Origin of the sequence: Nostoc sp. CHAB 5836 (assembly GCF_020829445.1) — a bacterium.
Classification (GTDB): Bacteria; Cyanobacteriota; Cyanobacteriia; order Cyanobacteriales; family Nostocaceae; genus Nostoc.
The window spans coordinates 1-42084 of sequence record NZ_JAIVFV010000051.1 but is presented as its reverse complement, the minus strand read 5'-3'; the positions used below and the strand labels follow the sequence as shown (position 1 = coordinate 42084).

41 protein-coding genes and 3 pseudogenes are annotated in these 42084 nt (G+C 42.0%); 21 read left to right on the top strand and 23 right to left on the bottom strand.

What is annotated here, in order from left to right; translation table 11 throughout:
• A pseudogene (locus tag LC605_RS12865) lies at positions 1-147 on the top strand (sugar ABC transporter substrate-binding protein); the annotation flags it as partial.
• A 747-nt stretch (positions 148-894) separates the two neighbouring features.
• Here the strand turns inward: LC605_RS12865 and LC605_RS12860 are convergent.
• Together LC605_RS12860 and LC605_RS12855 are read right to left on the bottom strand one after the other, a co-directional pair.
• The gene (locus LC605_RS12860; RefSeq protein WP_229547924.1) at positions 895-2190 is read right to left on the bottom strand and encodes a folylpolyglutamate synthase/dihydrofolate synthase family protein; all 1296 of its coding nucleotides are present in this window, start codon (positions 2188-2190) and stop codon (positions 895-897) included.
• A 149-nt stretch (positions 2191-2339) separates the two neighbouring features.
• Positions 2340-3494: a transposase gene (locus LC605_RS12855; RefSeq protein ID WP_229547923.1), complete on the bottom strand. Its 1155-nt coding sequence runs from the start codon at positions 3492-3494 to the stop codon at positions 2340-2342.
• A gap of 46 nt (positions 3495-3540) precedes the next feature.
• On the opposite strand from LC605_RS12855, the pseudogene tnpA reads away from it, so the two are divergent.
• A pseudogene (tnpA, locus tag LC605_RS12850) lies at positions 3541-3943 on the top strand (IS200/IS605 family transposase).
• A gap of 107 nt (positions 3944-4050) precedes the next feature.
• Here tnpA and LC605_RS12845 read toward each other — a convergent pair.
• Both LC605_RS12845 and LC605_RS12840 read right to left on the bottom strand, forming a co-directional pair.
• Entirely contained in the window at positions 4051-4176 is a 126-nt protein-coding gene (locus LC605_RS12845; protein WP_229547922.1) for a photosystem II protein Y, read from the bottom strand.
• Positions 4177-4492: 316 nt separating this feature from the next.
• On the bottom strand, positions 4493-5020 hold the full coding sequence (locus tag LC605_RS12840) for a gamma carbonic anhydrase family protein (RefSeq protein WP_229547921.1): 528 nt from the start codon (positions 5018-5020) through the stop codon (positions 4493-4495).
• A 239-nt stretch (positions 5021-5259) separates the two neighbouring features.
• Between LC605_RS12840 and LC605_RS12835 the strand changes: the two genes are divergently transcribed.
• The 5 genes from LC605_RS12835 to map all read left to right on the top strand — a co-directional run bounded on the left by LC605_RS12835 (position 5260) and on the right by map (position 11172).
• A complete protein-coding gene (locus LC605_RS12835; RefSeq protein ID WP_229547920.1) occupies positions 5260-5772 on the top strand; it encodes a TIGR02652 family protein in 513 nt (170 codons plus the stop codon).
• 170 nt (positions 5773-5942) lie between these two features.
• Positions 5943-6380 (top strand): VOC family protein, encoded by a 438-nt coding sequence (locus LC605_RS12830; protein WP_229547919.1) that lies wholly within the window; start codon positions 5943-5945, stop codon positions 6378-6380.
• Between the two features lie 27 nt (positions 6381-6407).
• Complete coding sequence (locus LC605_RS12825; RefSeq protein WP_229547918.1) at positions 6408-9089, top strand: pitrilysin family protein; 2682 nt, start codon at positions 6408-6410, stop codon at positions 9087-9089.
• Positions 9090-9447: 358 nt separating this feature from the next.
• Entirely contained in the window at positions 9448-9972 is a 525-nt protein-coding gene (locus tag LC605_RS12820; RefSeq protein WP_229547917.1) for a cupredoxin domain-containing protein, read from the top strand.
• 372 nt (positions 9973-10344) lie between these two features.
• Positions 10345-11172, top strand: coding sequence for a type I methionyl aminopeptidase (gene map, locus LC605_RS12815; RefSeq protein WP_229547916.1), 828 nt, complete (start codon positions 10345-10347; stop codon positions 11170-11172).
• A gap of 320 nt (positions 11173-11492) precedes the next feature.
• Here map and LC605_RS12810 read toward each other — a convergent pair whose 3' ends face one another.
• Positions 11493-11687, bottom strand: a complete 195-nt coding sequence (locus LC605_RS12810; RefSeq protein WP_229547915.1) for a hypothetical protein — start codon at positions 11685-11687, stop codon at positions 11493-11495.
• Complete coding sequence (locus tag LC605_RS12805; RefSeq protein ID WP_229547914.1) at positions 11674-11895, bottom strand: hypothetical protein; 222 nt, start codon at positions 11893-11895, stop codon at positions 11674-11676. The genes LC605_RS12810 and LC605_RS12805 overlap by 14 nt, the downstream gene beginning before the upstream one ends.
• A 350-nt stretch (positions 11896-12245) precedes the next feature.
• Here LC605_RS12805 and LC605_RS12800 point away from each other — a divergent pair, with 350 nt between their 5' ends.
• Positions 12246-13649, top strand: coding sequence for an amidase (locus LC605_RS12800; protein WP_229547913.1), 1404 nt, complete (start codon positions 12246-12248; stop codon positions 13647-13649).
• Between the two features lie 72 nt (positions 13650-13721).
• A pseudogene (locus tag LC605_RS12795) lies at positions 13722-13823 on the top strand (Crp/Fnr family transcriptional regulator); the annotation flags it as partial.
• Between the two features lie 31 nt (positions 13824-13854).
• On the opposite strand, the gene LC605_RS12790 reads toward LC605_RS12795, so the two are convergent.
• The 3 genes from LC605_RS12790 to LC605_RS12780 all read right to left on the bottom strand — a co-directional run bounded on the left by LC605_RS12790 (position 13855) and on the right by LC605_RS12780 (position 15794).
• Positions 13855-14433 carry a Uma2 family endonuclease gene (locus LC605_RS12790; protein ID WP_229547912.1) on the bottom strand — a complete coding sequence of 193 codons (579 nt, stop codon included), beginning with the start codon at positions 14431-14433 and terminating at the stop codon, positions 13855-13857.
• A gap of 80 nt (positions 14434-14513) precedes the next feature.
• Positions 14514-15647 (bottom strand): 3-dehydroquinate synthase, encoded by a 1134-nt coding sequence (gene aroB / locus LC605_RS12785; protein WP_229547911.1) that lies wholly within the window; start codon positions 15645-15647, stop codon positions 14514-14516.
• Between the two features lie 9 nt (positions 15648-15656).
• Positions 15657-15794 (bottom strand): hypothetical protein, encoded by a 138-nt coding sequence (locus tag LC605_RS12780; protein WP_229547910.1) that lies wholly within the window; start codon positions 15792-15794, stop codon positions 15657-15659.
• A gap of 81 nt (positions 15795-15875) precedes the next feature.
• Between LC605_RS12780 and petL the strand changes: the two genes are divergently transcribed.
• On the top strand, positions 15876-15971 hold the full coding sequence (gene petL / locus LC605_RS12775; protein ID WP_100899295.1) for a cytochrome b6-f complex subunit PetL: 96 nt from the start codon (positions 15876-15878) through the stop codon (positions 15969-15971).
• A gap of 81 nt (positions 15972-16052) precedes the next feature.
• Here petL and bioB read toward each other — a convergent pair whose 3' ends face one another.
• Positions 16053-17060 (bottom strand): biotin synthase BioB, encoded by a 1008-nt coding sequence (gene bioB / locus LC605_RS12770; RefSeq protein ID WP_229547926.1) that lies wholly within the window; start codon positions 17058-17060, stop codon positions 16053-16055.
• A 548-nt stretch (positions 17061-17608) separates the two neighbouring features.
• On the opposite strand from bioB, the gene LC605_RS12765 reads away from it, so the two are divergent.
• From LC605_RS12765 to LC605_RS12755, 3 genes are all read left to right on the top strand, one after another.
• Complete coding sequence (locus LC605_RS12765; protein ID WP_229547909.1) at positions 17609-18184, top strand: GNAT family N-acetyltransferase; 576 nt, start codon at positions 17609-17611, stop codon at positions 18182-18184.
• A 248-nt stretch (positions 18185-18432) separates the two neighbouring features.
• Positions 18433-18657, top strand: coding sequence for a hypothetical protein (locus LC605_RS12760; RefSeq protein ID WP_229547908.1), 225 nt, complete (start codon positions 18433-18435; stop codon positions 18655-18657).
• The gene (locus LC605_RS12755) at positions 18657-19061 is read left to right on the top strand and encodes a type II toxin-antitoxin system VapC family toxin (RefSeq protein ID WP_229547907.1); all 405 of its coding nucleotides are present in this window, start codon (positions 18657-18659) and stop codon (positions 19059-19061) included. Before LC605_RS12760 ends, LC605_RS12755 begins: the two co-directional genes overlap by 1 nt.
• 30 nt (positions 19062-19091) lie before the next feature.
• On the opposite strand, the gene LC605_RS12750 is transcribed toward LC605_RS12755, so the two are convergent.
• On the bottom strand, positions 19092-19541 hold the full coding sequence (locus LC605_RS12750; protein ID WP_229547906.1) for an SMI1/KNR4 family protein: 450 nt from the start codon (positions 19539-19541) through the stop codon (positions 19092-19094).
• A gap of 122 nt (positions 19542-19663) precedes the next feature.
• On the opposite strand from LC605_RS12750, the gene LC605_RS12745 reads away from it, so the two are divergent.
• Positions 19664-21142 (top strand): YdiU family protein, encoded by a 1479-nt coding sequence (locus LC605_RS12745; RefSeq protein WP_229547905.1) that lies wholly within the window; start codon positions 19664-19666, stop codon positions 21140-21142.
• Positions 21143-22062: 920 nt separating this feature from the next.
• Here LC605_RS12745 and LC605_RS12740 read toward each other — a convergent pair.
• The 3 genes from LC605_RS12740 to LC605_RS12730 all read right to left on the bottom strand — a co-directional run bounded on the left by LC605_RS12740 (position 22063) and on the right by LC605_RS12730 (position 24510).
• A complete protein-coding gene (locus LC605_RS12740; RefSeq protein ID WP_309143263.1) occupies positions 22063-22269 on the bottom strand; it encodes a Txe/YoeB family addiction module toxin in 207 nt (68 codons plus the stop codon).
• Between the two features lie 25 nt (positions 22270-22294).
• Positions 22295-22654 carry a type II toxin-antitoxin system Phd/YefM family antitoxin gene (locus tag LC605_RS12735; RefSeq protein ID WP_229547904.1) on the bottom strand — a complete coding sequence of 120 codons (360 nt, stop codon included), beginning with the start codon at positions 22652-22654 and terminating at the stop codon, positions 22295-22297.
• A gap of 131 nt (positions 22655-22785) precedes the next feature.
• Positions 22786-24510: an ABC transporter ATP-binding protein gene (locus LC605_RS12730; protein WP_229547903.1), complete on the bottom strand. Its 1725-nt coding sequence runs from the start codon at positions 24508-24510 to the stop codon at positions 22786-22788.
• A gap of 592 nt (positions 24511-25102) precedes the next feature.
• On the opposite strand from LC605_RS12730, the gene LC605_RS12725 reads away from it, so the two are divergent.
• From LC605_RS12725 to LC605_RS12715, 3 genes are all read left to right on the top strand, one after another.
• A complete protein-coding gene (locus tag LC605_RS12725; protein WP_229547902.1) occupies positions 25103-25339 on the top strand; it encodes a type II toxin-antitoxin system Phd/YefM family antitoxin in 237 nt (78 codons plus the stop codon).
• 269 nt (positions 25340-25608) lie between these two features.
• The gene (locus LC605_RS12720; RefSeq protein WP_229547901.1) at positions 25609-25944 is read left to right on the top strand and encodes a DUF433 domain-containing protein; all 336 of its coding nucleotides are present in this window, start codon (positions 25609-25611) and stop codon (positions 25942-25944) included.
• Positions 25944-26309, top strand: a complete 366-nt coding sequence (locus tag LC605_RS12715; RefSeq protein ID WP_229547900.1) for a DUF5615 family PIN-like protein — start codon at positions 25944-25946, stop codon at positions 26307-26309. The genes LC605_RS12720 and LC605_RS12715 overlap by 1 nt, the downstream gene beginning before the upstream one ends.
• Before the next feature lie 579 nt (positions 26310-26888).
• Here the strand turns inward: LC605_RS12715 and LC605_RS12710 are convergent.
• Together LC605_RS12710 and smc are read right to left on the bottom strand one after the other, a co-directional pair.
• Positions 26889-27884, bottom strand: coding sequence for a PRC-barrel domain-containing protein (locus LC605_RS12710; protein ID WP_229547899.1), 996 nt, complete (start codon positions 27882-27884; stop codon positions 26889-26891).
• Between the two features lie 245 nt (positions 27885-28129).
• Positions 28130-31744 carry a chromosome segregation protein SMC gene (smc, locus tag LC605_RS12705; protein WP_229547898.1) on the bottom strand — a complete coding sequence of 1205 codons (3615 nt, stop codon included), beginning with the start codon at positions 31742-31744 and terminating at the stop codon, positions 28130-28132.
• Positions 31745-32142: 398 nt separating this feature from the next.
• Between smc and LC605_RS12700 the strand changes: the two genes are divergently transcribed.
• The 4 genes from LC605_RS12700 to LC605_RS12685 all read left to right on the top strand — a co-directional run bounded on the left by LC605_RS12700 (position 32143) and on the right by LC605_RS12685 (position 36044).
• Positions 32143-32493, top strand: a complete 351-nt coding sequence (locus tag LC605_RS12700) for a DUF433 domain-containing protein (protein ID WP_229547897.1) — start codon at positions 32143-32145, stop codon at positions 32491-32493.
• Complete coding sequence (locus LC605_RS12695) at positions 32471-32833, top strand: DUF5615 family PIN-like protein (RefSeq protein ID WP_229547896.1); 363 nt, start codon at positions 32471-32473, stop codon at positions 32831-32833. The genes LC605_RS12700 and LC605_RS12695 overlap by 23 nt, the downstream gene beginning before the upstream one ends.
• Before the next feature lie 573 nt (positions 32834-33406).
• Positions 33407-34327, top strand: coding sequence for a ribonuclease D (locus LC605_RS12690; protein ID WP_229547895.1), 921 nt, complete (start codon positions 33407-33409; stop codon positions 34325-34327).
• A gap of 874 nt (positions 34328-35201) precedes the next feature.
• Positions 35202-36044: a tetratricopeptide repeat protein gene (locus LC605_RS12685; RefSeq protein WP_229547894.1), complete on the top strand. Its 843-nt coding sequence runs from the start codon at positions 35202-35204 to the stop codon at positions 36042-36044.
• A gap of 106 nt (positions 36045-36150) precedes the next feature.
• Here the strand turns inward: LC605_RS12685 and LC605_RS12680 are convergent, their stop codons facing one another.
• The 7 genes from LC605_RS12680 to LC605_RS12650 form a co-directional block, all read right to left on the bottom strand.
• A complete protein-coding gene (locus LC605_RS12680) occupies positions 36151-37806 on the bottom strand; it encodes a sodium:solute symporter family protein (protein WP_229547893.1) in 1656 nt (551 codons plus the stop codon).
• Between the two features lie 9 nt (positions 37807-37815).
• A complete protein-coding gene (locus tag LC605_RS12675; RefSeq protein ID WP_229547892.1) occupies positions 37816-38070 on the bottom strand; it encodes a DUF4212 domain-containing protein in 255 nt (84 codons plus the stop codon).
• Positions 38071-38460: 390 nt separating this feature from the next.
• The gene (locus tag LC605_RS12670; RefSeq protein WP_229547891.1) at positions 38461-39216 is read right to left on the bottom strand and encodes a hypothetical protein; all 756 of its coding nucleotides are present in this window, start codon (positions 39214-39216) and stop codon (positions 38461-38463) included.
• A gap of 37 nt (positions 39217-39253) precedes the next feature.
• Positions 39254-39703 carry a DUF488 family protein gene (locus LC605_RS12665; RefSeq protein WP_229547890.1) on the bottom strand — a complete coding sequence of 150 codons (450 nt, stop codon included), beginning with the start codon at positions 39701-39703 and terminating at the stop codon, positions 39254-39256.
• On the bottom strand, positions 39687-40406 hold the full coding sequence (locus LC605_RS12660; RefSeq protein WP_229547889.1) for a DUF488 family protein: 720 nt from the start codon (positions 40404-40406) through the stop codon (positions 39687-39689). Before LC605_RS12660 ends, LC605_RS12665 begins: the two co-directional genes overlap by 17 nt.
• Positions 40407-40603: 197 nt before the next feature.
• Positions 40604-40954: a DUF1257 domain-containing protein gene (locus LC605_RS12655; protein ID WP_012407317.1), complete on the bottom strand. Its 351-nt coding sequence runs from the start codon at positions 40952-40954 to the stop codon at positions 40604-40606.
• Positions 40955-41096: 142 nt separating this feature from the next.
• Positions 41097-42084 (bottom strand): AAA family ATPase (locus LC605_RS12650; RefSeq protein WP_229547888.1); only part of this gene is annotated, 988 nt, incomplete at its 5' end.

The following is a 42084-nucleotide window of genomic DNA, read 5'->3' as shown; positions in this document are numbered from 1 at the left end:
GCAGAAATATTAACCCCGACTTTGAAGGATTTTAACAAACTACAAAAGGCAGTTTACGAAAACTTGCAAGCAGCAATGTTAGGTGAAAAGACTGTAGATCAAGCTGTAGAAGATGCGGCCCAACAGTGGAACGGTACTAGGAGTTAGGAGACACGAGGATCTAAAAGTGCCTTAATTCAGAGTGAAACACTTTACACTTTTTAAACAACCTCTTAGAGAAAAGTTTGCGATTTATTGATATTTTTAATGAAAACCTAAACTTTTGTTAGAGTTAAATTAACTTTCAAGTTCTAATTACTGCACCAACAAAATGATGCAGATTGTTTTCATTCTGTAAAAAATCTGTAAATCCCAAAAGAGATAAATCATGAACAAAACAATCGCGAAGGTTACACATCTAGTTCGGTTGGCTGCTATCGGTACTGCCGCTATCTCTCTTTCCCTTGTCAGTGGCGTCCCACCATCATTCGCTGCACTCGCACCTAACTGCGTAAAAGTCAGAACATATACTAAAGGTTTTTCTGAATACGCAGATGTGACTAACACATGCTCCTACGGGCTACGAGTAAAGGTCGTACTAGCCTTTGGTGTAGACGGAGCCTGCAACTACTACGAAAATGGTCAGACTATAACTACCAAATGGCCGAGAGTTCCAAGACAATTCGACAGGCTAGAAAAATGCTGATTTAACCTCTGACAAGAGTTTGGATTTACTTCCCAATTGAAATTTATGCACTAAAAATAGGCAAGTAATACCAGCATGGTAACACACTAACTGCTGGTATTTATATTGTCATTTTTCACGTAAAACAAGGGCAACAAGGAGGCCAGCCGAGATATGCGTAAAATGGGACAAATTTACATATACGAAAAATGGTTAAGCAGTTGTAACAATCATTGCAGTGAAATTATAGATATAGCTGTTGCTAAAAAATTGCCTACTAGATAAAGGGAACCACATAAAACGGTTAAATTGTCTGTGGTAGCGGTTGCGGCTTTTAATGCTGTGAATAAATCTGGGTGTATTTGGCGATCGCTTAATTGTGGACAGAGGCTATAAGCTAGATTTGATAGATAGTCTAGGTCGGCAGAAGTTCGACCCGGCCAAGGTTCTACTGGTATTGGCACTAAATATAGGCGATCGCCTGGTCGCAGTAGGGCGGCAAAAATATCAGCATGATCCTTATCGGAAAACATTCCCATAACCCAATTTACTGGCTTGTGGTTAACTGTATCTAAGCTATCGACATACTGACGGAGAACTTGGGCGGCGGCGGTATTATGAGCGCCATCAACTAATAATTTATAGTTGTTCCAAGTAATCCATTGCATCCGCCCCGGCCATTGAGTTTTTGCCATGCCGTTAATTATGGCTTCTTCAGAAACCTGCCAACCCTGTTGTTGGAGAATTTCTAAAGCTGCTATTGCCAAAGCTGAATTAGTTAACTGAATTTGTCCTGCTAATGGCAAAGGATATTTAATTAATTTTGAATTTTGAATTGTTTCATATTCTGCCCATCCTGTAGAGATTTCACGGGCGGGTTGAGGCATAAAAATCGGGCATTGTAATTCTAAAGCACGCGATCGCACCACTTTCTCTGCATCTGGTGGCAATGGGCCAACCACAGCCACACATCCAGGTTTGAGAATACCTGCTTTTTCTCTAGCAATGTCAGCGACGGTAGGGCCAAGTTGCTGCCAGTGTTCCCGACTGATAGAAGTAATAATTGTCACCAAAGATTCCAAACAGACATTGGTAGCATCTAAGCGTCCTCCTAGTCCGACTTCTACCACAGCCACATCGACTTGCTGCTGGGCAAAATATAACCAAGCAGCCGCCGTAATTACTTCAAACTGAGTTGCCGATTCGTCTTCAGGGCGAATAGCACCTTGGACTTTTTTTAATAATTGCCTCAATTCCTCAGAGGAAATTGGCTGTTCATTCAGACAAATACGTTCCGTCCAATCGACTAAATGGGGGGAAGTGTAGCGTCCTGTACGATAACCAGCCTCAGTGAGTACCGAGGAAAGATAGGCACAGACTGAACCTTTCCCATTAGTGCCAGCAACGTGAATTATTGGGACTTGGTGATGGGGATTGCCGAGATTTGCCAATAGGTTGACAATGCGATGGAGTCCCAGGTGGACACCAAAGCGTTGCAGGGGTTGTATTACAGAATCGATATCCAAGGAAGGGATGAGGGGGATGAGGGGGATGAGGGGGATGAGGGGGATGAGGGGGATGAGGGGGATAACCTATGCTAATGCTCCATTAATTTATATAAAACCGACTGCTTCTTTGAGCCACTCCCCCGTTTTGAAAACGGGGGATCCAGGCATCACACAGAGATTGCAGTCTGGGACTGTCTGACATCTCCTACGCCTAGAGTCGAACTCCCGACTCTTTTAATATTTAAACTAGCATTTTCGTCTCGGTCATTAACAGAAAGACATGAAGGACAACGCCAACGTCTGACTGACAAATCCAGACTTTCTAAAACGTGTCCGCAACAATAACAAGTTTTGCTAGAAGGATACCGCTGGTCGATATAGACCACAAGTTTCCCCTTTTTCAAGGCTACCCATTCCAAGATATCTAGGAAGTCTCGGAGCGCTAAATCACTAATTTTTCTTCCCCATAAACGCTTCATTCCCTTGAGGTTAAGCGTCTCAAAACACAGAACATCAAATCTATTGGTTAGATCATGCGCTAACTTCCAAAACCAATCGCTTCTGCGGTTAGCTATATCTTCATAGGCGCGTGCTAAGTTCTTTCTTGCTCTTTCCCGGTTAGATGATAGCGAAGCGTTAGCGACGTTAGGAGCGTCGCCTTTCAACTTCTTAGAGTGATGCCGATTTGCAATTCTTATGGCATTGAGCGATTGTTTGAAGAACTGGGGTGATTCAATTTTAGAGCCGTCCGAGCAGGTTAGGAATGTCTTTAAACCAAAATCAAATCCCGCTATTTTACTAGTCGTGAATTTAATTTTTGGCTCATCAATGCTATCAACGACAACGACCATAAACAATTCACCCAATGGCGTGCGCTTAATGGTCAATGTCTTGATTTTTCCCTCAATCTCTCTAGAGTTCCAATATTGATAAACACGACTTCCAATCTTTACCCGATTACCACCTAAGAATTTATATCCGGCTTGTTTTAGAGTAAATGACTTGTATTTTTTGACTTTCTTAAATCCTGGTGGTCTAACTCCTTTCTTGTTGTGTTTAAAAAACAACTGATAGGCTTGATCAATGCGTTGACAAATATCTTGGACTGCTTGAGAACCTACTGATTGCCAAAAAGAATTACGTTTTCTCAACTTGGCAATATGAGACTGAAGTTTTGCACAACTCAAATGCTTGCCCCACATCCGGTAGTACCGCTTATGTAGAGCAATACAATGATTGTAGATTACGCCACTAGCATTAATCATGCCTTTGAGGTATCTATTTCTTTTGTGCTGATAAAGCTTAAACTTCAGTGTTTTCATAATCTTATAGCACCATGATTAATGTAGACAATCAATACTCATCTACATGAAATCTGTATATAATCATTACAATCACGCGCTGTGGGCTAGCGACTGTTCATTTGGTTTGCATACCATGTAGACGCAGGAGAGTATTTGCCAATAACGAAGAATTAAAACTTCGATGTATTCAAATATTCCAGTCTGTCGCTAATGATAATAAATGGGTTATCAAAGCTTTGGAAATTGCCCCAGATCATATTCACTTACTGGTGGAATATGATCCGCATCACTCAATCGCTCAAATAGTCAAGGCATTCAAAGGTCGCTCATCTAGATACCTGAGACAGGAATTTCCAGAACTAATGAAGCTCCCCAGTCTGTGGACACATTCATATATGTTTGACACGACTGGGAAAATTAGTACTCAGAAAGTCTTGGAATATATTAATGATCCACATCATGGCTGAATTTATTCAGCCGTTCGCTTATATCCCCCCTTTGGAAAAGGGGGGCTTTACGCATCACACTCGTAAACAGAAACAGCCGATTGAAGAGTGATGATATTAAGGCTAAATTAGGCTTCCCGATCCAAAAAGCCTTGAATTTGTCTTAAAGCCGCAGCGCCAATATTAAACACTGCCCAGCCAGCTGCGATCGCAACTGGTGCTAAAACGATCGCTATACGGAAATCGATATCCATATCTAGAACCCCTCTCTTAAGTAGAAATTAAAGTTTTGTCAACAGCTCTCATTTTTATTTTTAGCTGAAGTGGGCAACTTTTCCAAATCCAAATGTAAAGAATGTTTAAATTATAGGGCATTGGCACTTGTACTGCCCTTCTGGTGCGATCGCACTCGCGTTCGACTACCCTCAGGAACCGCGTTCGCGTAGCGTCTCGCAGAGAAGTCGAAGTATTGGGCATTGGACATCGAGCATTTGGTTATTAATTCTTCTCCCTCATCCCCCTCATCCCCCTCATCTCCCTCATCCCCCTCATCCCCCTCATCCCCACTCCCTAAACCTTGCTAAAACCAATATCAGTACCCTTACCAGCATGGACTAAAGCTAACTTTTGGTAACGTTTAGCGTGTTCAATCAGTTCTGCGGCTTGAATGTCTGTTACTTGGCGTAACATTTTGCCAGGAACACCGACAACTAGGGACAAAGGCGGTACATTTTTAGTTACCACTGCGCCAGCACCAATAATGCTACCAGCGCCTACTCGTACCCCGTCTAAAATCACTGCGCCAATGCCAATCAAACTTCCACGCTCAATGTAAGCAGAATGTATCACAGCGCGATGCCCTACGGTGACATGATCTTCTAAAATTGTCGGATAACCAGGATCGCAATGTAGAATTGCGCCATCCTGAATATTTGTGCATTCGCCAATTTCAATGCGTTCTACATCTCCCCTAACCACTGCTCCATACCAAATGCTCACCCCTGCTGCGATATTTACCGAACCCATAACAACAGCATTAGCTGCGATGAAGGCAGCTTGAGAAAAATCGACGGATGTCCAGTAAGAAGCGGTAGACACGATAGAATATGAATATGGTACCCAGGAATACTGGAGAAACTCCAACCTTTGAGGCTGGTTGCATAACCAGGATATCACAGCGTCAAGCCTCTACGGCGAGGAAAACACTAGTGAAAAATGTTTCTGCCGCAACTCCGTGTCTATGCAGCAGTGAGCAAGGAACCCAAAGTGGTGAAGCCGAAGTGTATAATCCAATCCACTAGTGCTGGTGAAGACAAAATTATGTTTGTACGCACTTCATGATGAATCCAGGCTTGCAGTACCCAATGTTTGGGTCTGAAATACAGTGTCCTCACTGTCGCCAGACTATTCCGGCGCTGACACTAACAGATACCTATTTGTGTCCGCGTCATGGCGCGTTTGAAGCTAATCCTAAAAATGGAGAGTTAATCCATTTGCAATCGGGGCGTCATTGGCGAAGGTGGAATAATGAATGGTATAGACAGCATACCCATCCCGATGGTATTCGGTTTGAAATTCACGAAGCATTAGACAAGCTGTATACCCAAGGTTATCGAGCAACAAGAGTGATTATTGCTCGACGCTATCAGGAATTGATGAGCGGCTATTTAGAACGCAGCACACCTTGGCGTTCTGGACAACCAGAACCTACTCCGGCGCGTTTGTACGGCTTACCCGTCGAGTTTAGCCCTGATACTTCAGAAGATCCCTGTTGGGAAGTGATTAATTTTGACTTGGAAAAAGAGCGTGGTGTCCCTGTACGCTACCCTTATTTTAGGTTGTTTGAGTAATGGTCATTGGTCATTTGTCATTGGTCATTGGTCATTTGTCATTGGTCATTTGTCATTTGTCATTTGTGAATAGCAAAGGACAAGGTTCTGATCGGAGGTTTTATCTGATCAGAACTTGATAAGAGAGAACAACTGACAAAAGACAACTGACAAAGGACAAAGAAAAAATTATGCACCACGCTTCTATTCGGACTGCGAATATTCATCGAGCGATCGCTTTCTACGAACTTTTAGGGTTTACTATTTCGGAACGCTTCACTACAGGCTACACCCTAGCTTGCTGGATGGAAGGATTGGGGGGCAGAATTGAACTCATCCAAATTCCCGAACCAAAACCAGCCCCAGATGCATTTGCTGACGAGCATTATGTGGGATATTATCATCTCTCGTTCGATTTAACTGAGATTACATCAGATTTACCTAGTTGGTTGACAAGTTTACAAGAACGTGTATTAATCGCATCTGAGAGTCAACCGGAAGAATTACAACCGTTGAAGGTATTATTAGAACCGACACAACAGCAAATAGGCGATCGCATTTACGAAGTGGCTTTCATTGCCGATACTGATGGCTTACCCCTGGAATTCATTCGGATTTTAGTAAAATAGCAGTCAACCTTCCTAGCAAAAACAATAATGCCCTCAACACTGACAGAAAATGTACGTAAGACAGTGCTGGAGAATGGTCTAACTGTTCTTACAAAGGAAGTGCATACGGCACCCGTAGTGACGGTGCAGGTGTGGTACAAGGTTGGCTCACGCAACGAAGAACCGGGCGTGAATGGCATTGCCCACCAGTTGGAACACATGATGTTTAAAGGCACTCTAAATCGTCCAATTCAATTTGGACGTCTGTTTAGTGCTTTAGGTAGTGATTCCAATGCTTTTACCAGCTATGACCAGACTGCATATTACAGCACTGTGGAACGAAACAAGCTGAAAGCACTCTTGGTATTAGAAGCAGACAGGATGCAAAATTCCCAGATTGAGCCAGAGCAACTAGCGAGTGAAAAGCGGGTGGTAATTTCCGAGTTGCAGGGTTACGAAAATAGTCCAGAATATCGCCTCAACCGTGCCGTCATGCAGGCGGTGTTTCCCAACCATGCTTATGGGTTACCCGTGGGTGGCACTAAAGCTGATGTCGAAAAATTTGAAGTTGAGCAGGTACAAAAATATTACCGCAATTTTTACAGTCCCGATAATGCCGTCTTAGTGATTGTTGGAGATTTTGAAACTACAAACACCCTGCAAATAATTAAAGAGGTATTTGGAAAACTACCGAAAGGGCAAAAGCCAGGAATTATTTCTCCCTCATCCCCCTCATCCCCCCCACCCCCCTCACCCCCCCCATCCCCCTCATCCCCCTCATCCCTCATAATATTGCGAGAACCGGGAGCAGGCCGGCTGTTACAAGTTGTTTATCCCCTACCCGATGCAAATCAACCGGACGTTCCGGCCCTGGATGTGATGGATTACATCTTGACAGAGGGACGGAATTCTAGACTTTATCAACCATTGGTGGAGTCAGGTTTAGCTAGTGAATTATCAGCATCCGTTACCAGTTTGCGAGAATCTGGCTGGTATGAGGTGTTAGTGACGGCTGGAGCTAAACAAGATTTGAAAAAAATTGACTCAGTGTTGAGTAGTGCGATCGCCAATGTAGCAGAAAAAGGCGTGACCTCGGAGGAAGTAGAACGAGCTAAAACCCAATTAACAGCAGACGTAATTTTGAGTAACCGTGATATCACCTCTCAAGCAATGCGATTGGGGAATGATGAGACAACTGCTGGTGATTATCGCTATACAGAGCGCTATTTGACTGCTGTCCGTCTGGTGAAGCCAACGGATGTTGTCGCTGTCATTAACAAATACTTGACAAAAGAAGCCCGGACAGTAGGCTTTTTTGAACCAACCCAGAAGCGGATCACAGAGGTTGGTGACAAACCAGATTCAGCCCAAACTACAGAGAATTTTTCTCCTCTAGCACCTGTGCATCCTTCTGAGGTGATGAAGTACTTACCACCTGTAGATTTGGCTACAGATGTGAACGCACAAATTTTACCAGATGAATTTAAATTTACCAATGGACTGCGGATATTACTGTTAAGAGATCATAGTACTCCCACCGTTACCCTGAGCGGATACATTCAAGCTGGGACGGAATTTGATCCCGATAATAAAGCTGGGCTGGCTGCTTTTGTCGCCGATAACTTGCTAAATGGCACTAATAGCAAGGATGTCTTAACTATTGCCAAACTCTTGGCAGAACGAGGGGCAAGTTTAGATTTTCGAGCCAACCGCGAAGGTGTGCATATCGAAGGTGATAGTTTAGCAGAGGATTTGCCGATACTCCTTGAGATATTAGCAGATGTTGTTAAAAATAGTACCTTTCCAGCAAAAGAATTGGAACTCCATCGCCAACAAACTTTAATTGAACTGCAACTGGAATTAGATGAGCCATCAGAAGTAGCCAGAAGAATATTTGTTCAGTCAATTTACCCGAAAAAACATCCCTTACACACCTTTCCCACAGAGGAGAGTTTACATCAGATTCAGCGCCAGGATGTGATTGATTTCAAAGCTAAACATTATCGTCCAGATACGACAGTGCTAGCGCTGGTGGGAGATTTTGATCTAGACAAAGTGCGATCGCTCCTGAAAAATAAGTTTGGAGACTGGGAAGTTAGCGGCCAAGCACCCACATTAAAATATCCGACGGTATCAATGCCTGAGAAAATAGTGAGTGTCAATCCAGTTTTACAAGGTAAAACCCAAGCTGTTACTTATATGGGTTACACAGGTATTAACCGTTATGATCCTCGGTTTCATGCAGCCTTAGTATTGAACCAGATTTTGGGAGGCGATACCTTATCTAGTAGACTAGGTGCCCAAGTGCGCGATCGCCAAGGTTTAAGCTATGGAATTTATAGCTACTTCCAAGCCGGGAAGAATGCAGGGACATTCTTGATTGAGATGCAGACTAGTCCAGAAGATAGCACTGAAGCGATCGCTAGCACCCGCGAAATCCTACAGCAAATCCATCAACAAGGTGTCAGCGCACTGGAAGTAGAAACAGCTAAACGCACTCTCAACAGCAGCTACAACGTTTCTCTGGCAAACCCAGAAGAATTAACAGATAGAATTCTGATGAATGAGGTCTATGGATTAGATAAAGCAGAATTGCACTCCTTCACTGATAAAATCCAGAAAGTTACTCTTGACCAAGTTAATCAAGCGGCTCGTGAATTACTTCACCCAGATCAAATCGTAGTCGTTACTGCTGGCCCATCTGTGTTAGCAAAAAAAAGCATCAAGTAGAGATGGGCGCTGGGCATGGATAATAAAGAATAGGTAAAACGGTTTTTACCGCTAAGTTAAGTTGGTGCAAAAAAACCCAATTATGTTACGAAACGTAAATATGATTAAAACCCTTACTAATGACCAATTGACTTAGTACAGCTTTGCATAAAATCGTGGCCAATTGAGGGTTGAAATTTAAACGCAAAGGGGCGCAAAGGGAAGCGCAAAGGTTCGCGGAGAATTTGCTACGAATTTATAAAATATTGTACTTAGGACAAATGACAAAGGACAATCTTAGCCAGTTAGCTTTAATTGCACCAACCTACTTACCTATTAATTGTTCCTGCTCATCAGCATTGTCTTTTCATAACTACCGATGAAAATTTACAACCATTTATACCAAATTATAATTACATTTCTTACTTTCCTCATTACTGCTTGGCTGCAAATCTTACGGCAGAACTACGTGATATTAACGTTGCTTCTAGGACTAAATTTCATCGCTGTGACTCCAGCAATGGCGGCGAATTTGTCTGGCGATTTGCTTAAGCAAGCAGCCACAAAAATTACAATTAGCTTGGGTAATTCGGCAAACGAACTCAAGTTTGAGCCAAATCATTTAGAATTCGAGGCTGGCAAACGCTATCAACTAGAGCTTACCAATCCTAGCCAACTGAAGCACTATTTTACTGCTAAAGATTTTGCCGATGGCATCTGGACACAAAAAGTTCAAGCAGGCAAAGTAGAAGTCAAAGGAGCCATTCGCGAACTGGAACTCAAGCCGGGTGCTGAGGCAGAATGGGTATTTGTGCCCCTAAAATCTGGGACTTATGGCTTACGTTGTTCAATACCGGGACATACGGAAGCAGGTATGATTGGAGAAATTGCTATCAAGAATTAAAATTATTCGACTCCGTATTTAATCGCAGTCTAATGTTTATAGGACTTACGCAAAAACCCTCTCAAACTCTCATTTCTCCCTGAACTCTGTGTCCTCTGTGGTTCGTTTGACCTTACCTGTGCGTAAGTCCTAGTTTAAATTAAAGATAATTGAGGTAAATCCTATGGTGTACAGCGAAAAATAAGTTAGAGCGATTTTGATCAAACCCTAAAATATCAGGAGTAGGCGAATATGTTATTCTATATACATTAGCGGTTAAATGCAAAAATCCCGATCAGGAATTAAAATAACTTAAATTATAGATATTATTTCTCAATCTAGAGAAAGAATTGATACTTCATTGGCAGAGCCACCAGTAATTATTAACTTCCCATGAACATTTTCAGTAACTTACTTTCTCAAGCAACTCAGCCTGCACCTGCGAAAAAACAACGCCGAGGAATTGAAATTAAATCGCCGCGTGAAATTGAAATCATGAGGCAATCATCCGCAATTGTGGCAACTGTCCTCAAAGAAATTTATCAGATAGTAAAGCCAGGAATGACAACGGCTGATTTGGATGCTTATGCAGAAAAACGCATCCGCGAAATGGGTGCAACACCAAGTTTTAAAGGATATCACGGTTTTCCAGGTTCAATCTGCTCCAGCATTAATAATGAAGCAGTGCATGGCATTCCTAGCCCCAAGAAAGTGATTCGCATAGGGGACGTATTAAAAGTAGATACGGGTGCTTATTACCAAGGCTTTCATGGTGATTCTTGCATTTCAATTGCTGTCGGTGAAGTGACGCAAGAAGCTGCTAAATTAATTCGCGTAGCAGAAGAGGCTTTATTTAAGGGCATCGAACAAGTGAAGGCTGGTGTATACCTACTCGACCTAGCTGGAGCAATTGAAGACCATGTGAAAGCTAACGGCTTTAGTATAGTCGAAGAGTTCACTGGACACGGTGTCGGTCGTAATCTGCATGAAGAACCTTCAGTATTCAACTACCGTACCCGCGAAATGCCAAATGTTAAACTCCGTGCCGGGATGACCCTGGCAATTGAGCCAATATTAAATGCGGGTTCTAGACACACGCGGACATTATCTGACCGTTGGACAGCAGTCACTGTAGATAATTCTTTGTCGGCTCAGTTTGAGCATACAGTGTTGGTAACGGAGACAGGTTATGAGATTTTGACTGACCGTTCTAAAGTGTAATTGTTAGCTTTAATTCAATACACTTGGGTTAAGCATTTCCTCCTTCTCCTTCTCTCTGTGTTCTCTGCACCTCTGTGGTAGCCTGCGGCAAGCCGCAACTCTTACCAGACGCACTCGCGTTTGCGTCTACGTAAAAAAAAGAGTTTCAGCCCTTTTGTGAACCGTATTGAGCTTTAATTATCTTTTGTTGAGAGAGGCAAAGCGTCAAAAAAGGACGATTTACCTCTTGATTTTTTTTAAGACATAAGTAATGAAGCGGGCACGTTCAATCTTTTTTACGGCTTCTTCTGCTTGTTCTCTGAAAATTTTACTCTGAATAATTAAAGCTGCACTTGTTCTTGGAAAAAATCACAATCATTAAGGATATCTGTCAATTCTTGGAAATTGCCATCACTCGATATAATTAATTCGTGATCGTCATCTAACCACTCTAAAGCAAAGCTAGATTTACCATAAAAAGCAGACACTCCTAATAAAATATTTAACAAGTTACGACTAGTCTTAATAGTATTCAAAATATCTGGTAAGTGTGGCGTTCGCAGAATCTTTGTTGTTCTCAAATCTCAATTCTTGAGCAATTAATTGTTTAATCTTCTGTAATTGCTCCTGAGCATTATTGATCAGGATAATTTGTTTCATGATTTCATTAGAATCGCCAATAGTGAGTTTTAGATTCTGAATCAGTTTTGGCAATTCACTAACAAGTATTTCTAGGTTAGCCATAAATACCCCTTAGGGATTTGTTGAAAGTTTATGCGAAACAATTAAAATGGCTTGAGGAAGTATATAACTCAATACGGTTCACTTAAAGCTGAAACTCTTTTTTTACGAACCACAGAGGCGCAGAGAACACAGAGAGAAGAGAGAAGAGAGAAGAGAGAAGAGAGAAGAGAGAAGGAGGAAATGCTTAACCCAAGTGTATTGGTATATAACCGCACCTGTTGCATCTGAGCGTCCTAGTTGAGTGATAAATCTCAGGAGCTATAAAATGTATAGTTCCCGCAAATCCTGCTAAAGTAACAATTTCAGTTTTAAAATTCCAGAGAAAGACAAAGTTACCCATTCACTAACCTATGAATGAAGTTGATTTAGCATTTACCCCAGCACTAGAGTTGGCGCAGTTAGTCCGTCGCCGCGAAGTATCACCGCTAGAGTTGGTAGAAATATATTTAGAACGGATTGGGCAGTTAAATCCCCAATTAGGAAGTTATTTTACAGTGACGGCAGAATTAGCGATCGCAGATGCCAAAGCCAAAACAGAATTATTAACAACTACCTCAGAACGACCGCCATTTTTTGGGGTACCGATTTCCATTAAAGATCTCAACGCTGTAGCAGGTGTTACCTGTACTTTTGGAAATCCGGCATTACTGAACAATATCCCTAACTATGATGATGGTCTTGTAACAAGGATTAAGCAAGCTGGATTTACTATTCTCGGTAAAACAGCCACTTCCGAGCTAGGTTCATTGCCATACAGCGAACCTACGGGTTTTCCCCCAGCTAGAAATCCCTGGAATTTAGAATATACCCCTGGCGGTTCCAGTGGTGGCGCGGCGGCGGCGGTAGCAGCCGGATTGTGTGCGATCGCTCAAGGTTCTGATGGCGGTGGTTCAATTCGGGGGCCTGCGGCTTGTTGTGGCTTGGTGGGACTCAAACCATCTAGGGGCAGAGTGAGTAAAGCGCCAGTAGGCGAACGCCTTGCTGGAATTGCCGTCAACGGCCCGATCGCCCGGACTGTGGCTGATGCTGCGGCCCTTTTAGATACCATATCTGGCTATGTTACAGGCGATCCTTACTGGTTGCCAGATCCCGATCCATCATTTCTCGCTGCCACTCAAACAAAACTCGGTGCTTTGCGAATTGCTTTTGATACTAGCATTTCTCCTTTGGGAGAAGCTGATGCTAACTGTCAACAAGGCGTCCGCCAAACAGTCGAGTTATTAGAACAACTCGGCCACCACGTGGAACAGAAATCTCCAGATTTTAGCGGTTTAGTTGAACCATTTCAAATCGTCTGGCAAGCTGGGATAGCTGCATCAGGACTTCCTGTTGAAGCTTTGCAGCCATTGAATCGCTGGCTATTTGCACGCACAGGTTCCGTTGCAGAATACCTCCAAGCAGTTTCTCAAATGCAGATAGTGGCACGGCAGATTGTGGCGTTTTTCGATACCGTGGATGTGCTGGTATTACCAGTTTATCTACATTCACCCATCCGCATTGGGGAATGGGCTTCGCTGAGTCCAGAAGAGACATTCCAAAATATTATTGAGTGGGTTGCCCCTTGTCCACCTGCTAATGCAACTGGACAACCGGCGATCGCAATTCCTGTTGGCTTTGATAGTGATGGTTTACCCATCAGTGTGCAACTAATTGGCAAACCTGCTGCTGAAGCCACAATCATCAGCCTAGCAGCACAATTAGAAGCAGCTAATCCTTGGATTCATCATCGTCCAGCCTTCGCAATATCGGGCTAATCATGCAGGCATCCCTAGAACACAATACGCTTGGGTTAAGCATTTCTTCCTTCTCTTTGCGCCTTAGCTGTTGGGGAAATTTTTGCGGCTTTTGCTGTGTTAGGAAATGAAATTTCTCCAGCAACTGTCACTGCTGAATCTGATTGTGAGATTCTCACTGTAGAGCGAGATAGTTGATTAAATAGTGCTATATGCAAACAGTGTACTATTGGGCATCTAATGGTATTTTCGCTTTTTGAAACACCTCCTCAACAGTAAATTCTAATCCCTCAAATAAAGAATCTTTGAGTAATTCTTCTCCCATATAAGTTTGTGGCGCAGCATCTGGATAAAAAACAGTAATACTTCTAGCTTTACTATCTACCACCCACACCCGCAGCACCTTAGCATCCAAATAATCTTTGGCTTTAGCCGCCATTTGTCCAAAGGTTTGTCCGGGCGAAATAATCTCAATCACCAAATCAGGAGGAACAGGACAAGCTTCGTCTTCGTCCCAGTTTGCGGGTAAACGTTCATTAGAGATATATAAAATATCTGGAATTGGCATCCAATCTCGTCCCCGACGGGTTAATCCAACAGCCCATTCCGGGCAAACTTCTCCTTTTCCCTCACAGGATTGCTCAATCAAATTGAGAAGGACGCGGGTAAGTTTTGCGTGAAAAAATTTTGGTGACATCTTAGGAATTGCTTGACCATCAAAAAGCTCATAAGTTATATCTCCCTCACCTGGTGCAAGATTTAGGAACTCTTGCAAGGTTAATTGATTCTTGGCTTGGAGTATCATGGCTCATTAATTGGTAATTCGTAATTGAAGGACAGAGAAACTAATTTTTATTCTGAATCCTGAATTATTCTTCAAATTGTTCACATTCCCCGCAAAACTTGCCGAATAATATCCGATGGCACTTCATCAGTAACTGTTGCAACACCAATCTCTGTTGGTAAAACAAACCGCACTTTCCCTGCTTGGACTTTCTTATCTAATTGCAACGCCTCAATAATTGCTTCAATATCTACCCCAGTTGGTAACTGAGTCGGTAAACCCGTTTTTTGAACTAAAGCATTTTGACGTTCCGTGTCTTCTTTTTGCCACAGTCCCAATTCCACAGCAATTTGACCGGCTGCTACCATCCCAATGGCCACCGCTTCACCGTGATTTACTAGACGATAACCAGTCAAACTTTCCACTGCATGACCAATGGTATGTCCATAGTTGAGAATCGCCCGCAATCCGCCTTCTTTCTCATCTTTGCTAACAACATCAGCTTTAGCTTGACAAGAGCGCGTCAATATGGTATGTATCAGGTCAGATTTTACATAGCGGAGTTGATCGAGGCGTTTACTTGCTTCCAATTTCGCAAACAATTCGGCATCCCAAATTACACCATATTTAATAACTTCTGCCATTCCTGCTCGAAACTCGCGCATAGGAAGAGTTTTTAATACATTTGGGTCAATTAAAACCAAGCGCGGTTGATGGAATGCCCCAATCAAGTTCTTGCCGTGGGGATGATTTACGCCAGTTTTGCCACCAATTGCTGAATCCACCATCGCCAATAGAGTTGTAGGTACTTGGACAACATTAATGCCGCGCAGCCAAGTTGCGGCTGCAAAGCCAGTCATATCGCCAATTACACCTCCGCCCAAAGCCACCATAGTAGAAGAACGTTCTAGGCGGTTTTCTAAGGCGATATCGTAAAGTTTTTGGATAGAATTGAGAGTTTTGTAGCGTTCCCCTGGTGGTAGGGTGCAGCTAGCAACTTCAAATCCAGCAGATGTCAGGGATGCGATCGCTCTTTCGCCAAAATGCTTAAAAATCGTCGGATTAGAAACCAGCAATACCTTTTTGCCTAGCTTCAGACTGTCCATGTGCTGACCCAGTTGATCTAAACTCGAAGGTGCCTTAGCGTAGCTCACCGTTTGCGTAGCGTCTAGCACAGAAGGTATCACAATCTCATAAGACTGCTCTGGTAAATTCACATTAATTACAGAAGTCATTGCCCAACCCTAAATAAGCGCCCGTGGGCTGTATTGTATCGCAATCTGGGAGTGGGAAGATGAGGGGGATGAGGGGGATGAGGGGGATGAGGGGGATGAGGGGGATGAGGGGGATGAGGAGGAGCAAAGAAAAGACTGATTGCCCAATGACCAATGACTAATGACAAATGACCAATGACCAATGACTAATGATTCAATAGATTTAGGAAGTATTGTGGAGAAAAATAAATGTTTGCCATTGTAGCTTACATCGGCTTTTTAGCTTTGTTCTTTGGTTTAGCTGTAGGTCTGCTGTTCGGTCTGCGGACTGCCAAGATAATTTAGACAAAACTCTTGTGGGGCGGGCATCTTGCCTGTCCTCAGTTTACTAAGGACGGGCGAGACGCTCATCCCACAAAAAGATATTTATCCCATAACAGCCGGACTTGCTACCTTCTCCTGTCTTTGGGAAGGCGGACGCATTCCCAAACCGAGTAAATTCAGCATTTCTCGGTCACTATCGTAATCTGGACAGGGAGTTGTCACTGTCAACATTTTGTTGTCGTCGCTAGAAAAGATAGAATTGGCTCCTGCCATAAAGCAGAAAGCTTGTTCAACTTGAGAAAGTCTAGCCCTACCGGCACTAAGACGCACATCGGAGGCTGGCATTAAAATCCTGGCTGTACCAATCATCCGCACAATATCCCAAATGGGAACATCAGGCTGATTTTCTAAGGGTGTACCCGGTACTTGTGAGAGAATATTAATCGGCACAGATTCTGGATGGGGATGTAAGTTTGCCAGAGTTTGTAACATCCCAACACGGTCATCGACAGTTTCGCCCAAACCCAGGATGCCGCCGGAACATACAGTAACATTTGTCTGACGGACATTTTCAATTGTGTTCAGGCGATCGCTATATGTCCTTGTGGTAATAATTGTGCTGTAATATTCCTGCGAGGTATCTAAGTTATGGTTATAGGCGTAAAGTCCTGCTTCTGACAATTTCCTGGCTTGATTTGCCGTCAACATACCTAGAGTGCAGCACACTTCTAAACCCATTGCGGTTACATCCTTGACCATTTCCAGGACTTCCTCAAATTGTGAGTTATCCCGCACTTCGCGCCAAGCAGCACCCATGCAGATGCGACTAACACCAGTTTCTTTCGCTTTCTGAGCAATGCTAACTACTGTTTCCAATTCTTGGAGTGCTTGGGGCTTTACCTCTGTTTTATAGCGGGAAGATTGGGCACAGTAGCTACAATCTTCTGGACAACCTCCCGTTTTAATAGATATAAGCTTACAAACTTGTATTTTTGTTGGGTCATGATATTGGCGATGCACGCTAGCAGCTTGATAAATAAGCTCTAGTAATGGCGTGTTATATATCGCGTGAATCTCTAATTTTTGCCAATCGTAGCGTATTCCCACCACATCACTATCCTTCTTGTAGACTGGGTTAATTAAGAGCTGTCTTTTGGTTGAATCTCCTGCGGTACAGCGTTTGGGCAAAGGGATTTTCTCGAAGTTATGCCGCGTACTGTGCTTTATCACCCATTGGCTCTGAATCCTTCCGCTCTAGATATTAGACATCAGCTTATCAATATTTTGCTTCAATGGTAGATTAAGAGCAAAAATACTCATGTATTGGGCATTGGCAGGACTGATGCTAACCGGTGCATATATATCTTAGGACTTACGCAATAACTCTCTAAAACCTTATTCCTTTGTGTCCTTTGCGTCCTTCTCCCAGGGGGAGACGCTGCGCGAATGCGGTTCGTTTTGTCATGATTTTGCCTAAGTCCTGTTTATGTTGGTCAGCAGTTAACTGAGTGGGTTTAGTATAAAACAGGCACAAAAAGCATTTTTACTTAGTCCGCAGAAGCAGACTTTGCCCTAGCTGCTGCTAAACGGCAGTTATGAGAGAATTTACAAAATCTAGAGAATGTTTTGGAAAGAGATCCCGCCAATTAAGTCCTGTTATGATATCAGAACTGCCTATAATTACAAGCGATCGCCTATTATTACGAGCAGCAATCCATGAAGATATACCCCAAATTCTCAAATACTTCATTGAAAATAAAACTTATCTCACTCCATTCTACCCTCTTTGGGCTGATGGTTTTTTTACTGAAGAATATTGGCATTATCAGATAGAAAATAGTTTTCTGGAATTTATCAATGGGCAATCGTTAAAACTATTTATTTTTACTAAAAAAAATCCCACCGTAATTATTGGAACTGTAAATTTTAGTAATTTTGTTCGAGGTGCTGCTCATTTTTGCTATGTGGGATATAGCCTTGCTGAAAATAAACAAGGTAAAGGATATATGACAGAAGGGCTAAAATCCGCCGTTCAATATCTTTTTCAAGAGTTAAATTTTCACCGACTTATGGCTAATTATATGCCTCACAATCGGCGCAGTGGCAATGTACTCAAAAGACTTGGTTTTGTTGTTGAAGGATATGCTAGAGACTATTTGTTAATTAATGGGCAATGGGAAGATCATATTCTGACAAGTCTCATCAATCCTAGCTGGCAAACACCTAAATTCTAAAGCAATAATTCGTAAATAAATAATTATGCTCTTGTTATAATTGGAAGCCCTAAGTAGATAAGTGGGAATATTTATAACTATGTAATGATTATGTGTCGTCTCAGACAAAGACCCAAATAGTCAGCAGAATTTTGAGCATTTACCGCCTGAGCATTTAGAGGTTGATATCTTAGAGAAAGATAGGTGAGTAGCTGAAATTATCACAGAGATTAAAGCCCTTTTGGGAAGTTAAATCAGGAGAAAGTTAGATGAATCTTGAGGAAGCAGTGTTAGAAAGATTACGCCACTTACCTGTGGATAAACAGCAGCAACTATTAGAATTTGCGGAATTTTTGTCTCAAAAAACTACTCTGAAGACTCCTTTACGGACTGTTAGAGGATTATGTGCTGATTTAAAAGTAGATATTACTGAAGAAGATATTGCTCAAGCACGTCAAGAAATGTGGGGTAATTTCCCCAGGGATATCCTTTAATGACATCGGTAGTAGCAGATACACACACTTTAATTTGGTACGTTTTTGACTTGCAGAGATTGTCATCAGCCGCATTAACAGCGTTGGAGCAAGCAATTAATACAGGTAATCCTATTTACGTATCAGCTATCACAATCATAGAAATTGCTTATTTAGTTGAGAAAGGACGCTTTGCCGAAGAGGTATTAATACGAATTTTAAACGCTTTGGATGACCCCAATATAGGTATTGTACTTGTACCTCTAGATAGGAATGTTTCAGGAGTAATTCGACAAATTGATCGGGTAACTGTTCCTGATATGCCTGATAGGATTATTGCGGCTACAGCTTTTTCTTTAGGTATTCCTTTAGTTACTCGTGATTTGCGAATTCAAGCTTTAACCACTATAAAAACTATTTGGTGAAAAAAATTGCCAATATAGTAAAATTAGGAATTACGAATTAGGAATTACAAAGACTGGCGAATTTGCTCTAAACTGAATAAACTTATCATCAAAGTAAGAATTCCTGTTGGTAACAAAGGCCGTATTATTCTTGACAATCAAATCCAAATCATTCCAAGCTTGTGTTAAAGGAAATGGTTTAGAGAGAATTTCGTAGTTCTCTTGGCATAGTTTTTCTGGAATGACATCTTCATCCTCAATTCCCGACAGACCAGATAAGCCGTATCCTGGCCCAGCACCACCATTACCAATTTCTAAGAGAAAGTTTCGATATTCACTTGGTAATCTAATATTGTATCTGGATTCAAATACTTGAATATCTTTGTTACTCAAGCAACGTTTAAATTGATATTGGTGTGATTCTGAGCCAAAAACCTCAAATGTAGCGTCTAAAAGAGCTAATTGAGTTAATTTTTTCTTTAATTGCAAAACTTTATTCATTATCTGCTCTAGATTTTGATGGTGGCACTGCCATATTTTAGATATGGGTCGCTTTTTGCGTATATGCTGATGCCGAAGCCAGAGGTAGTATTAAGAGAAGAATGAATTAAGCTTTGCTCGTAATGACTCTGGCTGAAACTCCAAACTACAAAAATTCTAGCAATCCTTTTCTCACCCTCAACTACGAAAGCGCCTTAGAATCTCTAGGCGGTGACTACTACGATGAGGTTGTAGCGGCGGAATTTCCCCAACACCTCCTGCGTTGGCGTAATGATCAACTATTACCCCGTTTCGGTCTAGACCCCCAAGTAGTCAAAGACGAAGATTTCATCACAGCCTTTGGCAAATTTCAAGGACGCAAACCCTTGTTAGCACTGCGTTACCACGGCTATCAATTTGGTGAATATAACGGACAGTTGGGTGATGGTAGAGGCTTTCTCTACGGACAAGTACGCGCCAATGATGGCGAATTATACGATTTTGGCACTAAAGGTTCTGGGAGAACGCCTTACTCGCGTGGTGGCGATGGTATGCTGACACTCAAAGGCGGAGTGCGAGAAGTTCTGGCTGCGGAAGCACTGCACTACTTGGGTGTACGTACTTCGCGCTGTTTGAGCATGATTGAAACAGGTTTACCACTGTGGCGGGGCGATGAACCTTCCCCTACCCGTTCATCTGTGATGATTAGAATGAGCAAGTCTCATATTCGGTTTGGTACTTTTGAGCGACTGCACTATTTTCAGCGTCCAGATTTAACTCAGAAGTTATTAGACCATGTAATTGAACAGTATTATCGAGACTTAAGTACTGAACAAGATAAATATGCACTGTTTTACGCCCAATTAGTTAAACGGGTTGCGGAACTAGTAGCGCAATGGATGGCGGCTGGCTTTTGTCATGCAGTCTTGAATACTGACAATATGTCGATTACGGGAGAAAGTTTTGATTATGGCCCTTATGCATTTATCCCTACTTATGACCCATACTTTATAGCTGCATATTTTGACTATTCTGGACGCTACTGTTACAGTAATCAACCAATTATTTGCAAGTTGAATTTAGAAATGCTCCAGGAACCTTTCAAGGCAATTATTGATAAAGGGGATATGGAGACTGCTTTAGCTAGGTTTGATGAATATTACCAAGCTGAATACAGTTCTTTGATGTTGAAAAAGTTGGGTTTTGGGGATTTGCAACATCCACAAGCTGAAGAACTTTTAAATCTGACGATTCAATTTTTGAAGGATAGCCAAGTTGGTTATCACCAATTCTTCTATGATATGGCTCGCACTTTCTCGTCTAAATGGCGCGATGAGCCAGGTTTTGTAATGAATAGTTCAGATATTGTACCAGTACCGGGTGCATCAGGAATTTTTGATGATTGGTGTATACTATACCACAAAATTTTGAATGATTTTGATAGCGATGTCTACGACGGGGGTAGCTGCGGCACCGATTTAATTGCCCAAACTCTAGCTGTTCATAATCCCAAAACGGTATTATTAAGACCTGTGATTGAATCTATTTGGGAACCAATTGCTCAAGAAGATAATTGGCAACCTTTTTATGAGTTAATCCAAGCAATTCAGTCTAGGAAATAGTTAGCAAAGGGCAAGACTAATAGGACTTACGCAAGTGTCACAAAAAATAAAAGCTTTTAGTTTGTAGTAAGGGCTTCAGCCTTGATTTTGAGGACTTTAGTCCTCTCTTCTCTACGAGAGGCTGCGCCAACGAGACGCTGCGCGAACACTACAAACTCCAAATAATATGCCAGTTGCGTAAGTCCTAACTAATAACGCAATACCCTTGCCTTAAGAGCCTATTTATAAAGCAATACGCTTGGGTTAAGGCTAAAACTCTTTGTCAAAGTCAACTTTTTTAACGAACCACAGAGGCGCAGAGGAAACAGAGAGAAGAGAAAAAATGCTTAACTGAACCGTATTGATTTATAAAGCAAATATTAAGTAGGGTGTGTTACGGCTGTGTAGGAATTTGAGGGTTTGAGAAAGTCTAATTTAGCCGTAACGCACCATATTTCCAGGTGCCGTACTCTCAGCTTTAACCCACCCTACAATTTAAGGTTTACTTTATAAATGGTCTCTAAACACAGGGCTATTTCATTCTCATCTAGCCCGCCTCAGAATTAATTCACCAGTCTAATAGCGAAAGTAGTCTAAAGACTACTGATAAAAGGTTATAAGTCAATACGGTTCAGTTAGGGCTAAAAATCTGTTAGAAAGTCAATTTTTTAACGAACCGCCTTCGCGCAGCGTCTCGTAGAGAAGACGCCAAGGACACAGAGAGAAGAAAGAAATGCTTAACTGAACTGTATTGGGTTATAAGTACGTTGGCACGAAAAAAGTCAAGTATGTTACGAAACGTAAATAAACTTAAAGCCTTTACTAATGAACAATGACAAAGGACAAGTGACAGCCTTAGCCAGTTAACTTTAATTGCGCCAACCTACTTAGTCCAATACACTTGGGTTTCGTTCCTCAACCCAATCTACACATTTTTATAGTTAATAATGATAACGAGCTTGTAAAAAATTTATTTCATCATCATTTACAAGATATACAATTCTATGTTCTTGTGTTAAACGGCGAGACCAAGTATTAGGATCTAAATATTTTAAAGGTTCCGGCTTACCTTTCCCCTTAAAAGGATCTCGGCAAGTCTCTTTGACAAGATCCAAAACTTTAAGGGTAACTCGTTGATCATTTTCCACCCAAAATTTTAAGTCTTCTAAAAATTCAGGTTGAAATACTGTTTTTCTTTGCTTTGGAGTTGCTGGAATTTCTTGGTTTGATTGGTTTTTTAGGTTCTTCTTTTTGGTCAAATCCTAACTCCTTACTAAGATCATCCAAGCTTTGAGACTTCACAACTCCTGATTTAGCTCGATTTAAAGCTGTTAGCAAACGTTCAGCGTTACGGGGGGAACGTAAAAGATGAGCAGTTTCTAGAAGACTAGAAAGTTCATCAACAGGTATTAAAGCTACATTTTCACCATTACGACGTGTAATGATTACAAAATCGCGTTCTGAAGTAACTTTCTGGCACAGTTCAGACAGCTTTTCTCGTGCTTGTGTATAAGTATAAGTAGCAGTAACCATAAGTATCAAAAGTTTCCTTTGCACTTGTAAATTAATTACATTGTCGGTTAACTTGTACAGACTTCATGTACAGGTTGATGCTTTTTTATCGTAACATAATAGAAATTGAGATTCCCCAGTCCCTTTTCTGACTAACTAAACTGCTGGGCATAAAACCGCGCATAGCGACGCTCTAGGGCTAATAATTCTTCATGGGTTCCCGATTCGACAATTTGTCCTTGTTCGAGAACTAAAATACGATCGCACCGTCTCACTGTTGATAAACGGTGAGCAATAATAAATACTGTCCGTTTTTCCATCAGTCTTTCTAGCGCTTCCTGTACCAGTGCTTCTGACTCAGAATCTAATGCTGATGTCGCTTCATCGAGAATCAAGATTTGGGGATTGAGCAGCACAGCGCGAGCGATCGCAATTCTTTGTCTTTGTCCACCAGATAAGTTTACCCCACGCTCACCCACCCAAGTCTGATAACCTTTTGGCAGTTGGCTAATAAACTGATGAGCATTGGCAATTTTTGCCGCCTCTATAACTGCTTTAATCTCAAAAACATCTTGTCCAAAGGCGATATTTTGGGCAATTGTCCCCGAAAACATGATGGTTTCTTGAGGAACAATCCCAATTTGTCGCCGCAGACTATGGAGTTTGACATCCCGAATATCAACACCGTCAATGAATATTTGACCAACTTCCGGGTCGTAAAAACGGGGTAAAAGATTCACAAATGTGGTTTTACCAGCACCAGAAGCACCCACAAGAGCGATCGCTTCACCTGGCGATACCAATAAACTGATATCTCTTAAGACAGGTTCACCTGGTTTATAGGCGAAGGAAATATGACGATATTCTACTTTCCCGTTGACCGGGGCCAGAGCGATCGCATTAATCTTTTCGATCACCGTCGGCTGAATTGCCATCAATTCAAAAACGCGGTCAACAGATGCTTCACCCTGCTTAAATTCGTTGTAGTTATTAGTAGTATGACCAATGGGATCAATTAACAGCGCCGCCGCCGCCAGATAGCTGAAAAAACTCGCCACTGTCAAGTTCCCTTGGGAAATTTGCCATGCTCCCACAATCAGTAATGATAAAGCACTTAAAGCTTCCAGAAATCCGACGATGGGAATCTGAATCGCTTTGAGGCGTTCGGCTGAGTATTTTGCTTTGAGACTGCGTTCTGCTTCATGGCCAAAGCGGGCGATTTCGTAATTTTCGGCAGCAAAAGCCTGTACCAAACGAATACCGTTGAAAACTTCCGCGAGAATGGCTGATAAACCCGACACGCGATTTTGACTTTTTAAGGAATATTTGCGTAACCGTTCACCAAACCAGCCGACTAAAATACCCATCAGTGGTGCAACTATGACTGTAGCGAGTGTCAGTTGCCAATTCAGGTAAATCATGTAAATCGGAATTGCCAGCAACTGCAAAATACAGGGGATAAAGTCGTGAAATACTTTATTTACCACTTCGCCAACCCGGTCAACATCTTCCGTAAGGCGGTAAGATAAATCACCTGCTTTTGCTGTTTCAAAATAGCTGAGATTTAGCTTTTGGAGATGGGCGTAGACTTGCTGACGGAGATGAAAAGCAACTCTCAAAGCAGCTTTCGCCATGTACATATCTTGTATAGATTGAAACAAGCCTCTAACAAGAAATACTAAAGCACAGCTACCAGTTATTTGAGCGATCGCTATTACATTACCTTGTGCAAAGGGAATTGCCAATTTGCCGGCAAGATTGATCAGCACTAATGTCGCCAGTACGTATCCTAAGATACCAATAAGTCCCTTGGCGATGGTTTGCCACTGGAGTTGGATATAAGGCAGTAATTGCCAATAATTAGAACGGGTTTTCAAGCTCGAAGATCCACAATGATATTTTCCTTTGTTTGACGCTAGCAGTTTTTGGTGAGTTTCTGAACAGTTAACTAATTAGTTACAAACTGTTTTAGCGACTATGGCCTGTCACTAATGAAGCGATCGTCAAATATTTAGACCAAAAAACAAGCCAAATTGACCAACAAAAAGCCAAAATTCAAGAAGCAATTGAACTTAGGACTTACGCAAGTGTCACAAAAAATAAAAGCTTTTAGTTTGTAGTCAGGGCTACCCTACGGGAACGCTCCGCGAACAGCCCTGATGAAAGAGGACTAAAGTCCTCACCACAAACTCAAAATAATACGCCAGTTGCGTAAGTCCTAGAACTGTTGAAAGAATATTGCACCGCCATCATCACCAACGTTGTTACAGGTAAAATAGATGTGCGTCAAGTCCTCATATCATGTCCGGTTGATTACTTACTAAACCCGAAGAACCCCACCCCGCCAAAGCTATGCTTTGTCTCCCCTCCCCGCAAGCGGGGAGGGGATTAAGGGGTGGGGTGCAATGACTGTGGGAATCATAACTAATTATGCGGACATGATATCATCTGCTAACCCCAGAACCCACAATGACACAAATCACCCTTTCCGACCTCCCCGAAACCATCCAAACCCTACTCAACCAAGCCCAAAAAACAGGCGAACCCCTCACTATTACCCAAAACGGTATTCCCTTCGCCATCATTTCCCCTATCAAGAAAAAATCCATCCTGGAAACCCTTTCCACCCTTGAACCACTGGACGAAGACTTTGCCGACGTGGACGAAGGATTATTACCATTAGATGATGTTGAGTTTTCAAAATGAGTTATTTATACTTGTTAGATACAAACATCATTTCCGAAATAATTAAGTAGAGCGACGCAAATAAAGCTAACTGGCTAAGGCTGTCATTTGTCATTTGTCCTTCGTCATTTGTAAGGGTTTAAGGTGTATTTACGTTTCGTAACATAGTTTGGTTTATTCTTGCCGACTTACTTAACTAATTAGTTACAAACTGTTTTAGGGTTGATCATAGAGTTTCCCGGTGTTCTTCTATGATTGAAATGGAATATTCATTCGAGGGGTCTTGCTTTATGAAACTGGAAGAGTATTTCAACGCCCTTGCACCAGATGACATCCGACTCAAAGGAACCCGGATTGGGATTGAGAGCATTCTTTATGAGTATATCTATCGCTCTAAAACACCAGAAGAAATTGCCGAACAATTTCATACGGTGACGTTAGAACAGGTTTACGCCACGATTTTGTATTACTTGCATCATCGCTCAGAGGTTGATGCGTATCTGGTAGATTGGTTGGAATTTTCCCGAATCATGCGCGAAGAGCAACAGCGAAATCCGTCTCCTGCCAGGATGAGGTTTCGGCAGATGCAGGAAGAAAACGCTCCAAAGCAGTTACAGGAAAGCTAATGGCAATTCGGTATCTGTTGGATGAACATTTGAGTCCTACATATCGTTCTCAACTTGTGCGGCGCAACCCTGAATTGGTTGTGCGAATCATTGGGGATTTAAATGTGCCACCCAAGGGCACTCCAGATCCAGAGATTTTGATTTGGTGCGAAGCCAATGGATTTATTTTGGTGACGAACAACCGTAAGTCCATGCCCGGACATTTGGCTGACCATTTAGCTTTAGGTCGCCATATTCCTGGAATATTCACCATCGATGCAAATCAAAGCATTGGACAAACTGTTGAAGAATTAATCATCATTGTGGCAGCTTCGTTTGAGGATGAATACCAGGATCGAATTGAATATCTACCCTTGAGCCGATAGATAGTGCATTCTCCACTCGCTCATTCCATCACCTTTCCACCCCTCCCTACTAAGATAGGGCTTGCTGTTTTTCAACAATTCGTCTGTGAATTTCTTGGAGTTCTTCACAGTAAGGTATTCATAACTCTTTATCAGCCAATACAGTTCAGTTAAGCATTTCCTCCTTCTCTTCTCTCTGTGTTCTCTGCGCCTCTGTGGTTCGTAAAAAAAAGAGTTTCAGCCCTTTTGTGAACTGTATTGGGCTAAAATAGTGCATTAGCTTTCCTCTTGTGGGATGCAATACTGCTCGGTTAAGCTTCTTTTGGGCATTATAGACAACGATATTTCAAGGGTTTCAGCCTATTTTCTTTCCTTAACCGAGCAGTATTGTTGTGGGATGGGCGTCTCGCCCGTCCAGTGCGGGCTTTTCGGCCCACACCACAAGAAAATTTATTGCAACAATTTAGTCTTGACACACTACTACTGCGTTCTAAAAAATTAGCCCTCTCCTTGTAAGTAAGGAAAAGGCTAAATTAATCTTAAAATACTTCCTAATTTTCCAGTTGAATTACGAACTACGAATTACGAATTACGAATTAGTTAATATCCGCCCTCTTCTTCGTATTCTGGCTGTCTTTCTTTGACTTTTTTAGGAATATTCACAGGCTTCGGCGCATCTTCCCAAGCATCGCCGTCTACGTCGTCATAATCATCGTATTCGTCAACATAAGGCTTACTATAGGGCTGGGCTTCATATTTTAACGGTTGCGGTTGTTCATACCTGTCGTTGCCCGTTGCCTCACTCCAGTTATCTTCTTCCTCGTCTTCTTCGTATTGAATAGATTCATACTGCCGCGCCTTCATTACCTGACGCTGTGGCCTTTCTTCTTGCACATAGTCTTCATTCCATTCTTCTTCCCGTGCTATGGGTTCGGGGGCGCGAACTTTTTGCCTGGGTGGTTGCAATGGCACTCCACTAGGTAGTTGATTGGCTGGTGCAACTTGGCGCGGTGGAGTATAGCCGTATTCATCTTCTATATCGCGCTCCCACGGGGCTTTGCCGATACCCAGGCGCTCTAGTAAACCAACTGTTAACTGATTTACCCGTTCTTCGGCTCCTTCAAACACAATCAACCGATTGGGGCCAGTGCTGACAATTTCATCCACTGAGAATTCGTAAGTACTCAGAAATTGATCGGGAATTTGGGGCAATCCTAAAGAAGCAATAGCTATGGAGTTAAGCTTCCCGGTTTCGCCGTTGAACTTGAAGCCCCGAACTTTGCCTAATACTTCACCTGTTTCTGTAATTACTTCCCAGTTAATCAGATTGCTGAGAGATTCAACTTCGATATCTTCAATGACATCTTCGTTATCAACCAGGATGACATCACCAATCTGGCTGATGTTGTTGAGGTACATATAGCGCGGTATGCCCGAAATAGAGATCAGGCTGTCTCGCAAACCAAGAGCCACAACCTCTCGTTGATCAATATCAACCCAGACTTGACTGATGATGCCTAGCCGCTTGCCGTTGTCGCGGGTAATCACCTGGGTATTTAATATGTCGGAACGCCTAATTATCTGTTCGGAGGTCATTCTATACCGAGTCCTGATCTCGAATCCGGTTTAACGCGATATGCAACTTATTCTTGCAACCCAACTTCCAAACCTCTCACGCCAGGTGCTACAACGGGGGGAACCCCCGCAACGCACTGGCTCCCCCACAGGGAGAGAGGCTTTGATTTTTGCTCCCCAATCCTTTTAAGGAAGGGGTTGAGGGTTAGGTTTGAGAGCAAGTCGCACATTACGTGGTTTATCTATACACTATTATTAACAAAAACTCAAGCAGATGTATTGGATGATTGTAACTTAATCCCCAAAACTTGAGTATAAGCTCCTCGTGCTTGAGTAACGCCAATTGTGCGTTCGGCTGATTCTATCATCGGACGACGCAAACTCACAACTATAAATTGCGCTTGTTGTGACTGTTGTTTGATCATTCTAGCTAATCGTTCTACGTTTGCCCCATCTAGGAACATATCCACTTCGTCAAAGGCGTAAAATGGCGATGGGCGGTAGCGTTGCAGGGCAAAGATAAAGCTCAATGCGGTGAGTGATTTTTCTCCTCCAGACATGGAAGCTAGGCGCTGTACTGGTTTGCCTTTGGGGTGCGCGACTAAATTCAGTCCACTGCTAAAGGGATCTTCGGGATTTTCGAGTTGTAAGTAGCCGTCGCCGTCGGAGAGGATGGCAAAAATTGATTGAAAGTTTTCGTTGACAGCATCGAAAGCTTCTTTAAAGGCAAGTTGCCGCAATGTGGTAAAGTTCTCAATCCGCAAAAGTAGTTCGGTGCGTTCTCCTTCTAAAGTTTGCAATTTTTGGGTGAGTTCCTGGAGACGGTTTTGGGTGCGTTCGTATTCTTCTAACGCCAGCATATTAACAGGTTCCATTGCCTGTAAGCGTTTGGTAAGCGATCGCAATTCTTTCTGCAATTCTTCCAAGTCTACTTTATCTGGAACTTCTGGCAAGGGATTTGGTAATTCTGCTCCCACATCTCGCAACTGGTTTTGTAAAGCAATTAGTTCCTCCCGCCGCTTTTCTTGGGTTTCTTTGAGTTTTTCTATTTCCCATTGCAATTGTTGTTGGCGCAAAAGGTGCGATCGCACTTCCAGTTCTGTAGCGTCGCGTTTTTGTTTCTCTTCTCCCAAATTCTGTTCCAAAATACTCAGCGCCGCGCGGGTTTCGCCGATTTGCTCAACTATAGCTGTAATTTGTGTAGAGACGCGATATATCTCGTCTTTACATGATATTTGTTGGGTTTCATATTCTGCAATTCGCTCCTCTCCTTCTTGGCTTTTTTCTTGCAAGCGTTGTTGCTGATTTTCTAAATTTTTTAATCTTTGTTCAGCTTCCCTTAATGCTGTCTCCAGTTGTTGCAATTGTTGCTCTTGAATTTTAATCGTCGCCTGGATTTGTTGCCATTCACTGGGAGTTTGAGACGCTTCCAACTCAGCTAAACTATGTCGCAATTGTTGCAACTGATTTTCTTGCCCCGGTAATTCCCGCTCCAAAATTTCCAATCGAGATTGAGCAGTGGCTAACTTTTCGCTATTTTGGGCGAGTTGCGATCGCGTCCCCTCTAATTGGGCTGTCAAATTCTTAATATCTTTCTGCAACTGTTCCAATTGCAACTGCTGTTCGCGCCGCGCCTGACGCGCTTCGGTGAGTTCTGGGGTGAGTTTTTTGGCTCTGGTTGACAAAGTTGCGATCGCTTCAGTACAACGCTCTAAAACCCGCTCAATATCCACCAAGCGACTTCTTAAAGCGATCGCCTCATCCGATTCCGCCGCTTCCGCATTGCCAAACCGCAACGCTGAACGCTGGGTGTTACTACCACCAGTCATTGCACCGCTAGTTTCCAGGAGTTCCCCATCTAAAGTAACGATGCGATACAGTCCTAAGTTTTTCCGCGCCGCCTCCAGGTTGGCAAATACGACTGTGTTACCGAAAACATAGCTGAATACATCTTTGTAACGGCGATCGCAATCGACTAAGTTCACAGCATAGTTAACGAAACCGTTAGCAAAACGCAGTGTTGCATCTTGAGTAAATTTGGGAGCGTGAATTTTATTCAGAGGTAAAAAAGTTGCCCTCCCTGCACGTTTCTGTTTGAGCAGTTCAATCCCGGCGGCGGCGATGCTATCATCTTCCACTACAATATGTCCCAAACGTCCACCGGCAGACATTTCTAAAGCTAGCTGATGGCGGGGTTCCACCTTTCCTAACTGCACAACTAAGCCACAAAGTCCAGGCATTCCCGATTGTAAAATGACTTTACTAGCTTGGGTTCCTTGGACTTCTTGCTGTGCTTGCGCTTGCGCCTCGATTTTATCCAACTGGCGTTGTTTTTCTCGTTGTTCAGAAAGTAATCGTTTTTGGGTTTCTTGTTGAATTTGCAGTTCTTGTTCTGTAGCTGAGAGATTTTGGGCTAAATTTTGGATCGGTTCATTAGAGGCGTTAAATTCCGTTTCAACTCGACTACACTCAGCTTGTTTTTCTGCTAACAGGGGTTCGTCGCGTTCAATTAACTGAGTTTCCTCTTGGATCAGCTGCCATAACTGGCGATCGCGTTCCCTAAGTTGTGCTTGTTCGGTGCGTTGCGGTTCTAGACTATACAGCAGAGTTTCAATTTGACGGTTGAATGCAGTTTGTTGCTGCACCCAAGCTTCCGAAGCTGAGGCGATTTCTGCGGCGGCTTCGCGAGAAGTTTCTAAAGCTTGCTGGGCTTCATTTCTGTGCTGCTGTAGAGACGTGATAGATCGCGTTTCGACAATCTGTGTTTCGGCAATTTCTTCTAGAGAATGACGGTATTTTTGAATCTCTTGCTGAGTTTGAGTGAGACGTTTAGCAGTTTCTTGAGAAGCCGTTTCTAATTCCGTTAGCTGACGCTGGAGTTGTTTCCGTTCTGCTTCTTGGGTAGCGAGGGTAGATTGTACCGCCAAAAGTTCCTCTTCTCCCAATGCTTTGACATGAGCATTGAGTTCTTCGAGTTTTGCAGTTTTTTGAACGATTTCAGAATTTAGGTTTGTGAGTTGGGTAGTAAGTTCAATAGAATTGCGATCGCTATTTTGAATTTCGTGAACTAACTTTTCTTGTTGTGCTTGTAAGGAACGCCATGATAAAACAGCTTCCCAAGATTGTTTGGCGAGAAATTCCGTGCGGAGTTTTTGATATTTCTCAGCTTTAGCCCGATCTTGGTCAAGGCGATCGCGCTGTGCGGTTAATTCCGTCTCAATAATCCGACAGCTATCTTCCTTTTCCTTCACCTCATCTAAAGTTGATTTAGCTTGAATGATTTTGCGATCGAACGCGGCTACCCCAGCCAATTCATCAATAATTTCCCGCCTTTCCCGCCCATTCATCGAAATAATACTGGTGACATCCCCTTGCAGCACCACATTGTAGCCTTCAGGATAAACGCGCAGGTTACTTAATTCTTCATGCAATTCCGTCAGCGTGCAAGCTTCACCATTGATATAGTAATTCGACGTGTAAGTCCCTTGGTGAGTGACTCGCAGCCTTCTGGTAACACTCCACTCTGCCGATTTGGGATTTGGGATTTGGGATTTGAGATTTTCTTCCCCCTCTTCCTCACTTTGTATCTTTGCATCTTTGTGTGAGATTTCATCCGACAAATCAAATGTCACAGTGACGCTAGCCTCAATAGAAGCACGTCCTTTAGCCGTTTGAGTGTTATTTACCAAATCCGGGAGGCGATCGGCTCGCATTCCCTTAGAACTGGAGAGTCCCAGGCAAAATAGCAGCGCATCTAAAATATTAGATTTACCTGAACCATTTGGCCCAGATATGACCGTACATCCCGGTAGCAAGGGGACTGAGGTAGTGCCACCAAAGGATTTGAAGTTCGTAAGTTCCACGCGCTTGATATGCACCATAGGCGCTGGTTCACTAGGCTAATGAAGAACAAGTGTATCAACTAATTAAGAATTCGCAAGAGGCTAGGGAGGGAGAATTCCGGATGATCGTAGACGCGTAGCGGCTTGCCATAGGCTACCACAGAGGCGCAGAGAACGCACAGGGGGTAAGGAGAATCGTGGTTCAGAGAAAAGCTATTGCTAGAGTTAGGACGAGCATGAGATTTAATTGCACGCACTCAACTGCAACTGTATCAACTGATTCCAGTATTATTTGAGATAACTAACTGGAAAGAGGATAAACTGATTTAACAAGTTGGCAATGGACTTGTTATCACTATCAGTTTATTACTATTTATTGCAAGAATATTTGACAAGTATGTAAGATGATTTTATGGGTAAATATAATCAAGTAAATTATGCAACTAGAAGATTACTTTGACTTTCAGCGACCTGATGATATTCGACTCAAAGGTACAAGAGTAGGAATTGAAACTATACTCTATGATTTCATCCATCGGTGTCGGACTCCAGAGGAAATTTCCCAAAGTTATCCATCAGTAACTTTAGAGCAAATATATGCAACTATTCTCTATTACTTACATAACAAGGAAGCAGTTAGTGCTTACATAGCTGATTGGCTAGAACATAGTCACCGAATGCGAGAAGAACAGCGACGCAATCCACCGCCAGTTGTAACCAAATTGCTAAAACTGAAAGCTGAAAGAGAAGCAATGAAAAAAATACATGACTCTCAAATATCTTCTTGATGAAAATGTTGATAAAGTCTATAACCGCCAATTTATCCAGCGCAACCCTAACTTAATGATGTGGGTGGTTGGTGATCCTGGCGCTCCTCCCAGAGGCACATTAGATCCAGAAATATTATGCTGGTGTGAGGAATATGACTTTATTTTAGTCACAAATAACCGTACATCTATGCCTGTACATTTAGCTGAACATATCGCGCAAGGGCGTAATATACCGGGTATTTTTATTTTGAATGATAAATTAACCATTGGTCAGACTATTAGTGAATTAAGTCTAATTGCTCAAGCATCTTTTAATAATGAATATCAAAACCAAATTATTAATTTACCACTGATTTAATAACAATGTCACTAAATAGCTGAACTACAGATGTCGATCATATAAAGTTTTAAGGGTTTGTAGTCCGGATTTTAGTGCTTATAAAATAAGGACTAAAGTCCTTACCACGAACTTGCAAATAAAAAACAGAGACTTATATTTGCGTAAGTTCGTGTTTGGCTTTTATGCCAGTTTTTTGGCTTTTAGCTAAAGTCTACTTCAGTAGACTAAAGATTTTTGGCTATATTTAGTCATCTCTGAGATGACTTTCGCTATTCTTCTTGGAAGTTTAGTTCCTTGCGGGACAACATAGCTTTTACGCTAAGTTGACACCGATGACCATTGTTCCCTACCCCGTGGTCTATTTATCTGAAAATAGCTCTAATTAATCTGTGTGTCATGGTGAGGAGCAAAAGTGATGAATCGATATTATCAGATTTAAATCAGTTTGACGATGTCTGCGACGGGCGTAGCTGCAACAACTCAAAACTTTAGCATTTTTGCAATTCTGTCCAAGCAATTTTACCCACAAAATGTTACTTTAGAAAACTATGGCTTGCTTACAATACCCTAAATATCAGGAAATATTAGCCAATGCCGTACCTTACTTCCGCTACTGAAATTCGTGCCATTGTTGCTGAGTATACCAACGCTAAAACGCTGTGGATAGATACAGAAGTAGCTGACTATAAAAGTCGTAATCCTCGACTATCGCTGATTCAGGTATTAGATAATCCTAAAGATATGAGTGGCGATCGCGTCTACCTTTTAGATGTCCTAGAACAGCCTACTATTGTAGCTGAATTTATTGAAAAAATTATGATCAATTGTGGAATTGAAAAAGTTTTTCACAACGCTAGTTATGATCTAAAACTTCTCGGTAACAAAAAAGCCAAGAATATTACTTGCACTTTGGAAATGGCCAAAAAAATTCCCTACTATCTTTTGCCATTACCCAACTACCAACTAAATACCATAGCTACCGCACTTTGTAGTTTTAACAATATTGATAAACAAGAACAAAAAAGTGATTGGGGAAAACGTCCCTTAACTGAAGAACAGATAGAGTATGCTTACTTAGATTGTATTTATCTTGCTCAAATTCACTTAAATTTGTTACGGTTAAAAGCCCAAGCCAGTCCTGAACCAGCAACGGAAGACTTAATATTACTAAGTACCAGATACTCGCAACTTGAGCAGCAATGGAAGTTGTTGAATTCCGAATTTGAGCATTTACAAGAACGGATGAAAAAAGCCATGCAGGCTCAGAATCTATCGGAAACTTATGATTATAAACTGACTAGTTACGAGCGGACTACAGTTAAAGCTACATTTACAGAATTGGCAAAGCTAGCACAAACTCAAGGTATTAATTTAGATTTTCCAATCACACTAACTCAAAAACTCCAAAAAGATTTAGGGCAAAATCTAGAACAACTCTCTGTAGATATTGAAAAAACCACCTCTTGGCGGCTAAATTCCAAAACTCAAGAAAGTGATATTGATGATGAGTAAATTGTTTAAATGGCTATAAATGCCAGAATTTATGGAGTTATTATTTAGAATAAATCTAAATATTTTAATTTTCTTTCAAAAAGTATTCTAAATAGCATGATAAATAGAAAGCTTTTATTTTTTGTGACACTTGCGTAAGTCCTAAAATCCATTGTCAAGAAGTACGGAGATGACAATACCAAAGAGCCAAAATGACAAGTTTTATACTTTATATTTGATGATTTTTGCCTAATATAACTGTCCAGGGCTATTTCATTCTAGACATAAACCACCCGGAACTGAAGTTCCGGGCTCATAGCTAAAGTCCGTTAAAACGGACTATAACTTTTTCTCAGTCGTCTTGAGACTACTTTCGCTATTAGACTCAGAATGAATTCTGAGGCGGGCTAGATGAGAATGAAATAGCCTTGTAAGTAGATCGGCGTAATTAAAGCTAACTGGCTAAGGCTGTCATTTGTCATTTGTCCTTCGTCATTTACAAGGGTTTTAAGCCTATTTACGTTTCGTAACATATTTAGGTTTTTTCGCGCAAACTTACTTATAACTCAATACAGTTCAGTTAAGCATTTCTTTCTTCTCTTTGCGTCCAACTCTTACGAGACGCACTCGCGTTGGCGGTAGCCTGCGGCAAGCCGTTCGCGTAGCGTCTCGTAGAGAAGCGTCTACGTTAAAAAAATTGATTTTTATAAAGAGTTTTAGCCTTAATTGAACTGTATTGTTGTATAACTATCAAAGAAATCTATTTAAGATCAGGTAAATTTGTCAATAAACTTTAAATGTCTTGAAAAAGTGAGAATAACTATTGAGTTAAAGAATTAAAATTTAGATTTTGGTATTAATTGTGTTCAGGTGTTATCCCAGTTTATATTAACTTATGAGACGGCGTTTATTGAGACAAAAGCGAACAAGGGTAAATCAAGTATTTACCATAGCTATTTTTACTACATTGACCGCAATTAGCACTGTTTCTTGTAGTAAGAATGACAATGTGTTGGTGACAGAAATAGGAGTTAGTCAACCTAGCCGTCGTTCAGCGACAACTTCCATTGGTGGGGAATTCTATATTCAGGGAAAAAATCAGCACTTAAACGGCGACTTGCAAGCTGCGATCGCTTCATATAGTAAAGCAATTGATCAAAATTCTCAATATGGCGCTGCCTACAACGGTCGGGGATTAGCCTACTTTGATTTTGGAGACAAGGAAAAAGCGATCGCAGATTACAATCAAGCACTTCGCATCAACCCTAACGACGCCGAAGCCTACAATAACCGGGGAAATGCCCGCGCCTCACTAGGAGGTAACAGAGAAGCAGTCAAAGATTACAGTGAAGCGATTCGACTCAATCCCAACTATGCCGAAGCCTACAATAACCGGGGAAATGCCCGCGCCACCTTGGGAGAGAGAAGAGCGGCATTAGATGATCTTGACCAAGCGATTCTCCTCAACCCCAAATATGCGATCGCTTATAATAACCGAGGAAATGCTCGTGCTGCCAATGGAGATCCACAGGGTGCGATCGCAGATTACAATCAAGCCATTCGCCTCAATCCTAACTTTGCCCCTGCCTACAATAACCGGGGAAATGCCCGCGCCACCAATGGAGACAAACAGGGGGCACTCAAGGACTTACAACAAGCAGCAAACATTTTTCAAAGTCAGGGTAACAACGACTTATACCAACAAGTCATGAATAACATCAAAGAGCTTGGACAGTAAGGAGTGGGGAGTTAGGAGTTAGGAGTTAGGAGTTAGGAGTTAGGAGTTAGGAGTTATGAGAATTCTTTCCCCTCTGCCCCATGCCCAATCCCCAATCCCCAATGCCCTATTCTTCAATCATTGGGCTACGGAGGTCTTCTACCATCGCTTGAATTTCTGCTGGAGGAGGTGGTGTTAGGCGCGAAACCACTAGGGTGACGGCAAAGTTGATTAGCATACCCAAGGTACCAATTCCTTCTGGAGAAACCCCAAAAAACCAGGGTTGCATACCCCCAAACTTGACACCGACAATGTAGATCATCGTAAAAATTAAACCAGTCAACATGCCGGCGATCGCACCTTCAGAATTGGTGCGTTTGTCGAAAATCCCCAGGAAAATCACCGGAAAGAAACTAGCGGCGGCTAAACCGAAGGCAAAAGCTACCACCTCACTCACAAATCCCGGCGGATTCACCCCAAAATATCCGGCGAGGACGAGGGAAAAACCCACCATGATCCGCCCGACAAACACCCGTTTTTGTTCTGAGGCTGATGAATCTATGATGCGGTAGTAGATATCGTGGGCGATGGAACTGGAAATTACCAGCAATAAACCTGATGCCGTTGATAAGGCAGCTGCCAAACCGCCAGCTGCTACCAAGCCAATTACCCACGGAGGTAGGTTAGCTACCTCTGGGGTGGAAAGCACGATGATATCTCGGTCAATCTTTATTTCATTGGTGTCTTTGTTCGGGGTTAACTGGAAACGCCCATCCTTATTTATGTCATCAAAAGCTAAGAGTTTAGTTTTTTCCCACTTGGTTGCCCAGTCTAGCTCCTGCACTTCTGCAACCGTATGATTGTGCAGGGAATCGATCAGGTTGTAGCGGGCAAACATGGAGAGGGCTGGAGCGGTTGTATAAAGGATGGCAATAAATAGCAGCGCCCAACCAGCAGAAAAGCGGGCTGCACGTACACTCTTTACTGTGTAAAACCGGACAATTATATGGGGCAAGCCAGCAGTGCCTACCATCAGGGCAATGGTGGTGAAAAGCACATCTAGCATTGACTTGTTCACAAATGGCTCAGTATACTGCTTAAACCCCAGGTCAACCTGAATTTTATTGAGTTTGTCAGCAATATCACTGAAGGTAAATGCTAACTGGGGAACAGGATTACCAGTGAGAAACCAGGCGATCGCGATCGCTGGAATCAGGTAAGCAAAAATCAACACACAATACTGTGCCACTTGCGTCCAGGTAATACCTTTCATCCCCCCCAAGACAGAGAAAAAGCCGACAATCACCATACCGATGATCACGCCTGTATTGATATCTACTTGTAGGAAGCGGCTAAAAACGATGCCCACGCCCCGCATTTGTCCAGCAACGTAGGTGAGGGAGACGAAAATGGCCGCAACTACTGCCACCAGACGAGCAATATTAGAATAGTAGCGATCGCCTACGAAATCTGGCACTGTATACTTGCCAAATTTCCGGAGGTAGGGAGCCAGTAATAATGCCAGCAGCACATAACCACCCGTCCACCCCATTAAATAAATAGAACCGTCGTAGCCCAAAAAAGAAATCAGCCCCGCCATTGAAATAAACGAGGCTGCCGACATCCAGTCGGCGGCGGTAGCTGCACCATTAGCAATTGAAGGTATCCCTTGACCTGCTATAAAGAAGTCTTTACTATTTTCGACTCGTGATTGCCAACCAATATAAATGTAGGCGAGGAATGATAGTCCAACTAATACAATAGTCCAAATTTCAACTGACACGGTTTTTCCTCACTTCTTGAGATTGTATTTTTGGTCTAGTTTGTCCATTTGAAAGGCATAAATGAAAATCAAGGCTATAAATACTAGGATTGATCCTTGTTGCGCCATCCAAAACCCAAAGGGCACGCCAAAAAAGCGTATCGCATTCAAAGGTTGAACCAACAAAATACTGAAAACTAGGGAAACCAATGCCCAGACAATTAAAAGATTACGAATTAAAGCAGTATTAGCACGCCAATAAGAACGGCGCTGATCTTCATCCATTGTTGTTCATCATCATTGTGTTGGTGCATCAAAATAATACCAATAAGCCGTTAATATCCTGTATAATGACTGTATTAATTTTTAAATTATTTAGTAAATAATATTTGCTTTAAAAGTATCAAATATAACTCCCTGATAACTAGCTAAGAATTGTCCCATGTCAGTTATGTTGAAGTTAATAGGGCTTACTTATTTTAAATTAATTAAGTCGGTGCTAATATTTACAACTATGTTAATAAATTTTAATGTAGGGTGTGTTGTCGCACAGCGCAACGCACCCTCAACAATCTATGCGGTGAAGCATTACTAACTGGGTTTGTTTTAGATTTAAGTCAAGTTTGGTAAGGGTAAATAAAAAATTTTGGAAACAAAACAAGGCAACATTCAAAGTTAGTTCCATTCAAAACGTTTCTTAACATCTGCAACGTTTATTACTGCTGCAACTAACTTGTAGCAAAATTCTTTTTCTTGTCCTAAAGGTTGAAAAGGTTCACCTAAGCTAATAGTTAGTGTAAATTTATCAGGTTCAAAACCTTCCAATTCTAGTTCTTCTATAACTTCTTCACAAGAATATATTCCTTCTTCAAAATACTTGAGTTTATCTATCCAGATAGGATCTGTAATTGGTAAATCATATTTATGTTCACCTAAAAAGAAAAGAGAACGGAATTTTTTTTCATTTGGATAATTACCCTTACTCTTAATTTGCCATTGAAGTTTATTTGGCTTTACCAATGCTAATGAAGACAGAAGCGGTGATTTTTTCAGTTCCTCATAGCTTACTTCTTTATCTAAACTGCCTAATAGTTCGGCAGAGGAAGATTGTTTTTTAATTTCTGGATTTAGTAGCTTTCGAGCTTGAGTCAAGGTAGGATTTCCTAAGTTTTCCCATAATTGATTATGCTTTATGAGCCAATTTTCGGGTTGGTGGCATCTCGGATCAGGTTTAAAACATGGGATTCTTATAACGTCAAATATTTGAGGTTCACTGCCATCGTCTAAAGTGTAATGTTCTGGATATAGAGTGCCATCTCTTTTATTTGAAACTGGACGAAGCCACCCTGAACCATCAGTTTTGATCCCAGCGATACAAGTTCCGCCATGTTTATTCGATTTTGCAAGACAAATAATTTCAAAAGTAGGCATCCTTAATCTCTTGTTCACACCTTAGTCAATATAATTCTCAGAGGTGATGGATGTTGATAGTTTTGTCTAGCTTACGTTGCAGATATTCAGCAACTAATCGCCGATGGCAATTATGAGGTTTTGCCTCACTACACAACAGACATCCTTCATCCAGAAAGTCTGAAGAAACCTTCTTCTCAATCTGTCTCTGTGTGATAAGTTGATTAAACCTTTCTTCATATGTTGCCCAGTTTATTTGCTTTTTCTTATATTCATCAAGAATATCTTTGGTTGGAGCCAACTCAAGAATATGTATGTACTCAATTTCTCCAATTTTATGGAGAAAATACTCTAAATCATTCTTTTTTGTAAAACCAGCAAGCTGTGAAACGTTATTAAGCCGCGTGTCGATGACTCGCCTAACACCAGCTTTTAGAAGTGTTTCAAAAAATTGTTCAGCTTTTTTTTGTGTGAAGCCGATAGTAAATAAGTTAACTAGCTTGTTCATGAGATTGATATTGTTCTTTATTTGTTTCTTCTATATAAGCTATTCTCTCACCTTGAAGCTGATATGCTTTTTGAATTAAATCTTCACGCACAACAGGTTTAGCTATAGTATCTATCTGTCTAGGATTGATATCGTAAGGATTGATATCAAAGAGAGAAAGCTGTTTTCCAGATTGATTTACATCATCAAAATCTTTAGATAGAGGCAAGAATCTATCTAGGTTATGTATCTTTAGTAATCTTGCTTCCAAGTATTCATGTGACTCTAGTTCACCATTCTTATGAATATGCTGAATTTCTAATCCAGTTTGCTTCAAATGTGGACACACTAAGATAGCTCTATGACAGACAATAGGATCTTGTTCAGCACACATCAAAGTAATTTGGTGTTGTTCAGCACCCTTGATAAGACGATTTAATCCTATGGCAAAGGCTTCTGTTGCAGCAATCAAATCGTAGCGGGCCATACCTTCTACGTAACAGCTTCTATCATTGGGACGCGCACCAAGGTGATTACAAAGGGGAACATAAGCAATATTTGCAGTTTTTAGTACTCCCTTTAAAGAAGCTTGATTGAATTGCGGAAATCTACGGCTATAAGGACTGGAACGAACATCTGCTACAGCAGTAACTCCATGTTGCTTCAAAAGTCTGATAAAAGTTTCAATTGAATTATTTGAGTGCCCAATAGTGAATGTTTTCATAATTCATCATCTACTGTCATATTTTTTTAGAGTATTCAAGGTGCTGCTACTGTAATAATAACCAAAAATAATAGTCCAATTAAGAGTTATAGCCAAAAATCGGGACTGAGAAATAAATCTCAGTCCCGATAAAAAAGCGGGTTAACCGCTATTTATATGGTTAACCCGTGCAGCTTTGGGAACGCGCAGAAAAATTGTTATTGCAATACCAACTTCACATTGGCGTTTTGCAGACCGCGCTGTTTTACTTCAGCCAAAGTTTTGTTAACGGCATACTTTTGGTTGATTGAGTTGATCAACTCGGTTTGGTTGTGCTTCTTAGCAACGCCCCACAGGTCAGCGATTAGGTCAAAGGAACCATCGCTGTTGCGAGACCAGCCGAGGTCATATTCGCCATCTAACATCGCAACGATGTCAGAACGGACGCGCTGACCGTTATAACCACGGACATCAGCTTCAGTCTTTACGCTGATACCGAGGTCGCGCAAAGAAGCTTTGAGGATTTCGGCATCGGTGATCTTGGTACGCAGGGTGCTAAAGTGAGACATTTGGGTTTCCTCCAATGAGAAGATTGAGAAAAACGACAACGGTTTTTTTTCGGGCGAAGCCGCGCTTAACAGGATGCGGCTTTTCTTATAACTGCTAGCATTTTCAGCTAGCCTTTCCCCCTGGGATGGCAGAGGAAAGCTTTTAAAACTCCATTCGCTGATATTCAGCTACGGAGGATGCTGCGGGGCGCGCTCGCTGTCTGGCCCAATCTCTCAGAGCCGTTACTTGTTCTTGCATCGTTCGAGACAGCGGCAATGTTGCCTTCAGTGCAGCGATAATATCTAGTTGGGTGAACTCCCGATCTTGGGCAAAAGCTTCATACATTGCCGCAACGATCGCTTGTTCAACTTCTGCTCCAGAAAAGCCATCAGACATCTTGGCTAGTTGCTCAAGATCAAAGCGAGAGATGTCTTCACGGCGCTTGGTCAGATGAATGTTGAAAATCTGCTGCCTTTCTTCCGGTGTTGGCAGATCCACAAAGAAAATTTCATCAAAGCGTCCTTTCCTCAAAAACTCGCCAGGTAAGCGTTCTACTCGGTTGGCAGTTGCCATCACGAACACTGGTGATTTCTTATCTTGCATCCATGTGAGGAAAGAGCCGAAGATTCTACTTGATGTCCCCCCATCCGAATCAGAGGAACCTCCACTACCAGCAAAGGATTTATCCAATTCATCGATAAACAAAATCGCTGGGGAAATAGATTCTGCTGTTTTTAGGGCGTTTCGCAGGTTTGCTTCACTTCGTCCCACCATTGAGCCGTCGTAGACTCGCCCCATATCCAACCGCAAGAGTGGTAAACCCCACAGTCGGGAAGTAGTTTTGGCAATTAATGATTTACCGCAACCGGGAACTCCGAGAATCAACATTCCCTTTGGTTGAGGCAAACCGTACTCTCTCGCTCTTTCTGTAAAAGCGTTAGAGCGTTGCTTGAGCCATCTTTTTAACTCTTCTAAGCCACCTACAGCATCAATGGTTTCGTCTTCTTCAATGTATTCTAAGATGCCATTGCGCCGAATTAGTTGCTTTTTTTCAGATAAAACGATATCTACTTCATCTTCTGTCAAACGCCCTTTAGTTACCTGTGCCTTTCGGTAGACTTTCTCAGCTTCATCTTTAGTTAGACCCAAA

Excerpts from the sequence above, each read along its gene's own strand:
- LC605_RS12855 (WP_229547923.1), bottom strand. The coding sequence starts at position 3,494 with ATGAAAACACTGAAGTTTAAGCTTTATCAGCACAAAAGAAATAGATAC.
- LC605_RS12845 (WP_229547922.1), bottom strand. The coding sequence starts at position 4,176 with ATGGATATCGATTTCCGTATAGCGATCGTTTTAGCACCAGTTGCGATC.
- LC605_RS12835 (WP_229547920.1), top strand. The coding sequence starts at position 5,260 with ATGATGAATCCAGGCTTGCAGTACCCAATGTTTGGGTCTGAAATACAG.
- LC605_RS12830 (WP_229547919.1), top strand. The coding sequence starts at position 5,943 with ATGCACCACGCTTCTATTCGGACTGCGAATATTCATCGAGCGATCGCT.
- LC605_RS12825 (WP_229547918.1), top strand. The coding sequence starts at position 6,408 with ATGCCCTCAACACTGACAGAAAATGTACGTAAGACAGTGCTGGAGAAT.
- LC605_RS12820 (WP_229547917.1), top strand. The coding sequence starts at position 9,448 with ATGAAAATTTACAACCATTTATACCAAATTATAATTACATTTCTTACT.
- map (WP_229547916.1), top strand. The coding sequence starts at position 10,345 with ATGAACATTTTCAGTAACTTACTTTCTCAAGCAACTCAGCCTGCACCT.
- LC605_RS12805 (WP_229547914.1), bottom strand. The coding sequence starts at position 11,895 with ATGGCTAACCTAGAAATACTTGTTAGTGAATTGCCAAAACTGATTCAG.
- LC605_RS12800 (WP_229547913.1), top strand. The coding sequence starts at position 12,246 with ATGAATGAAGTTGATTTAGCATTTACCCCAGCACTAGAGTTGGCGCAG.
- LC605_RS12790 (WP_229547912.1), bottom strand. The coding sequence starts at position 14,433 with ATGATACTCCAAGCCAAGAATCAATTAACCTTGCAAGAGTTCCTAAAT.
- aroB (WP_229547911.1), bottom strand. The coding sequence starts at position 15,647 with ATGACTTCTGTAATTAATGTGAATTTACCAGAGCAGTCTTATGAGATT.
- petL (WP_100899295.1), top strand. The coding sequence starts at position 15,876 with ATGTTTGCCATTGTAGCTTACATCGGCTTTTTAGCTTTGTTCTTTGGT.
- LC605_RS12765 (WP_229547909.1), top strand. The coding sequence starts at position 17,609 with ATGATATCAGAACTGCCTATAATTACAAGCGATCGCCTATTATTACGA.
- LC605_RS12760 (WP_229547908.1), top strand. The coding sequence starts at position 18,433 with ATGAATCTTGAGGAAGCAGTGTTAGAAAGATTACGCCACTTACCTGTG.
- LC605_RS12755 (WP_229547907.1), top strand. The coding sequence starts at position 18,657 with ATGACATCGGTAGTAGCAGATACACACACTTTAATTTGGTACGTTTTT.
- LC605_RS12750 (WP_229547906.1), bottom strand. The coding sequence starts at position 19,541 with ATGAATAAAGTTTTGCAATTAAAGAAAAAATTAACTCAATTAGCTCTT.
- LC605_RS12745 (WP_229547905.1), top strand. The coding sequence starts at position 19,664 with ATGACTCTGGCTGAAACTCCAAACTACAAAAATTCTAGCAATCCTTTT.
- LC605_RS12735 (WP_229547904.1), bottom strand. The coding sequence starts at position 22,654 with ATGGTTACTGCTACTTATACTTATACACAAGCACGAGAAAAGCTGTCT.
- LC605_RS12725 (WP_229547902.1), top strand. The coding sequence starts at position 25,103 with ATGACACAAATCACCCTTTCCGACCTCCCCGAAACCATCCAAACCCTA.
- LC605_RS12720 (WP_229547901.1), top strand. The coding sequence starts at position 25,609 with ATGAAACTGGAAGAGTATTTCAACGCCCTTGCACCAGATGACATCCGA.
- LC605_RS12715 (WP_229547900.1), top strand. The coding sequence starts at position 25,944 with ATGGCAATTCGGTATCTGTTGGATGAACATTTGAGTCCTACATATCGT.
- LC605_RS12710 (WP_229547899.1), bottom strand. The coding sequence starts at position 27,884 with ATGACCTCCGAACAGATAATTAGGCGTTCCGACATATTAAATACCCAG.
- smc (WP_229547898.1), bottom strand. The coding sequence starts at position 31,744 with ATGGTGCATATCAAGCGCGTGGAACTTACGAACTTCAAATCCTTTGGT.
- LC605_RS12700 (WP_229547897.1), top strand. The coding sequence starts at position 32,143 with ATGCAACTAGAAGATTACTTTGACTTTCAGCGACCTGATGATATTCGA.
- LC605_RS12695 (WP_229547896.1), top strand. The coding sequence starts at position 32,471 with ATGACTCTCAAATATCTTCTTGATGAAAATGTTGATAAAGTCTATAAC.
- LC605_RS12690 (WP_229547895.1), top strand. The coding sequence starts at position 33,407 with ATGCCGTACCTTACTTCCGCTACTGAAATTCGTGCCATTGTTGCTGAG.
- LC605_RS12685 (WP_229547894.1), top strand. The coding sequence starts at position 35,202 with ATGAGACGGCGTTTATTGAGACAAAAGCGAACAAGGGTAAATCAAGTA.
- LC605_RS12675 (WP_229547892.1), bottom strand. The coding sequence starts at position 38,070 with ATGGATGAAGATCAGCGCCGTTCTTATTGGCGTGCTAATACTGCTTTA.
- LC605_RS12670 (WP_229547891.1), bottom strand. The coding sequence starts at position 39,216 with ATGCCTACTTTTGAAATTATTTGTCTTGCAAAATCGAATAAACATGGC.
- LC605_RS12665 (WP_229547890.1), bottom strand. The coding sequence starts at position 39,703 with ATGAACAAGCTAGTTAACTTATTTACTATCGGCTTCACACAAAAAAAA.
- LC605_RS12660 (WP_229547889.1), bottom strand. The coding sequence starts at position 40,406 with ATGAAAACATTCACTATTGGGCACTCAAATAATTCAATTGAAACTTTT.
- LC605_RS12655 (WP_012407317.1), bottom strand. The coding sequence starts at position 40,954 with ATGTCTCACTTTAGCACCCTGCGTACCAAGATCACCGATGCCGAAATC.